The following is a 55,954-nucleotide window of genomic DNA, read 5'->3' as shown; positions in this document are numbered from 1 at the left end:
CCCAGCCTGAATACGAGTTGAGCATCGAGACGACCACCGGCATGTCCGCGCCGCCGATCGGGATGATCAGCAGGAAGCCGATCAGGAAGCTCAGCACCGTGATCGTGGCGATCACCCAGGGTGCCTCGTCCTGCGTGAAGTATCCCACCAGCCCCAGGATCGCGACCAGCGTGCCCAGGTTCAGCACGTGGCGGCCGGGAAGCAGGATCGGCGATCCGCTCATCTTGCCGGCAAGCTTGAGGAACGCGATGACCGATCCCGAGAACGTGATCGCGCCGATGGCGATGCCGAGGCCCATTTCGACGCGGGACTGCGGCTCGATCAGCCCGTCCGGCCCGGTGATTCCGAACGCCACCGGGTTAAGATAGGCTGCCAGGCCCACCAGCACCGCCGCGAGGCCGACCAGCGAGTGGAACGCGGCAACAAGCTGCGGCATGTCGGTCATCGCGATTTTGCGCGCGGTAGTCAGTCCGATCACCGCACCGACAAGTATTGCGGCAAGGATTTCGGCGAGCGCGACCGCGTCCAGATGGGCAATGAAGCCGTACGGCCCAAAATCCTGGACGCCGTAAACCGGGACGTTCGTCAGCAGCGTGGTGGCGACCGCAATGGTCATGCCGATCATGCCATAGCGGTTGCCCGCACGGCTCGTGGCGGGGCTGGAAAGGCCGCGCAGCGCGAGGATGAAGAGGACGCCCGAGACCAGATAGGCCATCGCCACCCAAGGAGAGACAGCGACGTGTTCCATCACTTCTTCTCCTTCTTCTTGTACATCGCGAGCATGCGCGCGGTGACGGCAAAGCCGCCGAAGATGTTGACCGAAGCCAGCACCACCGCGCCAAGGCCGAGCCACTTGGAAACCGGCGATCCGGCCGCCGCGCTCGCCACCAGCGCACCGACGATGATGACCGACGAGATCGCGTTGGTCACCGCCATCAACGGCGTGTGCAGCGCGGGCGTGACCGACCACACCACGTAATAGCCCACAAAGCAGGCCATCACGAAAATCGACAGGATCGAGATGAAATCCATGAGTGCGGCCCCCCTCAGCCGAGCAGTCGTTCGTGGACGACCTTGCCGCCCTGCGTCAGGCGGATGGCATTGCCGATTTCCTCGTCCAGCACCGGCCTGCCCTGCTCCTTGTCCCAGAAGGCGGAGAGGAAGTTGTAGAGGTTGCGGCTGAACAGCGCGGAGGCATCGGCCGGCAGGTGCGCGGGCGTGTTGGAATAGCCGACGATCTTCACGCCGTGCTTCTCCACCACCTGATCGGGCACCGATCCTTCCACGTTGCCGCCCTGCGCCACCGCCAGATCGAAGATCACGCTGCCCGGGCGCATCGAGGCGATCTGCGCATCGCTGATCAGGCGCGGCGCGGCGCGGCCAGGGATCAATGCGGTGGTGATGACGATGTCCTGCTTGGCGATATGCGCCGAAACCAGCTCGGCCTGCGCCTTCTGGTATTCCTCGCTCATCTCCGTGGCATAGCCGCCGCTGCCTTCGCCCTCGATCCCCGCCACGCTTTCGACGAAGATCGGCTTGGCGCCCAACGACTGGATCTGTTCCTTGGTGGCCGAACGCACGTCGGTCGCCGAAACCTGCGCGCCCAGGCGGCGCGCGGTGGCGATGGCCTGAAGCCCGGCCACGCCCACGCCCATGATGAAGGCCTTGGCCGCGCTTACCGTGCCGGCCGCCGTCATCATCATCGGAAAGGCGCGGCCATAAAGGTCCGCCGCGACGATCACTGCCTTGTAGCCGGCAAGGTTCGACTGGCTGGACAGGATGTCCATCGACTGCGCGCGGGTGATGCGCGGCATGAATTCCATCGCCAGCGCTTCCAGGCCGGCGGCGGCATAGGCGTCCACCCGGTCACGCCGGCCGAAAGGATCAAGCCCGGCGACGATCCACGCCCCGGGCTTCACGCCAGACAGCAGATCGGCCTCCGGCCCCTGCACGCCAAGCACGATATCCGCGCCCTTTGCCGCGCCTTCGGTCAAAACCTCGGCGCCCGCCGCGCGGTAATCGTCATCGGCGATCGAGGCCGTCGCGCCAGCGTTGCTCTCAACGCTGACCGTGGCGCCGAGGCCGATGAACTTTTTTACCGTTTCCGGCGTTGCCGAAACCCGGCTCTCTCCCGTCGCGCGTTCCCGAAGGACGGCGATCCTTATGGTTTCGCCCACGCGCCGGTTACTGGATCACCACGATAACGAAAGCGACGATCAGCACGATCACCGGCACCGAAATCTTGATGAGGTTGATGAAGCCGGCATAGGTGGCCTCGGCGGCCTTCATGTCGTTCGCGGAAGTCATGATCTACCTCTTTCCCCCGGCGCACCGAAGCGCCTTCGCGGCCTCTCTAACGACACCGTCCGGTTCGCTCAAGAACGAACCGTGTTCTTAGCGCCTCCGCGCCGCTGCGTGACGGTCGCCACGCTTAACAGGGTCTTTACCCGATAGGCGTAACAGAAGCGCGGATCATTGACCGGGAAGACCATGGCAGAGCCCGAAGACCGCCTTTTGATGTTGATCGATGACGAGCCGGCACAGTGCCGGCTGATCACCGCTCTTGCCGCGCGGGAAGGATGGCGCACGATCATCGCGCGCGATTCCGAAACCGCGATCGCTACCCTGGGTACGCGGCAGGGGATGCAGCTTGGCGCGATCATTCTCGACCAGTGGGTGCCCGGCGATGATGCCTGCGCGCTGATCGCCGAACTCAAGGCCCGCCGGCCCGCTCTGCCCATCCTGATGCTCACCACCAGTTCCTCGCCCCTGCTCGCGGTGGAAGCCATGCGCGCGGGCGCCACGGATTATCTCATCAAGCCGGTCGCCCCGGATCGCCTGCTCCAGGCGCTGCGCAGCGCGACCACGCGCGAGGCGCCGGCGGTGGAACTGCAACCGCTGACCGAAAAGATCGGCGCCGCGCTTGATTTCGATTCGATGATCGGGGCCGCGCCCTCGTTCCGCGCCGCGCTCGCCGTGGCGGCCAAGGCCGCGCGGACGCAGGGCACCGTGTTGATCGAGGGCGAGACCGGCAGCGGCAAGGAGATGCTGGTGCGTGCAATGCACGCCGCTTCCCCTCGCGCCAAGACGCCGCTGCGCATCGTCAATGCCGGCGGCATTCCCGGCAACCAGATCGAATCCGTGCTGTTCGGGCATGAAAAGGGCGCTTTCCCTGGCGCGTTCGAACGGCAGGCCGGCGCGCTCCAGCATGCCGACGGCGGAACGCTGGTGATCGACGAGATCGACCGCCTCAATCCGCATGTGCAGGAACGTCTGCTGCAATTCCTCGAACGCGGCGATGTGCAGCCGATCGGCGCGCGCCACCGCTTCCGCGTGGACGTGCGACTGATCGCGTGCAGCAACGGTTCGCTGCGCGAACTGCAGCATGTCGGGTTGTTCCGTCCCGATCTGGTCGACGTGCTCAGCACGGTGCTGGTCAGCCTGCCGCCGTTGCGCGAACGCAGCGGCGACATTCCGGCGCTGACCCGCCATTTCCTCGCCCGGATCGGCGAGCAGCCGGGCCTGCGGCACCTTGGGATCACCGATGGCGCGCTGGCGCTGCTTTCGGCCTATGACTGGCCGGGCAACGTCCGCCAGTTGCAGGCCACGCTGTTCCGCGCCGCCGTGTTCTGCGACAACGAGGCGCTGACCGCGCAGGATTTCCCCAATCTCTCGATGATGGTCGGCGAAGCGCCGCGCCACAACCCGCAGCACAGCGAAGGCGCGGGAGTCATGCTCTACGCTGCCGATGGCAACCTGCGCCCGCTGGAAGAAATCGAGGCCGACGTGATCCGTCTCGCCATCGGCCACTATCGCGGCCGCATGAGCGAGGTGGCCCGCCGGCTCGGCATCGGCCGGTCCACGCTCTATCGCAAGCTGTCGGAACTTGGCATCGACAACGCCGCGTAGGGTTGCATGGATGATATCCGCGGGTCTCAATATCCGCTGTTGGAGGGCGCGGGAACGGGCGCGGTTAGCGTACTGTCGCCCAATCCCCAAATCCGCTCATCCTGAGCTTGTCGAAGGATGCGCGATACGGTTCATCCTGAGGCGATTTAGCGCGCAAGGCCGGCACAATGCGCGTCCTTCGACAGGCTCAGGACGAACGGGGTTTCGTATGCCAAAGTCCGCAATCGCGTCGCGTGCGGAATAGCCAATCCGGCGGAAATGGCGGGGAAAGCGGACGTCATCACCGGCACGCTGTCACGGCCATTTGTAAAGATACGCCTTTGGCACTTGCTGGTACGATGTCACCTACTGAACAGCGCACTTCAGAGAGCAGCATAGTCCGCATGCCCGTAAGCCCTGCGGGGTTTTGGAAAGTGATGACAACTTCGCCGGCATGCCATCGAGATACCCGCCGCGAAATGTCAACGATCTTTGCGGAAGTCTGCGTTTGAGGTTGGTCATGGCACGAAGCCAAAAGAGCCAAATATAGTGCATATGGAGCTTTGATCCGCATGGGAACGAGATGAACGATCCTCGCTCGGTCGGCAACCACGTCGTCTCCGGAATGGCCGCTATGGCGAAAAGTCCCGAACATCTGCAGTCCGAACCGGCCGTGAATTTGTCCACGCAGCCCGGGAGCGCACAAGGGCGCGTATTCGCGATCAGGGCAGCGGTTCGCCTTCCAGTGTGATCCGGTGCATCTCGCGCCGGTGGCCGTGGTAATCGTTCAGGGCATAGTGCCAGGTGGCGCGGTTGTCCCAGAAGGCCATCGATCCCTCGGCCCAGACGAATTCGGTCGCGAAATCGCCTTCGACGCAGTGCTTGTAGAGTTCGGTCAGCAACTGCCGGCCGGCTTCCTCGTCGCGCCCGACGACGCCGATGGTGAAGGCCGGGTTGACATAGATCGCCTTGCGCCCGCTCAAGGGGTGCACCAGCGCGATCGGGTGCGTCACGTCAGCCAGCACGTCCGCCACCGCGGCGTTACCGAAGCGCCCTTCATGCGTATCGGCGTTGCGCAGTTCCTCGCGCACGTTCGTGCCGAAGATGTGCTTCGCGGAGTGAACCGCGCGCACGCCCTCGACCTCGCGCTTCAGATAATCCGGCAGCGCGTCATAGGCCGCGTACATCGAGGCGAACAGCGTGTTTCCGCCTGATGGCGGCACTTCGCGCGCCAGCAGGATCGAGCCGAGCGCGGGCACCTCGTCGTAGCTGTGGTCGGTGTGCCAGCCGCCGCCGATGTTGTCCTTCTGCGCGGCTTCCTTCACCACCAGCGCGATTTCCGGATAGGCCGGATGCGCGGCGAAGAAGCGGTTGATGTTGATCTGGCCCCAGCGCCGGGCGAAGGCGATGTGCTGGTCTTCGGTCAGATCCTGATCGCGGAAGAAAACCACGCCGTGATCGACGAACGCCTCGCGGATCGCGCCGAACTCTTCATCGCTCAGCCGCGCCAGATCGACGCCGGTGATTTCCGCGCCGAAAACGCCCGTCTGCCTGATTTCCATTGCCATGCCTGCTCTCCCGGGACAGCCTTGGCATTCACCATGCCAATTCTTTCCCGGCAGGCAATCGAAATTGCACCCGCTTACCGCCGGACGATGGGGCCGGCCGGCGGCAAACCGGCGATCAGACCGCCGCGCCGTGGCAGTGCTTGTACTTCTGCCCCGAACCGCAGGGGCACGGCGCGTTGCGGCTGACGCCCTGTCCCGCGAAGGGATCTTCCGTGCCAACCGGGGGCAGCGTGGCGAGGCCCGCTTCCGCCCCGCCCAGCGCGCCCAGCATCGCAGCGGCGCCCGGCACCTGCACCGCGTCATTCTCGCCGGTGAACGGATCGATGTGGCTGGTCAGGAAATCGGGCAGTTCGGGAAGCTGGAAATCGTCCGCCGGCCGCATCCGGATTTCGCTGGTCATCAGGATGCGCGTCACGTCCTCGCGGATCGCGTCCAGCATCTTCTCGAACAGGCCGAAGGCTTCCTGCTTGTATTCGTTGATCGGCGTCTTCTGCGCATAGGCGCGCAGGAACACTACCTGCCGCAGCGCGTCCAGCGTGGCGAGGTGTTCCTTCCAGTGGTGATCGAGCCGTTCGAGCAGGATCGACTTTTCAAGCCCCCGCCACGAAGCCTCGTCCAGCGCGTCGACCTTGCCCGCCATGTGCGCGTCGGCCAGTTCGGTCAGGCGTTCCTCGATGATCTCGGGCTCGACCGCCTCTTCCTCCATCCACTGCTCCAGCGGCGCTTCCAGGCCCAGGGTATCGGCCACGCGCTGGCGCAGGCCGTCCACGTCCCACTGTTCCGGATAGGAGCCCGGCGGGCAGGCGTCGGCCACCAGCGCGTTGATCGTGTCGTGGCGCATGTCCACCACCACTTCGCCGATCGCGTCGGCGTCCATGATGTCGGCGCGCTGTTCGTAGATCACCTTGCGCTGGTCGTTCATCACGTCGTCGTATTCGACAACCTGCTTGCGGATGTCGTAGTTGCGCGCCTCGACCTTCTTCTGCGCGGTCTCGATCGCCTTGGACAACCAGCGCGAACCGATCGCCTCGCCATCGGCAAGGTTGGAGTTCATCATTCGGGCGAACAGCGTGTCCGGCCCGAAGATGCGCAGCAGGTCGTCTTCCAGGCACAGGTAGAACTTGCTGAGGCCCGGGTCGCCCTGACGGCCCGAACGGCCACGCAGCTGATTGTCGATGCGGCGGCTTTCGTGCCGTTCGGTGCCGATCACGCACAGGCCGCCGGCTTCGAGCACCTTCTGCTTTTCGGCGGCCACCTCGGCGCGGATGCGTTCGATCGCGGCATCGCGTTCGGGGCCATCGGCCACGTCGCGCAGTTCATCCGCGATGCGGAACTCGATGTTGCCGCCCAGCTGGATGTCGGTGCCACGCCCGGCCATGTTGGTGGCGATCGTCACCGCGCCAAGGCGGCCGGCCTGCGCCACGATATGCGCTTCCATCTCGTGGAAGCGGGCGTTGAGCACGCTGTGCTTCACGCCTTCCTTGGTCAGGAAGTCCGACAGCAGTTCCGATTTCTCGATCGAGACGGTGCCGACAAGCACCGGCTGCCCGATCTCGTAGCGCTCGCGGATCAGCTTCGCGATGGCACCGAACTTGTCCAACGTGTTCTTGTAGAACTCGTCCTCCTCGTCCACGCGCATGACCGGCACGTTGGTGGGGATCGAGACGACGTTCATCTTGTAGATGTCGAAGAATTCCGGGGCTTCGGTGGCGGCGGTGCCGGTCATGCCCGAAATCTTGGGGTACATGCGGAAGTAGTTCTGGAACGTGATCGAGGCCATCGTCTGGTTTTCCGGCTCGATCCGCACGCCTTCCTTGGCCTCCACCGCCTGGTGCAGCCCGTTCGACCAGCGGCGGCCGTCCATCATGCGGCCGGTGAACTCGTCGATGATGACGACCTTGTCGTCCTTCACGATGTAGTCGATGTCCCGCTTGAACATGACGTTGGCCTTCAGGGCCTGGTCGAGATGGTGGACGACCATCGTGTTCTCGACGTCATAGAGGTTCGACCCGACCAGCAGCCCGGCTTCCTCCAGCTTGCGCTCGATCCATTCCACGCCTTCTTCGGTCAGCGTGATGTTCTTGGTCTTCTCGTCGGCTTCGTAAAGCTCGGGCGCCACCTGCTTCACCACAGCATCGACCGAGATGTAGAGGTCGCTCTTGTCGTCGGTCGGCCCGGAGATGATCAGCGGGGTGCGCGCCTCGTCGATCAGGATCGAGTCCACTTCGTCGACGATCGCGTAGTTGAACGGGCGGTGCACCATCTGCGACCGCTCGTGCTTCATGTTGTCGCGCAGGTAGTCGAAGCCCAGCTCGTTGTTGGTCGCGTAGGTGATGTCGGCGTTATAGGCCGCGCGGCGCTCCTCCTCGTTGAGGTTCGGCACGATCACGCCCACGGTCAGGCCCAGGAACGTATAGAGCACGCCCATCGTCTCGGCGTCGCGCCTGGCGAGGTAGTCGTTGACGGTCACGACGTGAACGCCCTTGCCTTCCAGCGCGTTGAGGTACACCGCCAGCGTCGCCACCAGCGTCTTGCCCTCGCCGGTGCGCATTTCCGCGATCTCGCCTCGGTGCAGCACGATGCCGCCGATCATCTGCACGTCGAAATGGCGCAGGCCCAGCGTGCGGATCGACGCCTCGCGCACGGTGGCGAAGGCTTCGGGCAGGATGTCGTCGAGCGATTGCCCCTGATCGAGCTGTTCGCGGAACTTGGCGGTCTGCGCCTTGAGTTCCGCGTCGCTCATCGCCTGAACCTGCGGTTCGAACGCGGCGATCTTGCGCACGATCTTGTCGAGCGACTTCACGTAACGGTCGTTGGACGAGCCGAAAATGGCCTTGGCGAGCGAGCCGAGCATGGAAATATCCTGAATTTGGAGAGATGTACTGGCCGCGCGCATCGCTGAGGCGTGCTGGCGCGGCGTCTGGTCGGGGAAAGCGGGTCCGAAAACGCGCGGCTTATTCGCGCCCGCGATCCGAAAGCAGGATGCCGCAGGTCCGCGCCAGCGCCACCGTGGGCAGCCGCAGCATCTTGCGCTGCACCGTCGAACGTTTGCGCGGGGCTTCCCCGCCCTGCCCGGCGCAGCTTTGCGCACGCGGCGCGGCAGGCGAGGCCACCGCCACCGAAACACCCGAATCCGCCACTTCCATCCGCGACGTCGCCAACGCGACATCGGGGAAGGACAGCCCCGTCAACAGGGCAAGAAGGGCTAGCAACAGGCGCATGTGCGAAGTCAGATAGTATCTCGCGCGCGATCCGTCCATGCCGAACCGCCGCGAAATGCCTCCAGGGTGAATCTCAGTTGCAAGTGGCGCTGGCGATGACCCACAGCGCGGCCGCCGGATCGCCATCAGCCAGCACCCGGCAATCGCGCGACCACATCCACGGGCCGGCCCGTGGCACGATCAGCACGGGTTGCGTCTGTTCGGGCAGAACCCAGCGAATCTTGTTGCGGTAGTGCCCGGCTTCGGCCTTGCCCCCGGCGTCGGTCGCGGGATTGAACCGCGCCCGCGTGGAAACCAGGCGGCAGGTGGCTTCGTCCAGCGCGGCGGAGCCGCTGCCCGTCGTGACCGTGCAGCCCATCGGCACGCCGTCCGCGCCAACCGTCACATCGAACGCCACCGCGCCTTCCGCGCCAGCGGCGAGCGCGTCCTTCGGATAGTCGTCCGCGCCAATCCAGGTGCCGGGGTTGTTGCTCGGCGTCGGTCCCTTGGGAGCGGCGGCCTGCGCGGCGCCCGCGCAGGCAAGGCCTACGCAAGTAAGGCAGGTCATGGCGGTCAGCAGCAGGGTCTTGATACGCATGGCCGCCTCCGTGCCCGGAATTTTCCTTCGGGTAAAGCGTCAAAGCGGTCATCGGGACCGGGTATCGAAAACACGCACCGGCGGCTTGCGATCAGCGTGGTCGGGGGCTAACCGCTTGGCCCATGTCCGACGCCGTCTCCCCGCTCGCCACGCCCTTTCCCGCGCTTCCGGCCATTGCCGGGGTGACGCCGCGCATCGCCCGCGCCGGCTACAAGGACTGGGGCCGATGCGATCTGACCTATGTCGAACTGGCGGAGGGCACCTCGGTGGCGGGCGTGTTCACCCGCAACGTCTGCTGTTCATCGGAAGTCGAGCTTGGCCGCGCCAACGTCGCGCAGGGCCTGGGCCGCGCGCTGGTGGTCAACGCCGGCAATTCCAACGCCTTCACCGGCTATCGCGGGCGCGAGGCGGTGGAGCAGATCATGGCGCAAGTGGCCGACCATCTCGGCTGCGCGAAGGAGCAAGTTTTCGTTTCCTCGACCGGGGTGATCGGCGTGCCGCTGCCCAAGGACAAGGCGCGCGCCGGCGTGGAAGCCGCGCTCACCGCACCGGAATGTTCGTGGGAGGACGCCGCCCGCACCATCGGCACGACCGATACGTTCGCCAAGGGCGCCACCGCCACGGCGATGATCGGCGACAGCAAGGTCACGCTGAGCGCCATCATCAAGGGTTCGGGCATGATCGCACCCGACATGGCGACGATGCTGGGCTATGTCTTCACCGATGCGGCGATAGAGCCGGCGTTTCTCCAGCAGCTTCTTTCGGCGGCGAACCGCAGGACGTTTTCCTGCATCACCGTGGATAGCGATACCTCTACCAGCGATACCGTGCTGGCTTTCGCCACCGGCAGGGCGGGCAACGCGCCGCTGGCCTCGTTCGACAGCGCCGGCGCCGATGCCTTCGCCGCCGCGCTGGAGGACGTGTGCCGCCAACTGGCGCATCTCGTCGTCAGGGACGGCGAAGGCGCGCAGAAGTTCATTACCGTCCACGTCACCGGGGCGGTCAGCGACGAAAGCGCGCACCGCGTGGGTCTGGCCATCGCCAATTCGCCGCTGGTCAAGACCGCCATCGCCGGCGAGGACGCCAACTGGGGTCGCGTGGTCATGGCCGTGGGCAAGGCCGGCGAACCGGCCGACCGCGACCGGCTGTCGATCGGCTTCGGCGGCACCTGGGCGGCGAAGGAAGGCCAGCCGCTCGCCGATTACGACGAAGGCCCGGTCGCCGCCCACCTCAGGGGCCGCGAGATCGGCATCGAGGTCGATCTTGGCCTGGGCGATGGCAGCGCAACGGTTTGGACCTGCGATCTCACGCACGGCTATATCTCGATCAACGCCGATTACCGGAGCTGACCCGCGATGCTTACGATCTGGGGACGGCTCAATTCGCACAACGTCAAGAAAGTGGCGTGGGCGGCGATCGAGATGGACCTGCCGCACCGCCGGATCGACATGGGCGGCCCGTTCGGCTTCACGCCGGAATACCTGGCCAAGAACCCCAACCGCATGATCCCGACGATCGAGGACGGCGATCTGGTGCTGTGGGAATCGAACGCGATCCTGCGCTATCTGGCGGATCGTCACGCCCCGTCGCTGCGCGCTGACGATCCCGCCATCCGCGCAATGGGCGACAAGTGGATGGACTGGCAGTTCCATTTCGCCGACGCGCAGCGCGATGCGTTCCTGGGGTGCGTGCGCCAGGGGAAGAACGCCAGCGATCCCGCGGTCGCCCGCTCGGCCGAAGCCTCGGGCGCGATGATGCGCATCCTCGACGCCGAACTGGCCACACGCCCGTGGCTGTCGGGTGACCGCTTCGGCATCGCCGACATCCCGATGGGCGTCTATGCCCACACCTTCTACAGCATCGCGGTACCGCGGCCCGATGTGCCGCACGTGGCCGAATGGTACGCCCGGCTGCGCGAACGTCCCGGCTATGCTAGCCAGGTCATGATCCCGCTGACATGAGCGGGGACGGGAGCGGCGACTGGACCGGCGGCTGCCTGTGCGGCACGGTGCGCTACCGGCTGGCCAGCGCGCCGACCGACGCCGGCTGGTGCCATTGCCGCACTTGCCAGCTCAATTCCGGCAGCCCGGCCATGGCCTTCGCTTCCGTCCCGGCCGATGCCTTCGTGGTCGAACAGGGCCTTGCGTCCATCGGGCGGGTATCTTCCAGCGAAAGCGGCGAACGCTGGTTCTGCCACGCCTGCGGAACGCCGCTGCTGATGCGCGACACGTCCGCCGCCGCGACCGCCGATTTCAGCCTTGCCACGCTCGATCATCCCGAACGCGTCACGCCGGGCTTCCATATGTTCTACGCCAGCCGCATCCCCTGGGCGGAGCCGGCCGACGATCTTCCCCGTTACCCGCGTTCGCGCGCCGAAGGACTTTCATGACGGAATCCGCTCTCGACACCGCCGTCGCCGCGCTGATGCGCGATACCGCCCAACGCACGCTGCTGCGGCACTATCGCCAGCTTGCCGATCACGAGATCGTGGCCAAGGCGGCGGACGATGTCGTGACCATCGCCGATACCGAAAGCGAGGCGCTGCTGATCGAAGGGCTGGCGAAGATCCTGCCCGAAGCCGCGATCGTGGGCGAAGAGGGCAGCCATGCCGATCCGGCGCTGATGGACCGGCTGGGCGACAGCCTGTGCTGGGTGATCGACCCGCTCGACGGCACCAACAATTTCGCAGCCGGCAAGCCTCCGTTCGCGATCCTGATCGCGTTGGCGGAAAAGGGCGAGACCGTGGCGGGCTGGATCTACGATCCGCTGATCGACCGGCTGTGCATCGCCCATCGCGGCAAGGGGGCGTGGGTGAATGGCGAGCGCGTGATGGCGCAGGCGACCGGGCAGGAACCGCCGGTCGCCGCGATCTCGCTGGTGTTCGTGGACAAGGACAAGCGCGAGGCGATGCGCCAGCATATCGCGCCGCACTATACGCTGGTGGACATCCCGCGCTGCGCGGCCGAGCAGTATCCACGCATCGTGCTGGGAGTGAACGATCTGTCGATCTTCGAACGCACGCTGGCGTGGGACCACGCGGCGGGCGTGCTGTTCGTCAACGAAGCCGGCGGCAAGGCCGCGCGGCCCGATGGTTCGCCCTACCTGCTGGACCGGCATCTGGAGCCGGGCCTGATCGCGGCGTCCACCCCCGCGCTGTGGGATGCCATGGCGGAGAGGCTGAACGCCCTGCCCGGCGAGTAAACCCCGGCGTACCCCGCCCCGTCATTGCGAGCGTGAGCGAAGCAATCCAGAGTCCGGCGTGCCGCTCTGGATTGCCGCGGGGCCTCGCCCCTCGAAATGACGATTCAGGGCACTTTCGTCGGGTTTAGAGAACGCTTTCGATCCAGCCCTTCAGCTGGCTCTTGGGCGCGGCACCCAGCTTCTGCGCCACCGGCTTGCCATCCTTGAACAGAACCAGCAGCGGGATCGACTGCACGCCGATTTCGCCCGGAATGCCGGTGTTTTCCATGATGTCCATCTTGGCGATGGTCAGCTTGTCGCCCAGTTCCTCGGCGATCTCTTCCAGCGCCGGCGCGATCATCTTGCACGGGCCGCACCAGTCGGCCCAGAAATCGACCAGCACGGGCTTGTCGGATTCGAGAACGTCGGCGGCGAAGCTGGCGTCGGTGACGGCTTTGGTGGACATCGGTAACTCCTTCTGGTCTTGGCCGCCAATCTAGGCGGTCCCTGTCTTGAAACAACAGATCACGCGGAAAAGGATTCCTGCGCGGGGGAAAGGTCCAGCTTCTGCGCCGCCAGCAGCGCCTCCGGCAAGGCGAACAGTTGCGGCGTGTGGGTATAGAGCAGCGCGGCTTCCACGCGCCGGCCGGGATGGATCACCTTCAGCGCCGCTACATAGGCCGCCATCTGACGCAGATAGGCCGCCGGAATCTCCTCGACTCGCGCGGGCGGGCGGCGCGCGGTCTTGAAATCGACGATGCGGACCAGACCGGGGCGAACGATCAGCCGGTCGATCGTGCCCGTCACCACGCGCCCTTCGACGACCGCCGCCAGTGGTACTTCGGCCAGCGAATCCGGCCCGAACACGTCCTGCCAGTCCGGGTGATCGAGCACGGCCAGCGCCGCCTGCGCCATCGCCGCATGGTCTTCAGGCAGGAACTCCCGGCCCGCGCGCGCCAGCCAGTTCAGCGCGGCATCATGGCGGCGCTCGCGCGGCAGTTCAGGCAGGCGCTCGATCAGCTTGTGGACCAGCGTGCCGCGCCGTGCCGCGAGCAGCGCGCCCGGTCCAGGCCGGATCGGCGGATCGGGCGCCTCGTCCTCGCCCATGGCAGAGGGCGCAAGCGGGCGTGGCGGACGCGGTTCGGGGCCGATCGGCTGGAGCAGCACATCGGGCAGCGCCTCGCGCGACGCGTCGACCTCCGGCGTGGCCCCGGCGGAGGGCGCAGGCGCCGGTGCGCCCAATTGCCGGCGCCCCTCCCACAGCGGATCGGCGATCCATTCGTCGGTGCCGAACAACGGCTCCAGCATCGCGTACCAGCTTTCCGGCGGAATCTCCTTGCGCCGCCCGCCCAGCGATCCGGTGACGAACAGCGCCTCCTCCGCGCGGGTCATCGCCACGTAGAGCAGGCGCCAGTGCTCCTCGCGCTCATCGCGCGCGGCCTGTGCCTCGGCCTCGCGCACAGGCCCGGCCTTTTCCTCCTTGCGCAGCGGCGGCAGCGGCACCTTGCGGGTTTCGCCCAGCACGCTTTCGGTCACCTCCAGCCCGCGCACGGGCGAGGCATCGGGATCGTCGGCGGCATCGGCCAGAATCACGATCGGCGCCTGCAAGCCCTTGGAGCCGTGCACGGTCATCACCCGCACCAGTCCTTCGTTCTTGCCCGCCTCGCGCTTCAGTTCGCCCTCGCCCGCGTCGAACCACTGGAGGAAGCCGGTCAGGCTCGGCACGTTGCCGGCGGCATAGGCCATCGCGGCGTTGAGCAGTTCGTCGATGGGATCGTTGGCTTCCCGGCCCAGCCGCGCCACCAGCTTGCGCCGGCCCTGCCACGGCCCCAGCAGCAGCCAGTGCAGCATCGCCTGCGGCGTTTCGTAGTCCGCCCGCGCCAGCAGCGCGCGCAACCGCTCCATCGTGGCGTGGGTCTTCGGCCCCTCGCTGGCGCGCAAGTGGTCCCACAGCCGCGTGCCTGCCCCGCGATAACCATGTTCGAGCAACTCTTCCTGCGTCCACCCTATCAGCGGGGACACGAGCAGGCCAGCAAGGCTCAAATCGTCCCACGGTTGCGCGGCAAAGCGCAGCGCGGCGACAAGGTCCTTCACCGCCAGCGGCGCGCCCAGCCGCAGCCGGTCCACGCCCGCCACCGGCACGCCCTGCGCATGGAGCCGCGCCACGATCAGCCCGGCCAGTTCCTTGCGCTTGCGCACCAACACCATGATGTCGCCCGCGTTGGCGAAGCGCGGCGTGCCCTTGGCCAGCGGGAAGCCGTTTTCCAGCCACGCCCTGATCTGCCGCGCAAGCCGGTCCGCCAGATCGCGGTCCGGGCGTGAGAGCCACCCTTCCGCGCCCTCCTCCCCGGCTTCGGGCGCGTCCTCGTCCTCGCCATCGGCCGCCATCCCGACCGGCCGCCATAGCGTGACCAACCCCGGCCGTTCCTCGCCCACATGCGGTTCGGGCGGTTCGGCAAGCCCGAAGCGGTCCGGCCCGATATGCGCGATCGCCCGGTCGACGAACGACAACACCGATTGCGAGGTGCGGTAGGACCGCCCCAGCCCCAGCCCCAGCAGCGTCCGTGAACGGTCGTCGAGCACGTCCGCCACATCGCGCAGCTGGCGTTCCACCCGCGCTTTCGCCGCCGCGAAATTCTCCGGGCTGGTGCCCTGAAAGCGGAAGATCGCCTGCTTGTAATCACCCACCACGAACAGCGTGCGCAGCGCGTCGCCGTGCAGGCCCTCGCCGGCGAAGAAGTCCGCCACCAGCCCGTCCAGCACGATGCGCCACTGCGCCGCGTTGGTGTCCTGCGCCTCGTCGACGAGGATATGATCGAACCGACGGTCGAGCTTGAAGCGGATCCACTCCGCGCTCGCCTTCTCGGTCAGCAGCGCGGCGGCGGTGCGGATCTGGTCGTCGAAATCGATGAAGCCTTCGCGCGTCTTGGCCTCGTCCCACGCCAGGGCGAAGCGGCGGCCCAGCGTCAGCGCCGGATCGAGCATCGCCGCCAGCGCCACCAGCGCGCGCCGTTCGCGCACCGCTTCGAGGCAGCCGATCACGCGCGCGGCATATTCGGGATAGTCCGGCGCTTTCTTGGCGATGTTGGTGGTGGAGCGGGGCTGCCCCGCCTTGGTCAGGAACTGGTCGGCCAGCAGGTCCAGCGCGTCCAGCCGCCGTTCGGGCGGCAGCGCAATCCAGTCGCCCAGGGCATTGGCGGTCTCGATCCCGCTCTTCGTGCCCCATTCCGCGTTGGCTTCCAGGCACCACCGTACCGATCGCACATCGAAGGCATCGTCTGCGCAGAGCGCGGCAAGGCCCGTTCCGTCCTCGTCCGCGTCCAGACCCAGCGCACGGTTGATGCGCGGCCGCAGCGGCGGCTGCCACGCGCCGGGTCCGAACCACAAATCACGCGCGCCGGCGCAGCGCAGCAGGAACGCCTCGACCTGATCCTGCGCCATCCGCAGGCTGAGGTCGGACAGCGCATCGAGCAGCGCTTCGTCGCCCTGTTCCTCCGCGCTCACCAGCAGGTCTGCCAACACCCGTCGCACCAGCAGCGCGCGGTCGCGGTCCTCCATCGCGCGGGTGCCGGGCATCAGCTCCGCTTCCACCGGGAAGGCCGAGAGCAGCCACTGGCAGAAGGCGTGGATCGTCTCGATCCGCAGGCCACCGCCGGGACAATCGAGCACCGCCGCGAACCGGCTGCGCGCGCGCGCCAGCGCTTCCGGGCCATAGTCCGCACCGATCGCGATCAGTTGTTCGGCCAACGCGGTTTCGGGCAGGCGCACCCAGCTGGCCAGCACCTCGTTGACGCGCGTCGCCATTTCGGCCGCGCCGGCCTTGGTGAAGGTCAGGCACAGCAGATGCTCCGGCTCGACGCCGGGTTGCAACAACAGGCGCAACACGCGCGCGGACAGCACTTGCGTCTTGCCCGTGCCCGCCGACGCGCTGAGCCACACGGTACGGCGCGGATCGACCGCGCGCGCCTGGTTGTCCTTTAGCGGATAGACGCGGCTTGGCTGCTCCCCGCTCATGGCCTGTCCCCGGCGCGGCCGCGGCCCTGCCATTCGTCCAGCCGCATCAACTGGTCATAGTCCGAATAGCCCGGCAGATCGGGATTGAGCCGCGCCGTGAACGGATCGCTGCCCATTATCCACCGCGCGATCGCTTCTTCCAGATACTCGCGCGTGCGGTCGAGGAACTCCTCGCGCGGAATGCCGGACTTGCGGCGGCCTTCCGGCACCGGCTCCTCCATGAAGCCGAAGCCGCGTTCCCGGTTGCGCGCCAGCGACCAGTATTCGAACCGCGTCGGCGTACCGCTCACGCCCCTGATCCCGCCGCCCTGCGCGATCAGGCCGACAAGGCCGAGCTGGAGCGCGAAGCCTTCCTCCACCATCCGCGCCGATGGCGGCGTGCCAGTCTTGTAGTCGACCACCGCCAGCGTGCCGTCGGGCAGACGGTCGATGCGGTCGGCGCGGCCATGGATGCGCACGCCGTCCACGGTGATCTCGCCCTTCTCCTCCCAGGCCAGGACTTCGCGCCCTTCGCCCAGCAGGCGGTCCTGCGCCCTTTCGATCCAGCCCAGCCCCGCCAGCAGGCGCGGCCGCCACAGCCCGCGCATGAACGGGTGCGCGCTCATCTCCGCCAGCGCGCGTTCGGCCAGCGGGATCAGCTCGCCCGGCCGCGCGCCGGCATCGTGCCATGCCTCCAGAATCGCGTGGACCGCCGTGCCGCGCCACGCCGGCGTCGGGTCCGCATCGATCGGATCGAGCGCGCGCAGGCCCAGGATGGCGGAGGCGTAGAACTGATAGGGATCGCCGCGCAGCCGGTCGAGCGCGGTGACCGCGATCGGCACCCGGCGCTGTTCGGCCGATGGCATCGGTTCGGGCCGGGGATAGGGCGGCGCGGGCGGCGCATCGTCCAGCGCGCGGGCAAAGCGCACCGCGTCGTGCTCGTGCCGCAATTCCTTGCCCAGCATGGCGCGGATGCGCATCAGGAAGCGCGAAGGGATCGCCGGTCCGGCGGCATCGCGCTGCGCATGGCTCAGCACCACTTCGGGTGCCCCCAGCGCGGCGGCCAGATCGTGCGCGGCCAGGCCGATGCGGAAATCCGCGCCGGGAATGCCCAGCATCCGCAGCACCGGCGGCGCCAGCAGCGGATCGGGCGCGGGCGCGCCGGGCCAGGTGCCCTCGGTCAGCCCGGCGCAGATGACCAGGTCCGCCCGGCTCATCCGCGCTTCGAGCAGGCCGTAGATCGCGAGGCGCGGATGCCCGCCATAGGGTGGGCGCACCGCCACCTCGTCCAGCGCGTCGCGCAGCAGCACGGGCAGGTCGGCAGGATCGGTCTCCAGCACCACCTCGCCGGCCGCATCGCTCCATTGCTGTACGAACTGCGACAGGCTGCGCCCGTCGGGCTGCGCCCAGATGCCTTCGCCGCACAGCGCCTCAGCGGTTTCGGCCAGCAGCGCCAGCGCCGCGCCCAGCGGCAGGGCGCCATCGAACAGCAGCAGTGGCGCCAGCAGCGCCTCCGCCTCGTGCCACCAGTCGAACAGGCCGGGATAGCGCCGGTCCTGCTCCTTCACCGCCGCGCGCACGGCTTCAAGGCCCGGCCCGGGGCGCGGCCCGCGCAGCACCAGATCGAGCTGGCGCACCCGTTCCAGCCACGCCGCGCGCCCTTCGCCCGCCATCACCAGCGGGTTCGCCAGCAGTGCCAGCAGCGGCACCGGCGCGGCCCGCTCCGCCATGACCTCGGCGATCTGCAGGAACAGCCGCCCCGCCGGGGTCTGCGGCAGGGGGCGGCCGGCGGTATCGTCCGCCCCGATGTTCCAGCGCGCCAGATGGGCGACCACGCGCACCGCCAGCGCCCGGTCCGGCGTCACCAGCGCCACGCGCCGTTCCGGTTCGGCCAGCGCCTGCCGGATCAGCACCGCCACCGCCTGCGCCTCTTCCTCGGGATGCGCGGTCTCCATCGTGCGCACGCCCGAAAGCCGCCGCCGCTCCGCCGGCAGGCTCACCCACACCGTGCTGGCTTCGGGCGGCAGGAACAGGTTGGAAATCGCCCTGCTGCGTTCGGGCGGGGCCGCGGCCAGCCCGGCGCGGTGCCAGGGCTGCACTTCGCCGCGCGCCACGCCCATGCGGTTGAGCAACAGCTTGAGGTGGTACTGCGGGTGCGTCACCACATCGCCCCGCGCGAACGGCGGGCCGCCCGGTTCCTCCGGCATCCCCGCCGCGCCCAGCGCGTTCCACACCGGTTCCTCCAGCGCCAGATCGAGATCGGGCAGGATCACGCCGCCGTCCGGCAGATCGGCCACGGTGCGCAGCAACCGCGCGATGGCGGGCGCGGCCGAAGTCACCCCGGCGGCGATCACCGGATGCGCCGGCGGATGGCCCCGCCATGCCCGCGCCGCGTGATCGAGCAGGCGGTTGCGCCGTTCGGGCGCGTCGATCTCGCCCCGCGCCTCCTGTTCGGCGCGCCAGCGGAACAGCACTTTCGCGAACAGCCGCGTGCTGTCCGTCCAGTGCTGCGAAAGATCGCCCACCGCGCCGATCACCGCTTCGTCCAGCAGCTTTTCGGGCGCGACGTCCTCCACCGCCATCCGGTCCATGCTGCGCACGATCGACCGCGCCTGCCGCAGCAGGCCGGCCTCGCCCAGATTGCCCGTCTCCGGTTCCGCGCGCAGCATTTCCGCGATGCGCAGCAGGCGGAACACCGGATCGCTCGCCGGCGGCACTGTCGCGCCCGGCCCCAGCGGATCGAGCAGCGGCCCCAGCGTCTCGTCCAGATCGAGATCGCCCACCACCGCCATGCGCGGCAGCAGCAGCCCGCCATCCCCGCTGGCGCGCACGAAAGCTTCGGTCACCGTGCGCACGGCGCGGCGGCTCGGCAGCAGCAGCAACAGCCGGGCCAGCCCGAAGCCGTCCTCGCGATAGCGCGGGATCAGTCCGGCGACGAGCGCGTCGGCGAAGCCCCGGTGCGCCGCGATCGACCAGACTTTCGGCCCCGTTCGCGGCGTTCTGTCGCTCATTGGCTCTCGCTCATCGCCGCGTCACATCCGGGTCAGCGCGGCCTCGGTCGGCGCGATCATCTGCGGCTCGCCGACCTCGTACCACAGCCCGGTATGCGACACGCCATGAAGCCGCCCTTCGGCAATGGCACGGTTCCACAGCACGCCGGTGGAGAACGATCCCTCGGGCGCGTCGCGCAGCAGGCGGTGCGACACGATCTGCAACCCGGTGTAGATGAACGGCGCGATCCGGCCGGGCCGGCGGCGCGTGATCCGCCCTTCCTGATCGAGATGGAAATCGCCCGGCCCCTGGAAGTTGAACGCACGCGCATGGTTCACCAGCAGCAGCAGCGCGTCCATCTTCTCAGGGTCCCACGCATCGCTCAACGCGCCGAAGGCGTTGCGCGGGCCATCGAGCCAGATGTTGTCGCTGTTCACGCAGAAAAACGGATCGGCATCGATCAACGGCAAGGCGCGGATCATGCCGCCGCCGGTTTCCAGCAGGGCATCGCGTTCGTCCGAGATCGAAATCGCGGGGTGCTGCCTCTGTTCGAGATAGGCCTCGATCTGATCGGGCAGGTAATGGACGTTGACCACCGCGCGCGCGACGCCGGCTTCTTCCAGCTTGTCGAGCGCGTAGTCGATCAGCGGCTTGCCCGCCACGCGCACCAGCGGCTTGGGCCGCGTCGCGGTCAGCGGGCGCATCCGCTTACCGATGCCAGCGGCCATGACCATGGCCACATCGCTGGCGAGAGGCTTGGTCATACCAAAAACACCCCGCCGCCCGCCGCGCGCACCTCGCCCGGGATATTCGCATCGAACCAGCGCGCCACCGGCGCCAGCGCGGGGTGCGCCAGATCGCGTTCGAGCATTGCCCACACGCGGGGGATATAGCCAAGGTAGCGCGGCTTGCCGTCGCGCTTCCACAGGCGCACGAAAATCCCCACGATCTTGGCGTTGCGCTGCGCGCCCAGCACCGCGTAGTCGGCGAGGAAATCATCGCCCGGCCGCGCCCGCTCGACGTAATAGTCGAACATCGCCGCTTCGAGTTCGGGACTCACGTCGCGCCGCGCGTCCTGCAACAGCGAAACGAGGTCATAGGCCCGATGGCCGGCCAGCGCGTCCTGGAAATCGAGCAGGCCCTGATCGCCCGTACCGCCCAGCAGCATGATGTTTTCGGCGTGGTAATCGCGCAGCACCGTCACGCCCTCGCCCTGCCGGGCCAGCAGCGGCGTCAGCACCTCTTCCCACGCCGCGGCCCAGCCGCGCGCGTCGACCTGCAGCCCGCGCGCGGGGCAGAACCAGTCGGTGAACAGCTTGGTCTCGCGCAAGTACTCCGCCATGCCATAGGGCGGGAACGGCCCGGCGGGGAGCGTGCCGGCCTTGAGCAGCGCGTCGATCGCGGCGCGATAGACCGCCTCCTCGTCCTGCGGCCAGGCCTCGACATATTCGCGCATCCGCACGTCGCCGAAGTCTTCGAGCAGGACGAAGCCCTCCTCCGCCCGTTCGGCCAGAATGCGCGGTGCGCGCAACCCGTTGGCATCGAGCCACTTCGCCGCGCGCAGGAACGGCGCGGGATCTTCCTGCGGCGGTGGCGCGTGCATGAGCATCGCATCGCCAGCCCCGCCGCGAATGCGGAAGTAGCGGCGGAACGAGGCATCGCCGGGCAGCGGATCGATCATCGCACCGGTCCAGCCGGCTTCGGCCAGAAACGCTTCGACGCCAACGGGGACGCCATCGGGTATCGTCAGGTCCATGATCCGCGCTCTATCCAATCCGGCCCCGGCTCGACAATGGCCGTGCGCCCGCTTTCCGCCGATTCCAACAGGATTGAAAGGCAACCGCGCTCGTGGGCAAAGCCGCCGGCGTGTTCGGGCCATTCGGCCAGCATCGCCGCCCCCATGCGATAGTCATCCAGCCCCAGTTCCTCCACTTCGGAAGGGTCTTCCAGCCGATAGAAGTCCGCGTGCACCAGCGGCAGGCGCACCGTCGGCGGATCGTAGCATTCGATGATCGCGAAACTGGGCGAAGGCACCTCGCCCTCGTGCCCCAGCGCGGCGATCACCGCGCGCGCCAGCGTGGTCTTGCCCGCGCCCAGCCCGCCCGAAAGCGCCACCACGTCGCCGGGCCGCAACCGCCCGGCGATCCGCGCGGCCAGCGCCTCGGTCGCGGCGATATCGGGCAGGGGAACGCGCTCGCTCACGGCAGGTCCACGATCGCGGCGGTGCCCTGCCCCGGTTCGGACAGAAGCTCGATGGTGCCGCCGTGCGCTTCCACCAATTGCCGCACCAGCGGCAAGCCCAATCCCTGCCGCCGCTCCGCCGCGCGGCCATCGGGCGTGACCTTCAGGCCCTCCATCGCGCGCGCCAGCACCGCCGGCTCCATGCCGCCGCCGTTGTCCGAAATCACCACCCGCACCCCCTGGCGCTGGCGCGTGCATTCGATCAGAATGCGCCCGCCTTCCGGCGTGGCGGCGATGGCGTTGTCCACCAGTTGCCCAAAGGCCCGCGCCAGCCGCCGCGCATCGCCCGTCACCGTGCCGACCGAGGCATTGCCGCGCAAGTCGAGCGACAGGCCCGCGGCGGAAATCCGGTCCGAGCGTTCCTTGACGACGCCGGTCAGCAGGGGAAAAATCTCCACCGGATCGCGCGCCAGCGGCAGCGTGCCAGCCTCGCTCTGCGACAGGTCGAGCACGTTCTCGATCTGCTCGCCCAGCCGCTCGACCGAGGCGAGGATCGCCGCCACGTATTCCTGGCCCTGCGGCGTCAGTTCACCGGCGATACCGCTTTGCAGCAGTTCGGCAAACCCGCCGATCGAGGTCAGCGGCGTGCGGAATTCATAGCTCATGTTGGCGATGAAGCGCGTTTTCACCGCATCGGCTTCCACCAGCGCCGCATTGCGTTCGCGCAGCGCGGTTTCGGCCTTCTGCGAATCCGTGATATCCAGCACCGTCAGCAGTCCGTTGCCATCGGGCAACGGCACGCCCGCGAATTCAAGATAGCGCCCGTCGGCTAGCGCCAGCCGCCCGCTGCGCTGGCGGCGCTCCAGCGTCGCCGCCTGGATCACCTGGCCGATCGTGCCGACTTGCGACGGACGCTTCAATTGCTGGGCGATGCGGGTGAGCAGCACGTCAGCGCGCGGGTGGGTATCGAGGAAGCTGTCCTCCAGCCCCCATTCGGCCACGAAGCGGCGGTTCCACAGCTGCAACCGGCCATCGGGCGCGAACACGGCCAGCGCTTCGAACAGGTTGTCGAAGGTGGCCGTGCGCGTGCGCAGCAGCGTGTCGCGCGTCGCCGAAAGCTGGAGCTGTTCGGTGCGGTCCTCGAAGATCATCAGCAGCCCGCCATCGGGCATCGGCTGGCCCACCACGCGCAAATGCGTGCCATCGTGAAGATGCCACGATTCCTCGCGGGGATCGCGCGCCAGGAACCAGCCCTGCCGCTCGCGGCGCCATTCGGGAAAATCGCGCACTTCGGGCAGGCGCCCGGCATCGCGGATGCGATCCAGCACGCGGTCGAACGGCGGGGTATCGGCCACCCACGCCTGTGGCACGCCGAAGATGCGCAGGAACGGCTGGTTGGCGAAAACGAGGTTCCGGCGCTCGTCGAACTGCGCGATGCCGGCGGACAGCGTATCCAGCATCTCGCGCTGTGCTTCGCGGAACCGGCGGAACTGGCGCATCAGTTCCTCCAGTTCCTCGATGTCCACGGCATAGCCGGCGACACCTTCATCCCCCAGCGGCAGGTCGCTGACCCGCACCGAGCGGCGCTGGCCGCCGATCGTGGCGGACACGATGCGTTCGACCGGCGCCTTGCGCGCCAGCACGTGCCGCGCCACTTGCGCCGCGGTCAGCCCGTCGGCCGCCTCGATCAGTTCGATGCCTTGCGTGACGACATCGTCCGCGCTCTTGGCCCCCACGGCCTTCACATAGGCGCTGTTGACCAGCCGCAATTCCATGTCGGGACCGCGAAACCACATTGGCAGCGGCGCCGCCTCGATCAAGCCGGAAAGGCCGGCGAAATCGGCGCGCGCCCCGGCCGCTTCCGCGCGCAGCTTGCGCAGCTCGGCCTCGCTATCGCTGAAATCGAAGAACCACACGAGCGCGGAACCGCCAGGGGAAACCTGCGGGTCGGCCAGATGCCCGCGCACCGCCAGGCAGCGCGTGCCGCCGCGCGGGGTCAGCACCATGCGGAATGCCGCGCCGGTCTTCTGCGCGCGGCGCACGGCATCGCTCAGTTGCGAAAGCTGCACTTCGTTGAGGCCGCGATCGCTGGCATCGCCGGCATCGAGTTCGGAAAGATAGCCCGGCATGGCATCGAGGCCGAGCCAGCCCGCCAGCCGCGATGGCCCCTCGATCCGCCCGTCGGCCCGCACCAGCAACGGCAGGGCCGGCGATTCGTCCACCATCCGCGTCAGCCGGCGCGCCAGCCGGTGGTGTGCTTCGGCCTTGCGCGCCCGCCCGCGCGCGACAAGCACGGCCCAGCCCGCCGCAACGGTCCATGCGGCAACCAGCAATCCCACGATGACCAGCACGGTCTGGTTCAGAAGCATCCGCCCCTCGCTATGCGGGCCTTGCGCCGATGACAACCGGCACGCACTTCAAATCTGGTGAGGAGCGCCGCGAAAGCCACCATATCGTGCGAAGCCGCAAGGCGGCTCCCACGAAAACGGCCCCCGCAGCCATGCTGGGGGGCCGTATCGCATTTCCAAATCGCCTGGCCGCCGTAGCGGCGACGGGTCAGTAGCGGTAATGATCCGGCTTGAACGGTCCCGCTTCCGAAACGCCGATGTAGGCCGCCTGCTTGGGCGAGAGCTTCGACAGCTTCACGCCCAGCTTTTCGAGGTGAAGCGCGGCCACCTTTTCGTCGAGGTGCTTGGGCAGCACGTAGACATCGTTCTTGTACTGGTCAGACTTGGTGAACAGTTCGATCTGCGCCAGCGTCTGGTTGGTGAAGCTGGACGACATGACGAAGCTGGGGTGGCCGGTGGCGCAGCCCAGGTTCACCAGCCGGCCCTTGGCCAGCACGATAATCTGCTTGCCGTCCGGGAATTCGACCAGGTCGGTGCCCGGCTTCACTTCGGTCCACTTGTAGTTCGACAGCGCGGCGATCTGGATCTCGCTGTCGAAGTGGCCGATGTTGCAGACGATCGCCATCGGCTTCATCGCCTTCATGTGCTCGGCGGTGATGACGTCCTCGTTGCCGGTCGCCGTCACGAAGATGTCGCAGCGCGTGACCGCTTCTTCCATGGTGACGACTTCATAGCCTTCCATCGCCGCCTGCAGCGCGCAGATCGGATCGATTTCGGTGACCATCACGCGCGCGCCGCCCTGGCGCAGCGAGGCGGCGGAGCCCTTGCCCACATCGCCGAAGCCGGCAACGCAGGCGACCTTGCCGGCCAGCATCACGTCGGTCGCGCGGCGGATCGCGTCAACCAGCGATTCCTTGCAGCCATAGAGGTTGTCGAACTTCGACTTGGTGACGGAATCGTTCACGTTGATCGCGGGGAACGGCAGCTTGCCGTCCTTGGCGATCTGATACAGGCGGTGGACGCCGGTGGTGGTCTCTTCCGAAACGCCCTTGATGGCCTTCACCGACTGGGTGAGGTAGCCGGGCTTCTTCTTGAGGAACGCGGTCAGCGCGCGGACGAACTCGATTTCCTCGGCGTTCGAAGGCTCGAACAGCTTTTCGCCGGCTTCGACGCGCGCGCCCCACAGCGCGAACATGGTGGCATCGCCGCCGTCGTCGAGGATCATGTTGGCGGTCTGGTCATCACCCCAGTCGAAGATCGAACCGACGTAATCCCAGTAGTCGGCCAGGCTTTCGCCCTTTACCGCGAACACGGGGATGCCGGCGGCGGCGATTGCGGCGGCGGCGTGGTCCTGCGTCGAGAAGATGTTGCAGGTGGCCCAGCGCACGTCGGCGCCCAGCGCCACCAGCGTTTCGATGAGAACGGCGGTCTGGATCGTCATGTGCAGCGATCCGGTGATGCGCGCGCCCTTGAGCGGCTGTGCAGCGCCGAATTCCTGGCGCAGCGCCATCAGGCCGGGCATTTCGGTTTCGGCGATCGCGATTTCCGCGCGGCCGAAGTCGGCAAGCCCGATATCGGCGATCACATAGTCCTTTTCGGCATCGAGCACGCTGGCCACGAAGCATTCTCCTGGATGAGTTCAAGCCCGCCCGCCGGACCACACGATAGCGGCCGACAGGTTGGCGGGTCTGCCGCCGCCTTAGCCGCTTGCACGAGCGGACGCAATATAAAGGAAACTTTATATGGCTGCATTAACGTCTCGAAAGAACGCAAACCCGCAAACCGCGCAGGACCGGGCGGGATGCCCTTCCCCACCGACGAAATTTCTCCCCCGCGCTTGCGCTTGTGTTGCACCGTCTTGCGGCCGGCCTATATCCTCCCTGCTGTCATAGACCCGGCCGACAGGTCCGGGCGGCACATCCAGAAGAAAGGATATTGGGGATGACGATTGCGGTTGGAGAAAAGCTGCCCGACGTGAAGCTGGTCAAGGCCACGGCGGAAGGCCCGGAAGCGGTGCAGAGCGCCGACTACTTCAAGGGCAAGAAGGTCGCCCTGTTCTCGGTTCCCGGTGCGTTCACGCCCACCTGTTCGGCCAAGCACCTGCCGGGCTTCGTCGAGAAGGCCGCCGATCTCAAGGCCAAGGGCATTGATGAAATCGCCTGCACGGCGGTTAACGATCCCTTCGTGATGAAGGCGTGGGGTGCGGCCAGTGGCTCGCCCGACGTGACCATGCTGGCGGACGGCAATGGCGATTTCGCCAAGGCCGTGGGCCTCACCATGGATGGCTCGGGCTTCGGCCTCGGCACGCGCGGCCAGCGCTTCTCGATGGTGGTGAACGATGGCGTGGTCGAGCAGCTCAACGTCGAAGCGCCGGGCGATTTCAAGGTCAGCTCTGCCGAATACATGCTCGAAAACCTCTGAGCGCTTTCCGGCCCTTCCCCCGTGCAGGAAGGGCCGGACGCTTCGCCGACCGTTAGAACGCTGGTCCTTCAGAACGACAGCCGCACGCGCCCGATCACCCGGTCGCCCGTGTGGCCGCCGGGCGCTCCGTCCTTCACATCGGTCCCTGTATAATCCAGCCCAACCAGCAGCGGACCCCGTGCATAGTCCGCGCCAATCCTCCAGTCGGTATAGGCCCCGTGCGGTCGCAGCCGCGCCGCGCGCGCGGGATCGCGCACGCTACCCCGCGAATGGCCGAGCGAGGCCGAAAGGCTGAACGGTGTTGCCGGAATGCCCAGCGCGGCATCGCCATAGAAGTACAGGTTGTCGCCGCCGATCGCGCTTTGCCGCGGGGCATAGCGCGCACCGGCTCCGATCCGCGCCGGCCCCAGCGCATAGCTCGCGCCCAGCCCCAGTTCGGCATAGTGAGCGGCATCGTCCGCGCCTGCGAACAGATGCCCGGAAACCAGCGCGCTCACGTCGAACAGGCCGATCGTCCAGCGGCGTGCCAGCGTCAGATCGGCCACGGCATCCGCGCCCAGATGCCGCGCCGCGCCGCGCGTGGCCGCCATTCGCGCGGACAGGTCGAAACCCGCGAGGGAAACCGCAGCGTCTGCCGAAGCGCTTGCCTTGCCCTCGCTCCAGCTCAGCCCGCGACGAACCTCGTCGGTCGTCGCCTCCACGCCGAACGAGGGTATACCCTGCGCCTGCGCGGTCGCAACACCAGCCATGAGGGCCGGCACCGCCAGTATCGTCACGCGGATCGCCATCAGCCTTCCCGATGCCCCGCGTGCAATCGCTCGGCGTCCGCGATCACCTCCTGCCGATCTTCCCGCGCGGCGGCGAGCATTTCGGCGCGCAGCTGGTCGGTGCGCCGCGCCACTTCTCCGGCAATCGCGGATTCCTGCCCCTTGCACCATCCCGCGCGCGTGCCGGTGAGCACACGCGGCCGCTCAAGCTGCCGGCTTGCGAGCGCGCCCGAAGGCAAGCGCGCTTCGCGCCGAACGGTGAGATCGACGCTCCACACACAGCGCAGCGAGGCCATGCGGCCGCCCGGTCCTGGCGCGCCGATCTGGCGCTGCACCGTTTGCGTCATCACCTGATAGCGCGCCTCGACGGTGCCGCCGCGATGCTCGATACGTTCGACGTGATCGGGCGCGGCCGGTGCCGTTGCTATGGCGGGCGTGGCCAGCCCTACGCCGGACAACAGCCCGGCGATCCACAATGCCTTCATGGTTCGGTCTCCTGCAATGCCCCGGCCTCTTTTTCGCCGGTGACGGAGACGAACCTAGTGCGCCCGACGCACCTGCAAAGCCCTGGAATTGTAATGTATTTTGTCTGGCTCAGGGCTACCCCGGCAGCGCGTAAGTGACCGTCGCCTGCGCGACGGGCTCGTCGGGATCGCTCTGCCACAGCCGCACGTCGATCATCGCCAACCGCCAGGCGCGCTTCCGCGATGACCCGCGCCCGCCGAGCGCCGCGCAGGAACACGATATTGAGATTGCTGGTGACCGCCATAGCCTGCGGTCCAATGTGGGCCAGCACCACCGCGTAGGCGGCCACGTCCGCCAGCGCCATCTGTGTCGGTCCGGACACGAGATCACCGGGCCGCAGACTTTCTCCGCCCGGATCGAGGTGCATGCGGGCCAGACCGGGGGCAATGTCTGACACCACGCCGATACGCGCGTGCGCTTCCTCCGGAAACGCACGCAGTAAAAAGGCCTGGAGGTCCGGCACGGTCATCACGGGTTTGTACTGCGCCATCGACAGCCCTGATGGGAATGTTCGCGCGCCCGATCAGTAGCCCATCAGGCTCAGCACTTCCTTGCGGCTGCGCGAATCCTCTAGGAAGCAGCCCAGCATCCGGCTGGTCACCATGCCAACGCCCGGCGTGCGCACGCCACGGCCGGTCATGCAGCCATGCTGCGCCTCGATCACCACGGCCACGCCCTGCGGATGCAAGTTGTCCCAGATGCATTGCGCGACTTCCGCTGTCAGCCGTTCCTGGATCTGCAGGCGCTGGGCAAAGCCGTGCAGCACGCGTGCCAGCTTGGAAATGCCCACGACCTTGCGGCTCGGCAGATAGGCGATCGCCGCCTTGCCGGTGATCGGCGCCATGTGGTGTTCGCAATGCGACTGGAAGGGAATGTCCTTCAGCAGCACGATCTCGTCGTAGCCGCCCACTTCCTCGAACTGGCGCGTCAGGTGGATGGCCGGATCGTCGGCATAGCCCTGGCAATATTCGCGCCAGGCGCGCGCCACGCGCTTGGGCGTATCGAGCAGCCCTTCGCGCGCCGGATCGTCACCGGTCCAGCGGATCAGCGTGCGGATAGCTTCCTGCACCTCCTGCGGCACCGGCTCCTTGCCGCGCGCCAGATCTTCGTCGTCAGTGCCGGTCGAGCAAGCCATTTCGTTCCCCTGATGCCGGGTTTCTTTTCCGGTCGCTTTGCACGTGGAATTACCCGCCGGGTAGTGCCTCGCGATATGAACCGCAATGCCCGCTTGGTTTCAGGCCCGCAAGTGGCACTTTGCTGCCCTCATGGGCATGGCCAGTTTGCGCAGATCGCATCGCGTGCCCCGCATAAAGCGTCAACAAGCACGCGTCGGGCGAACGAAGTCGCGAATTACTGGTGCGGAATGACCAGCTCGTCAGGGTGCGCGACGTTAAGGTTGCTGCGCAGCAACTCACCCACCAGATCAGGATCGGCGTGGCGCGGATCGAGGAGGTTGACGCGGTTGCGCAAATGATCGCGCTCCGCCGTCAGTTGCGCCACTTCCTTCTGTCGCTGTTCGAGCATCCGCGCGTTCTCGCTCCAGGCGAGCAGTCCGCTCGGCCCGGCCAGCCCCATGGCGCCCAGAAACAGCAACGCCAGCAGCGCCGCCGTCTGGGTCAGGCTTTCCTTGGGCAGTCGCAGATTGTGGCGGCGGCGCTTCATTCTGTCACAGAATCATACTTAACCATTGGATTCAAGCCCTAATCCAATGGACCGGCCTGACGCGCCGCTATCGCAAGCGGCGCCAGGCGGCAAGAACGAAGGTCAATCGACCATCTGCATGACCGCGGCCTGCAATTCGCGGCGGGTCAGCAGCGGAGACTGGCGGGGGCTGAGTACGAAACCGCGATGGCGGTCAATCGATGGATGCGGATTGCGCATCCGGGGAAAACTGGAAACCAAATTGGAAAAAAACATGAATACCTTGAATATGTTATGCAATATTGCGCGTTGATTGCGCGCCGTCCTGAGTTGAGTGTTAGCGCCGCTTGCGGAACGCGCCCGTGCTCTGGACCTTTTCGCGGAACACGATGCGTCCCTTGGTCAGATCATAGGGCGTCATTTCGACCTTGACCCGGTCGCCCACGATCGAGCGGATGCGGAATTTCCGCATCTTGCCCGCCGTATAGGCGATGATCCGGTGATCGTTCTCCAGGACGACGCCGAAGCGGCCGTCCGGGAGAATTTCATCGATCTGGCCGTCGAGTGTCAGAAGATCCTCTTTGGCCAAGGGATCAAACCGTTTCCAGGTTGACGGCCGACGTCTTGCCGCGACGGTCGGTTTCCAGCTCGTACTTGACGCGCTGGTCCTTGTTCAGCGTGGCCAGTCCGGAACGCTCGACAGCGCTGATGTGGACAAAGTTGTCGGGCGCGCCGTCTTCCGGCGCGATGAAACCGTAACCCTTGTCGGAATTGAAGAATTTGACGGTGCCGATAGGCATGGGATGTTTCCTTTTCACGAAAACGAAAAACCCACCCGCAACAGCGCGGATGGAGCCGGTAGCGTGACAAAGGAAGGAGAGCCGTGGCCGGCGTCAAATTCCGTCGAAAGCGACGATAGCAAAAGGAACCTAGGGCTTTTGCCGGAAAAAGTCAAGGTTCGCGCTGAAAGTGGTGCGCCCGACAGGATTCGAACCTGTGGCCCCCAGATTAGGAATCTGGTGCTCTATCCTGCTGAGCTACGGGCGCCCGCGCTCCCTTTAGGGGGCCTCGTGCGCGCTGGCAATCGCGCTTGATCGCAACATGGCGATCTGTCTGCGCCAATGCGCGTTGCGGGACGTCAGTTGGTTTCGCCGGGCGGCGCGATCGGAAACAGGACGGGCGCGATCTCGATCCCTTCCTCGATCAGATCACGCGCTTCCTCGGGCGTGGCCTGGCCGTGGATCGCCTCCACGTCCTTTTCGCCATAATGCATCGCCCGCGCATCGTCGGCGAAGCTGTCGCCCACCCATTTCGAGGACTTGAGCGCTTCAGCCTGCATCGTCGCCAGCGCCTTGAACATGGCGACCGCCTCGGGAGGAAGACCTCCGCCCGCCATCACTTGCGGTGAGGAGCTGCCAGCCGTTACAGGCGCTGGCGCGGCGGCCACGGCCGCACCCTTGTCGGTCGGCACCCGAGCCGGAACCTGGTTGCCCTTGCGCCCCACATGCGGGGCCATCACCGCCTTGCCGACATCACCGGAGCCGCAGGTGGGACAGGTGAGGAGACCCCGCGCCTGCTGCTGCGCGAAGTCGTCCGACGAGCCGAACCAGCCCTCGAAACGATGCCCGCCATCGCGGCACTCAAGATCAAAGACGATCATATGACAGCCGATTTAGGGATTTCGCGGCCCGCCGCAAGAGCCTCACGGCTCACCCTGCCGGGATCGGCTGCTTGTTGATGAGGCTGGGCAGTTGCGCGCGCACTTCGGCGATGCGCGCGGGATCGAGCGTGGCGAAGCCCAGGCCAGGTTCCTCGCCCATGTCCAGCAGCACTTCGCCCCATGGATCGATGACGAGGCTGTGCCCGTAAGTCTCGCGCCCGTCCTCGTGCCGTCCGGCCTGCGCTGTGGCGATCACGAAGGCGCTGGCTTCAACCGCGCGGGCGCGCTGCATCAGGTGCCAGTGCGCCTTGCCGGTGGGCACGGTGAACGCCGCCGGGATGGCGATGACATCGCACTGCCGCCGGCCGAGTTGCTCGAACAGGGCGGGAAAGCGCACGTCGTAGCATATCGCCAGCCCCAGCCGGCCGATCGGCGTTTCCGCCGTTACCACGCTGTCACCGGGGCGATAGGCGGCGGATTCGCGCCAGCTTTCACCCGTCGCCAGATCGACGTCGAACATGTGGATCTTGTCATAGCGCGCCACGATCGCGCCGGTGGCGTCGATCAGGAACGAACGGTTGGCCCAGCGCCCTTCGCCCGATGCGGCTTCCCCGGTCATGGCTTCGCCGCCGCGCTGCACAGCCAGAGATCCGATGGCCACCCATATGCCGTGTTGCGCCGCCGCCGCGCGCACCGCCGCCAGCACCGGATTGGCGTCTTCCGCCACGATATGCGGCGTCGCGCGCTTGCGGTCGCGGTCGAGCAGGCCCGCCATTTCGGGCGTGAACAGGATTGCCGCGCCGCCGTGCGCCGCGCGGCCCACGGCATCCACGATCGCCGCGGCATTGGCTGCGGGATCGATGCCGGTGGTCATCTGGAACAGCGCAACCCGCACCGGACCATCGGGCATGGTCATGCCCTAGAGGCCCAGCAGGGGATCGAGCTTGCCGGCGGAATCCAGCGCATAGAGATCGTCGCAGCCGCCGACGTGCGTTTCGCCGACGAAGATTTGCGGCACCGTCATAGCGGCGGGCGCGCGGGCGAGCATTTCCTGCTTCTTCGGGCCGCCCATGGTCACATCGAATTCCTCGAAGGCCACGCCCTTCTTTTCGAGCAGCGCCTTGGCCCGCACGCAGTAGGGGCAACCCCATTTGGTGTAGATATCGACTTTGGGCGTTCCGGCCATGATGTCCTCTTGTCCGGGCGCGTCCGGGAACGCGCCCTTCGCTGTTTGCATGCACGCGAAAATGCGCATCGGGGTCTTGAATTTCAACCGGGCTATCACACATCCATTTTCGTGTCATGCGCCGCGCTGGCGGGCATGGCCGCAAGGTCCAAGGGAACGCCGAACCGGGTTCCTGCGGAAGAGTGCAGATTGCTCAACAGAGGATATTGCCATGAACCGTTTTGATTTCACTCCTTACCGCCGCACCACCGTGGGTTTCGATCGCCTGTTCGACCTGCTCGAACGCCAGGCCCGCGCCAATGCCGGCGATAACTATCCGCCCTTCAACATCGAACGCCGTGGCGAGGATGCCTACCGCATCACGCTGGCCGTCGCCGGCTTCAAGCCGGAAGACATCGACATCACCGCCCAGCAGAACCTGCTGGTGGTGAAGGGTGCCAAGCCGGATGCCGAGGACCGTCAGTTCCTCCATGTCGGAATCGCCAACCGCGGCTTCGAGCGCCGCTTCGAACTGGCCGATTTCGTGCGCGTGGAAGCGGCGGACCTTGCCGACGGGCTGCTCACCATCGACCTCGTGCGCGAAGTGCCCGAAGCGATGAAGCCCAAGAAGGTGCTGATCGGCGAACAGAAGCCGCTGAAGGTGATCGAAGGCGATGCCAGCGCCGCCGCTTGATCGCTTCCATCCGGTGCCGTGAAATCAGGGCGGTCCCTTCGGGGGCCGCCCTTTTTGAATCGGCCGAAACTCTACCAGGCTTCGGCCACGTCGATCAGCGCCTGCCGATCGAGAATGGTCACGCGCCCGCCCTTCAGGCCGACCAGGCCGTTTTCGGCCCAGGCCGAAAGCTGGCGGTTGATCTGTTCGCGTGACATGCCGGCAAAGTTGCCCAGTTCGCCCTGGCTCAGCGCGATCTTGAGCTTCCCGCCGGCGCCGTTTTCCTCGATGTTGGCGTTTTCCGCCATCATCAGGCGCAGCAGGAACCGCGCGAGCCGTGGACCGGAGGTATAGGCCCGGTCCGCCTCGATCACCGCGTTGTTCTGGCGCAGGCGGCGGGCCATGGCGCGCAACAGGCGCAGCGCCAGGCCCTTGTGCAGATCGATGATGTCGGCAAAGGCCGTGCGGCTCAGGCACAGCGCCTCGGTCGGGTCGATCGCCTCGACGCTGGCAGTGCGCTCCCCGCCGTCGAGGAACGCGATCTCGCCCAGCACATGGCCTGGCTCGGCATAGTCGAGGATGATTTCCCGGCCGTTCGCGGCCACCATGCTGACGCGCGCAAGCCCCTTGAGGATGATGAAGAGCGTATCGCCCTCCTCCCCCTGCGCCATCAGTTCCTGCCCCGGCTTGAACGTGCGCAGGTGCGCGCGGCGGATGATGTCGGATAGCTCCGCCTGCTCGCAATCGGCGAACAGGCTTTGCGCGGCCAGCGTATCCGCAAGCTTGGCGGCGTCCATCGTTCAGTATCCCCCAGCAATACCCCGAACGGATTACGGGAATCCGCTCCACCGCGGACAAATAGCCAGAGGAAACTGGCTTTGGCCAGTGCCTAAAGTTAACAAACGGTGAGGATTTGCGCCCCGGGCCGCGCTGGCCCGGCCTGTTTCAGAACAGGCGAGCCTGCTTGACCGCCGCCTCGATGAAGCCGCGGAACAGCGGGTGCGGATCGAACGGGCGGCTCTTGAGTTCGGGGTGGAACTGCACGCCGATGAACCAGGGATGGTCCGGCCGTTCGACGATCTCGGGCAGCAGTCCGTCGGGTGACATGCCGGAAAATACCAGCCCACCCTTTTCCAGCGGCGCGCGATAGGCGCCGTTCACTTCGTAACGGTGGCGGTGGCGCTCGCTGATCGTCGTCGAACCGTAGATCTGCGCGACATGGCTGTTTCCGTCGAGCCTTGCCTCATAGGCGCCCAGCCGCATCGTGCCGCCAAGGTCACCGCCCGCCTGCCGCTTTTCGAGCCCTTCGGGCGTCATCCATTCGGTGATGATGCCCACCACCGGCTCGTCGGTCGGGCCGAACTCGGTGGACGACGCGGCGGCGATGCCGGCGGTGTTGCGCGCGCCTTCGATGCAGGCCATCTGCATGCCCAGGCAGATGCCGAAGAACGGCACGTTGCGTTCGCGCGCGAAGCGGACGGACGCGATCTTCCCCTCGGTGCCGCGCTCGCCGAAGCCACCCGGCACCAGGATGCCGTGCATCGGCTCCAGATGCGCGGCGATCTCGCTGTCGTCCTTCTCGAACAGTTCGGCGTCGAGCCACTTGATGTTGACCTTGACGCGGTTGGCCATGCCACCGTGGACCAGCGCCTCGTTCAGCGACTTGTAGGCGTCCTGCAGCCCCACGTACTTGCCGACGACGCCGATCGTCACCTCGCCCTCGGGGTTCTGGTGGCGGTCGACGATATCGTCCCAGCGGGCAAGGTCCGGCTCCGGCGCGGTCAGGCCAAAGTGGCGCAGCACTTCAGCGTCCAGCCCCTCGGCATGGTACTGCAGCGGTACCGCATAGATGCTCGACGCGTCCAGTGCCGGGATCACCGCCGATTTGCGCACATTGCAGAACTGCGCGATCTTGGCGCGCTCGCCTTCGGGCAGCGGCTTTTCGCAACGGCACAGCAGGATGTCAGGCTGGATGCCCAGCCCGGTCAGCTCGCGCACCGAATGCTGGGTAGGCTTGGTCTTCAGCTCGCCGGCGGCCGCAATATAGGGCACCAGCGTGACGTGGACGAAACAGGTCTGGTCGCGGTCCAGCTCGTTGTGAAGCTGGCGCAGCGCCTCAATGAACGGCAGCCCCTCGATGTCGCCCACCGTGCCGCCGATCTCGCACAATACGAAATCGAGGTCCTCGGTTTCGGTCTGCGCGAAGTCCTTGATCGCGTCGGTCACGTGCGGGATCACCTGCACCGTGGCGCCCAGGTAATCGCCCCGGCGCTCCTTGGCGATGATGTCTCGGTAGATGCGGCCCGACGTGATGTTGTCTGCCTGGCGCGCGGACACGCCGGTGAAGCGCTCGTAGTGCCCCAGATCGAGGTCGGTTTCCGCGCCATCGTCGGTCACATAGACCTCGCCGTGCTGGTACGGGCTCATCGTGCCCGGATCGACGTTGAGATAGGGATCGAACTTGCGGATTCGCACGCGATAGCCGCGCGCCTGCAACAGCGCGGCGAGGCTTGCCGCCATGAGACCTTTGCCGAGCGAGGAGACCACGCCGCCGGTGATAAATATGTACCGCGCCATGGGAGTCGGGCCTTAGCGTCAGAGGTTGAATGGACGCAAGCGGTTACCGGAGAAATTGCTCCGGCAATCCACAAGCTGGATGATTGCGGCCCTTATGTGGCCGCTGAAACGGTCGATCGGCAACAAGCAAAGCGCCCGCCCCGCAAGCCCGGAAAAGGATGCGGGATCGGTGCGCGCTCTATTGCCGGGTAACGGTTACTGCTTCGCGGCACCCTTGAGCGGGTCGGCCGGAACCGCCGCGGGCGCGGGCGCGCTGCCCTGAACGGGCGCCGCGGGCTGCTGGCTCGGCTGCTGACCTTGCGCCGGCGCCAGCGGATCAGCCTTGGGCGCCGGAACCGAACGGTCAAGCGAAGTGTCGATCGTGCTGCCCGAGCTGGTCTTCACCGCCAGCGCGGCAAGCGCGATGCTCAGCACCACGAACGCCGTGGCGAGCACCGTCGTCGCGCGCGTCAGGAAATCCGCCGCGCCGCGCGCCGACATGAAGCCCGAAGGGCTTCCGCCAACGCCCAGGCCGCCACCTTCGGACTTCTGGATCAGAATGACACCGACCAGCGCGGCCGCGACCAGCGCCTGCACGACGGTAAGGAAAATGAAAAGCGACATGATGTTCTGCCTGAAACGATTGGGGCGCATGTAGGCCGCGAACCCGCCGATGGCAAGGCACCGGCTGAGGCCCGGCTGGCGCTCAGGCTTCGCCCGACCCCGCGGCGGCGATGATCGGCAGGAACGCTTCCGCCGTCAGGCTCGCTCCGCCCACCAGCGCGCCACCCACGTCGGCCGCCGACAGCAGATCGGCCGCGTTGCCGGCGTTGACCGAGCCGCCATAGAGAATGCGCACCTTGTCCGCCGCCTCGCCATAGGCCGCGTTGAGCCGCGCGCGCACGGCGGCGTGCATCGCGACCACGTCTTCCACCGCCGCCACGCGGCCGGTACCGATCGCCCATACCGGTTCATATGCGACCGCGATCTTGCCCGCCGCAGCAGCGGCCTGCGCTTCGTCGCCCACCGGCAAAGACGCCGAAACCTGACCGGAAACCACCGCTTCGGCCTTGCCCGCGTCGCGCTCTTCCAGCGTTTCGCCCACGCAAACGATGATCGCCAGCCCGGCCGTCAGCGCGGCATCGGCCTTGGCACGCACGGCGGCATCGGCCTCGCCGTGATCGCGCCGGCGTTCACTGTGCCCCAGAATCACGAAATCGGCGCCGATGTCCGCCAGCATCGCGGCGGAGACGTCGCCCGTATGCGCGCCCTTCACTTCGGCGTGGCAATCCTGCCCGCCGACATTCATCGCGCTCACCGCCTCGCGCAGCGTGTTGATCAGCGTGAACGGCGGCGCGAGCGCAACCTGCACATCGGGAAAGCGTTCGGCAGCACGGTCGATGGCACGGGCTTCGGCCAGCATGGCGCGCGTACCGTTCATCTTCCAGTTGCCAACGATGAAAGGCCGATGAGTCATAGGCTTCGACTGGTCCCCCTAGCAAAACTCGGATTCGCGCCTCCTGAACGTAAGCGAGGCGGACTGAATCGCCGCGCGGCTAACAAACCGCGCATAAGAATGCAAAACGGTTCCTCACAATACGGGGGAAAGCGTTCTCTGCCCGGGCGAAAGCGTTTTGCGCCGCGCCATGCCGCCGCAGAGCGTGGCCGCAGGGTGGCCCCGAGCGCGGCCCCGAGCGCGCCCCGAGCGCGACCATTGCAGGATTCGCGTTTGGTCCCTAAGGCAAGGCCCCTCGTTCGCGCGTGTAGCGTGCGCCCCGGCTTTGCCCGGTCGCCGCTGCACGGGCAACGTGTTGAACCAAAGTTACAAGATAGGCGATTGCCCCCGATGCTCGGCTTTTTCCGTTCCTTCCTCAAATCGCGCCTCGGCGTGATTCTGGCGCTGGTGTTCCTGGCGCTGATCGCCCTGGCTTTCGCCGGCGCGGACATCACCGGCAGCCGGTTTGGCGGCGTAGCGGGCGGCGATCGCGCGGCCTCCGTCGGCGGCGATCGCATCGGCATCGGCGATCTGGGCAAGACCGTGACCCGCGCGTTCGAATCCGAACGGCAGCAGACGCCCACGCTTACGATGAAGGACTTCCTGGAGCAGGGCGCGCTGGACGACGCCCTTTCCGGCATGGTCGATCGCACCGCCATGCTCGAATGGGGCAAGAAGTACGGCATTGTCGCCAGCAGCCGGCTCGTCGACAGCGAAATCGCCAAGATTTCCGCGTTTCAGGGGCCGGACGGCAAGTTCAGCCAGACCACCTACAAGCAGCTCATTGCCCAGCGCGGCCTGACCGAAGCCGGCGTGCGCAACGATATCGGCCAGGGCCTTGTCGCCCGCCAGATCCTGGTGCCCGCCGGGTTCGGCGCGACGATGCCGCGCGATGCCGCGCTGCGCTATGCCGCGCAGATCAAGGAACGCCGCGATGGCGTGATCGCCACGATCCCGTCGCTGGCCTTCGCGCCGAAACAGCCCGCCACCGACCAGCAGCTCGATGCCTTCTATAAGGCGAACCTGGGCCGCTATCGTCAGCCCGAACGCCGCACCGTGCGTTATGCTTTCCTCGATGAAGCAGCGCTCAAGACCGTGCCCGCGCCCACCGATGCCGAAGTCGCGGAACGCTACAAGCTCAACGCGGCGACCTATGCCGCTTCCGAAACCCGCACCGTCACGCAGGTTATCGTCCCCACCGAAGCGGCCGCGCGCGCGCTGGCCGCGGAAGTGGGCGGCGGGAAGGCGATCGAAGCCGCCGCCAAGGAAAAGGGCCTGGGCGCCACGAAGCTGCCCGACCTGACGCGCGAGGCCCTGTCCTCGCAGGCGTCGGACACGGTGGCGGCCGCCGTGTTCGCCACGGCCCAGGGCCAGGTTGCCGCCCCCGCGCGCAGCCCGATCGGCTGGCACGTCATCCGCGTGGATACGATCACCCGCAAACCGGGCAAGACGCTGGATCAGGCCAGGGCGGAAATCGTCGCGGCGATGACGCTCGAAAAGCGCCGGGCGGCGCTGACCGACATGTCCGCCAAGATCGAGCAGCAGTTCGAAAACGGCACCAGCCTTGCCGACGTCGCCAAGTCGATGGGCCTCACCGTCCAGACCACCGCGCCGCTCCTCGCCACCGGGCAGGTCTTCGGTAAGCCTGCCGAAAAGGCCCCGGCGGACGTCGCGCCGCTGCTTGCGGCGGCGTTCTCGATGGAGCGCGAAGGCGAACCGCAGATTTCCGAAGTGCCAGGCAGCACGAAATTCGCGCTGTTCGACGTGGGCGAGATCACCGAGGCCGCGCCCCCTCCGCTCGCGCAGATCAAAGACGTGGTCGCGCGTGATTACGCCGCCGATCAGGGTTCCGCCCAGGCCAAGATCGCCAGCGACAAGATCATGGCCGCGCTCGCCAAGGGCACCTCGCTCACCGATGCGCTGAAAACGCTGGGCGTGGCCCTGCCCGCCCCGCAGGCCGTGAACATGGAGCGCCAGCAGCTTGCCGCCGCCGGTGGTCGCGTGCCCGCGCCGCTGGCCCTGATGTTCAGCATGGCGAAGAAGACCAGCAAGCGGCTGGAAGCGCCGGGCAAGCAGGGATGGTTCATCGTCACGCTGAACGACATCATCCCCGGCCAGGTCGCCGCCAACGATCCCATGCTGCCCACCATCCAGCGCGAGCTGGGCGCGGCGGCCGGGCGCGAGCTGGCCGACGAACTGCGCACCGCCATTCGCAACGAGATCGGCGTGAAGCGCAACGAAACCGCGATCGCGGCCCTGCGCAAGCAGTTGACCGGGGGCCAGTAAGCCCATGGTCGATGCGGCGGTGATCGAGAACGCGCCGGCCCGGACCGGACGGCCCGAAAACTGGGACGCGGCGCACGCCGCGCTCGCCGACGGTCGCCCCGCGCTCATCTGGCGGCGCCTGATCGCCGATACCGAAACGCCCATCGGGGCCGCGCTGAAGCTGATCGAACCGGGGCGCGGCGATTTCCTGCTCGAATCCGTGCAGGGCGGCGAAGTGCGCGGGCGCTACAGCCTGCTTGGGCTGGACCCCGATCTCGTGTTCCGCGCCACCGGCCGCGCGGCCGAGGTCAACCGCGCGTGGCGGCATGATCGCGAAGCCTTCGCCCCGCTGCCGGGTGACAGCCTGACCGAACTGCGCGCGCTGGTGAAGGCCTGCCATATCGACGTGCCGGCGGCGCTGCCGTCGGCGCTGGCCTGTCTGGTCGGCTATTTCGGCTATGAAACCATTGGCCTGGTCGAAAAGCTGCCGCGCGCACCGCAAAGCCCGCTGGTCCAGCCCGACATGCTGTTCGTGCGGCCGACCGTGGTGCTGGTGTTCGATCGCCTTTCGGACGAACTGTTCGCCATCGCCCCGGTCTGGGCCGGCGGTGGCACACCGGCGCAGGCGCTGGAAACGGCGGGCGAGCGCATCGACGAAGCGCTGCGCCGCCTCGCCCGCCCCGCGCCGCAGGACGCGCGGCTCGATGCGCCGGTGGACGTTGCGCTTGCTCCGGCGATGGCGCCCGAAGACTATGCCCGCATGGTCGGCCGGGCCAAGGAATACATCGAGGCGGGCGACATCTTCCAGGTGGTGCTGGCGCAGCGCTTCAGCGCGCCCTTCCCGTTGCCGCCGATCGCGCTTTACCGGGCGCTGCGCCGGATCAACCCTTCGCCGTTCCTCTATTTCCTCGACTTGCCGGGCTTCGCGCTCACCGGCTCCAGCCCGGAAATCCTCGTCCGCATCCGCGATGGCGAAGTCACCATCCGCCCCATCGCCGGCACCCGCCCGCGCGGCAAGACGGCGGAGGAGGACCGCGCCAACGAGGAAAGCCTGCTGGCCGATCCCAAGGAACGCGCCGAACACCTCATGCTGCTCGACCTCGGCCGCAACGACGTGGGCCGCGTGGCCAAGGCGGGCACGGTCAAGGTCACCGAGAGCTACACGATCGAACGCTACAGCCACGTCATGCACATCGTCTCGAACGTGGTGGGCGAACTCGATACCCAGCGCGCGGATTCGGTCGATGCGCTGTTCGCGGGCTTCCCGGCGGGCACGGTCAGCGGCGCGCCCAAGGTCCGCGCGTGCGAGATCATCGCCGAACTCGAACCCGAAACGCGCGGCGCCTATGCCGGCGGCGTCGGCTATTTCGCGCCCGACGGCTCGGTGGATAGCTGCATCGTGCTCAGGACCGGCGTGATCAAGGACGGCGTGCTCCACGTGCAGGCCGGCGCGGGCATCGTGGCGGACAGCGATCCCGTCTACGAACAGCGCGAATGCGAACACAAGTCCGGCGCCCTCTTCGCCGCCGCGCGCGAGGCGATCCGCGTGGCCAGCGATCCGGGCTTCGGGCAGTAGGACCCCATCATGATCCTCGTCATCGACAATTACGACAGCTTCACCTGGAACCTCGTCCACTACCTGATGGAGATGGGCGCGGAAGTGGATGTCGTCCGCAACGATGCGCTGTCCGCCGGGCAGGCGATATCCTCGGGCGCGCAGGGGTTCCTGATCTCGCCTGGCCCCTGCACGCCCAATGAGGCGGGGATCAGCCTCGATCTGGTGGGCGCGGCGGCCGACGCCGGGGTGCCGCTGCTCGGCGTGTGCCTGGGCCACCAGTCGATCGGGCAGTATTTCGGCGGGCAGGTGGTGCGCGGCGGGCTGATGCACGGCAAGACCTCGCCCGTCACCCATGACGGCACCGGCATGTTCGCCGGCATCCCCTCGCCCTTCACCGCCACACGCTATCACTCGCTGATCGTGACCGACATTCCCGAAGTGCTGGCGGTCAACGCCACCTCGGACGATACGCACGTCATGGGCTTCCGCCATCGCGAACTGCCGATCCATGGGGTGCAGTTCCACCCGGAATCGATCGCCACGGAACACGGCCACGCCATGCTGGCGAACTTCCTGCGGCTTTGCGGCGTGGACGCGAAAGTCCCGGCGTGACCGCGCTGCCGCCGGTCGACCACCCGCTCGACGAGGACACCGCCGAGCGGGCCTTCGCCGCGATTCTCGATGGCTCGGTTCCAGACGACGCGATCGCCGCCTTCCTCGTCGCGCTGTCGGAGCGGGGCGAGACGGCGAGCGAGATTGCCGGCGCGGCGCGGGCGATGCGCGCGCGGATGATCCCGGTGCAGGCCCCCGCCAACGCCATCGACGTCTGCGGCACCGGCGGCGACGGGCACCACACGCTCAACGTCTCCACCGCCGTCAGCCTGGTCGTCGCGGCCTGCGGCGTGCCCGTGGCCAAGCACGGCAACCGTGCCGCCAGTTCCAAGGCCGGCGCGGCCGACACGCTCGAAGCGCTGGGCCTCAACCTCGATCGCGCTGCCGAAACGGCGGAAGAAACGCTGGCGGACATCGGCATCGGCTTCCTCTTTGCCGCGCGCCACCACCCGGCAATGGGCCGCATCATGCCGATCCGCAAGGCGATCGGCCGGCGCACGATCTTCAACCTGATGGGGCCGCTGGCTAACCCCGCGCAGGTCTCGCGCCAGCTCGTCGGCATCGCACGGCCCGCCTATGTGCCGATCTATGCCGATGCGCTGGCCCGGCTCGGCACCGCGCGTTCCTTTGTCGTCTCGGGCGACGAGGGGCTGGACGAACTCTCGCTCGCCGGTGGCAACGAACTGGCCGACGTGACCGGCGCGGAGATCGTGATGTGCCGCGTCGCGCCGTCCGATGCCGATCTGCCCACCGCACCGATCGAGGCAATCCGGGGCGGCGATCCCGCGCATAACGCCGAAGCCCTGCGCCGCCTGCTGCTGGGCGAACCCGGCGCTTATCGCGACGCCGTCCTCCTCAACGCCGCCGCCGCGCTGATGGTCGCGGGCGAAGCGCGCGACTGGCACGAAGGCGTGGAGGAAGCCGCCGAGGCGATCGACAAGGGGCTGGCCAAGGCCCTGCTCGATTGCTGGATCGTGGCGCTGCGCTAGAGGCCGGGATTGCGGGCGCGCCGGTGTCTCGACTTCGCTCGACACGAACGGAGGTTGAAGGACACCCTGTCCCCGTTCGTGTCGAGCGAAGTCGAGACACACCGCACCACCCTCTCGACTCGCCCCGCGCAGTCCCGCTAAAGCGCCGCGATGACCGACAAGCTCACCGAGATCTGCGACACCAAGCGCAGCGAAGTCGCCGCCCGCAAGGTCGCCACCTCGCTGGCCGACCTGACCGCGCGCGCCGCCGGGCAGAGCGCCCCGCGCGGGTTCGAGGCGGCCTTGCGCGCGAGAGCGGCCGCTGGCTACGCGCTGATCGCGGAGATCAAGAAGGCGAGCCCGTCCAAGGGCCTGATCCGCGCCGATTTCCAGCCCGCCGAACACGCGCGGCAGTATGAAGCGGGGGGAGCGGCCTGTCTTTCGATCCTGACCGACGCGCCCTATTTCCAGGGGCACGAGGATTTCCTGATCGCCGCCCGTGCCGCCTGCGCGCTGCCGGTGTTGCGCAAGGATTTCATGGTCGATCCCTGGCAGGTCACGGAAGCCCGCGCGATCGGGGCCGACGCCATCCTCATCATCGTCGCCGCCCTGGACGACGGTGCCATGGCCGAGATCGAAGCCGCCGCGATCGACCACGGCATGGACGTGCTGGTCGAGGTCCATAACGAGGCCGAGATGGAGCGCGCCGCGCGGCTGCGCTCGCGCCTGATCGGCGTCAACAACCGCGATCTCAAGCGCTTCGTCACCGATATCGCCATCACCGAACGGCTCGCGCCACTGGCGCCGGAAGGCACGCTGCTGGTCAGCGAAAGCGGCATCAATACCCATGCCGATCTCCAGCGGCTCGAAAAGTGCGGCGCACGCACCTTCCTGGTCGGCGAAAGCCTGATGCGCCAGGCGGATGTCACGGCGGCGGTAAAGGCCCTGCTCCAGGGCTGATCCGCCGCTCCGCATCGGTCCATTTTCACCATACCTCGCGTCCCGGCACGGCAGTAGGGGCGATCCCGTCCCAACGGCACGGGCGGCAAGGTGAAAGGTGGCATGAAGGCAGTCTTGCGGGGATCGCGCCGCGTCCTGCCCGCCGCCGGCACGGTCCTTTCCTTCCGCACCGCTCCGTTCACGCGCTTTTCGCCGGCCGAAACCGGGCGATGGGCCGCATTGCGCGTGATCGGTGCCAACCCTGCGACAATCGCGGTTCTGGTGCTGGACGGGATCTGGACCGCGCGCCCATCGCGCGCCGAGACCGCCACCTGCGGCATCCTGCGTGAACACCGGTTCTCGCTGCGCCGGGAACCCGCGATTTTCGGCTTGCAGCCGCCGGACTGGAAGCTGGCCGACCTGCGCGAACCGATGCTGCTGGGCGAAACGCCGTTGTCGGCTCAAGACCGAGCCCATGCCGAAGCCATCGCCTGCTACGGCATCGGCGCGCGCTATGGCACCTCGCTCGCCAACGCGAGCGATGCTGCCGAGGGCGAATGGCGCTGGGCGCATGATCGCGATGCCTTGCGCGATGAAGTGGCGCGCGAACAGATCGCCGAAAAGGCGGAAGCAGCCGCCGCCCGCGCCCGCTTCGCCGCCCGGATGGCCGGGCTGACGTGGGACCGCCTGCGCGCCGAAACGCCGCTGGCAGGCTGGAGCGCTGCCGAGACGGGGCTGCCGCCCGCATTCGTGGCCGGCGCGCGCCGGGCGCTGCTGCTGGCCTGCGCCGAACTCTCCGCGCTGGCGCCCAAGCCGCGCAAGCCCGCCGCCCGCGCGATCTTCAAGCGCTGCGTGACGTGGTTCAACCATGCCGATCACCGCATCGGCGGCATGATCGGTACGGCGGAGCGCGACGACATCCGCGCCGCTCTCGCCGAGATGGCCCGGCTTGCCGGGCAGAAGCGGCTGCTGGAGGAAATCGACGGCTGGCGCGACTGGTAGGGTTGGACGGCCACCCTGTCGTCATTGCGAGGGGCGCAGCCCCGCGGCAATCCCGGGCAGCACGCGCGGCTGTGGATTGCTTCGCTTCCGCTCGCAATGACGAACGGACCACGCGGCACTGATCGGCCCCTAACCCCCTGTCCTAAGCCGCGATCCTCTGGCATGACCACGGCATGACAGCCTGCTTTTCCTTTTCTCGCGGCGCGGTCTTTACCGGCCCGTGCCCACCCCGTGTTCCTTCGCCATGGACCGTGTCAACTTTGTCAACTTCGCAAGATTGCTCCGCATGAACGGGCTTACGCATCTCGATTCACAAGGCCATGCGCGCATGGTCGATGTCGGCGGCAAGGCGGAAACGGCGCGCGTCGCCATCGCGCAGGGCCGCATCCGCATGACGCCGGCCACGCTTGCCGCCATCCGCGAGGGCGATGCGCCAAAGGGCGACGTTCTGGCGGCAGCGCGGATCGGCGGGATCATGGCGGCGAAGAAGACGGGCGAGCTCATCCCCCTGTGCCATCCGCTTGCGCTCGATGCGGTCGCAGTGGAGTTCGCCTTCGTGCCCGATGGCGTGGAGGTGACTGCCACTGCCTCGCTCACCGGCCGGACTGGCGTGGAAATGGAAGCGCTGACCGCCGTCTCGATCGCGCTGCTGACCATCTACGACATGGCCAAGGCGCTGGACAAAGGCATGGTGATCGAACAGGTCCGCCTGATCGAAAAGCGCGGCGGCAAGTCGGGCACGTGGCGCGCGGACGAAGAGCGGCAAGACCAGGCATGAAAACCCCACCGTTACCGCTGGAGGAGGCGCAGCGGCGCCTGCTCGCGCTGGCCCCCGCGCTGCCGGTGGAACGTCGCCCCGCCGCCGAATGCCTGGGCTTCCATCTTGCCCAGCCGCTCACCGCTCGGCGCAACCAGCCCGAGGCCGCGCTCTCCGCCATGGACGGATACGCCCTGCGCGCGGCCGACCTGCCCGGCCCGTGGACCGTGGCGGGCGAAAGCGCCGCTGGCCATCCGTTCGATGGCACGGTCGCGCCCGGACAGGCGGTGCGGATCAGCACCGGCGCCGTGGTTCCCGACGGCGCGGACATGGTGCTGATCCAGGAAGACGCCACGCGCGAGGACGACAGCCTGCACCTGACGGGCGAACCGCCCGTGCCCCGTGACAAGCACATCCGTCCGCGCGGCATGGATTTCAGCCTCGATGCCCCCTTGCTGCCGGCCGGGCAACACATGGGCGCGGCGCAGATCGCGCTCGCCGTTGCCGCCGGGCACCATTACCTTGCCGTGCGCCGGCCGGTGAAACTGGCCGTCATCGATTGCGGCGATGAACTGGTCGCCCCCGGCACCCCGCTCGCGCCGCACCAGATTCCCGCCAGCAACGGCCCGATGCTGGCGGCGCTGGCGGCTGCCTGCCAGGTCGTGACCGATCGCATCGGGCCGATCCCCGACCGGCTCGACGACCTGGCCGCCGCGCTGGACCGCGTGCGCGATGCCGATGTGGTGGTTACCAGCGGCGGCGCTTCGGTGGGCGATCACGATCTGGTCCGCCCGGCAATCGAGGCCACCGGCGCGACGCTCGATTTCTGGCGGGTCGCGATCAAGCCGGGCAAGCCACTGATGGTGGCGCAACGCGGCAGACAGGTGATCCTGGGCCTGCCCGGCAATCCCGCCGCCGCCTTCGTGACCGGCTACCTGTTCCTGCTGCCGCTCCTCCGGGCCGCGCTGGGTGCGGCGGAAACGCTGCCGCGCCTGATTCCGGCTCGCCTCGCGCAGGATATGCCGGCGGGCGGCGGACGTACCGAATTCCTGCGCGCCCGCTGGGACGGTGCCAGCGTAACGCTCGATCCCCTGCAGGATTCCGGTGCGCTGTCGTCGCTCGCGCGCAGCAACGCGCTGGTCCGGCGCGAAGCCCGCGCGCCATTGACGCCAGCGGGAACGGATGTTCCGGTCTATTTGCTGGAAAATGGCGGAATTGCTTGACGGGTGCGTTTTGGTTGCTTATTCGTTCCGCATTCGTTCACTATGGAGTGACGCGCAATGCTGACGCGCAAGCAGCACGAACTGCTGACTTTCATCCAGCTCCGGCTTGAGGAGTCCGGCATTTCCCCCTCGTTCGAGGAAATGAAGGAAGCTCTCGATCTCAAATCGAAATCGGGCGTCCACCGGCTGATTTCCGCGCTGGAGGAACGCGGCTTCATCCGTCGGCTACCCAACCGCGCCCGCGCTCTGGAAGTGCTGCGCCAGCCGGACAGCGCAACCACCAAGGCCGCGTCGCGCACGGCTCCCGCCAACGATGTGGTCGTGCCGCTGCGCAGCCCGCCGAAGACCGCACCGGCGCCGGCCAACGACGTCATCGAAGTGCCGCTGCACGGCCGCATCGCCGCCGGTGCCCCGATCGAGGCGCTGGAAGGCTCCAGCGTATTGCCGGTGCCCGCAGCCCTGCTCGGCGCGGGTGAGCATTACGCGCTGGAAGTATCCGGGGATTCGATGGTCGATGCCGGGATTTTCGATGGCGATTTCGCGCTGGTCCGCCGCACGGACATCGCCCGCGATGGCGAAATCGTGGTGGCGCTGATCCGGGGCGAGGAAGCGACGCTCAAGTACCTGCGCCGCGAAAAGGGCATGATCCGGCTCGATCCGGCCAACGCCGCCTACGATCCGCAATACTACCGTCCCGATGAAGTGCAGGTGCAGGGAAAGCTGGCGGGGCTGCTGCGCCGCTATCACTGATCCGTTGAAGCGGGCGACGGGGCGGCTTCCGGCCGGCGCGTCGCCCGCCAGCGATACCAGCCGTGGTGCCCCTGGGTTTCGGCCACGGTGCGCACGGTGCCAGCGGCAAGATCGATGGCGAGCCCGCCGGTCCGTGCCAGCAAGGCCCGATCCGCTTTCAGCATCCGGGGCAGGCAGGTGCGTGGTAGGCGGCGATCTGCGATGACAATGTCGGCCGCTGCGCAGGCCCGTTTCAACTCCCCGATCTCCACCAGATTCTGCCCGCGGGCCATCAGCACCGCGAACGAACGCCCGCCCCGCTTCAGCGCGATCCGGCAGAAATCGGCGTTGCAGGCCGCGCCCGGCCAGGTATCGAGTGGGCGGACATCTCCCTCCATGCCGGCCATTTCCAGCAGGTTTTCGCGGGTATAGTCCCCGCGCGTCTGGCGTAGTACCAGCAGTTCGGCGCCTTCTCCGGTCACGCCCACGTGACGGCCATCGCCCGATACCAGGATGTCGGGCGGGCGCATGGTGGCGAAGACCAGCGCGGCGACGGCCGCCGGAACCAGGCCCCACAGACGCACCGGTCCGGTCCACAGCGCCAGCCACAACCCGCCGGCAACGAACAGCGCGAACACCCCGGGCGGCATCGACGGCATCAACGTCACCGCGCCGGGCTGCCCCGCCGTCACGTGCGCCAGCCACAGCAGGAGTTCGAGCGACTTGCCCGTCAGCCACCACGCCGGCCCGCCCGCCCCCACCACGTCCAGCACCAGCGCCAGCGCGATCAGCGGCATGGTCACGAACGTGGTCAGCGGAATGGCCACGACGTTGGCCGCCGCGCCGTAGATGCCGGCGCGGTGGAAATGGAACAGCCCGATCGGCATCAGCGCCAGTTCGATCACGAGTCCCGTCGCGAGCAGCATCACGAGATGCCGCCCCAGGCAAAGCAGTACCCCTTCCTCGCGCGCGGCCAGGAAGCGCTTGGCCGGCGCGGAACCGTGGAACGCGATGATCGCGATCACCGAGGCGAAGCTCATCTGGAAGCTCGGCCCGAACACGGCCTCGGGCCAGAACACCATGACGAAGAACGCCGCCACCGCCAGCATCCGCAGCGACAGCGGATCGCGCCCCAGCGCCAGCGCCGCCAGCACCAGCAAGGCGCCGATGCACGATCGCACCGTCGGCACTTCCGATCCCGTCAGCAGGGTATAGGCAATGCCCGCCAGCGCCCCGGCCGCCGCCGCGACGATCGGCAGGCGCACGCGCAGCGCCACGAAGGGAAACAAGGCGAACAGGCGCACAGTCAGGACATAGACTGCCGCGATCACCGCGCTGACGTGCAGGCCGCTGATCGAAAGCAGATGCGTCAGCCCGGCATCGCGCATCGCGTCCTCGTCGGTCGGCGCGATGCTGCCCCGATCGCCGCTGGCCAGCGCGGCCGCGATCGAACCGGGCGATCCGACGAGACGGGCGCGGATGTGATCGGCCAGGTGTTGCTGCCAGCGGCGCAGCAGCCCTCCCCCGTCAGGCGGGGCCAGCACATCGACCGGCCCGACCACGCTGCCGGTCGCGGCAAGGCCCTGGAACCACGCGGCCCGGGCGAAGTCGTATCCGCCCGGCAGCATCGGCGGAGCGGGCGGCATCAGACGCGCCCGCAGCCGCACCGTGGCGCCTTCGGCAAGACCGGGCCTGTCCTCTTCCAGCGGCAGGTTCACGCGCACCCGCATCGCACCGGGCACGCCTTCGATCCGCGCGTCGACGAGGAGGCGCACCCGCCCCCGCGCACTTTCCTCCTGCCGGTCGAGAATGCGCCCCTCCACCCAGCCGAAGGTCGGATGGCCCACCCCCGACTTTCCGACGAGCGCGGACTTGCTCCACACCGTCACGCAACCTGCCGCCACCATGAGCGGCAGAGAAAGCGCGGCAAGCCGAACGTAGTCCAGCGAACCCTCGCGCGGGATCGCCAGGGCCAGCGTCGCCAGCGCCGCGCAGGCGGCGAGAAGCGCCATCCACTGCCATGGCCCGTCCAGTTCCAGCCAGCTTGCGATTCCCGTCAGGAACGCGACCGCAAGCCATGGCGCACGCTCGAATGGGCGGGCGGCGAGGAATGCGTTGCTCGACGGAAGTATGCTGGACAAGCGCCGATAATTGGCCCAATGCCGCGCCGGTTCCACCGGCAGATTCACCGCCGGTTCAGCCTCAGTTTCGACTGCGGCCATGGACGCCATGGAATGCAATAGGAAGGACCGCGCGGCCGATGGCAAGCGCCACTGAAACTGTTTCCGCACAATCGGCCGCCAGAGCCGGCCAGGAACGCTCCGGCGTTGTTACGCGCTTTGCTCCCTCGCCGACCGGGTTCCTGCATATCGGCGGCGCCAGGACCGCGCTTTTCAACTGGTTGTTCGCCCGCCACCACGGCGGCACGTACCTGCTGCGGATCGAGGACACCGATCGCGCCCGCTCCACCGACGCGGCGATCGACGCGATCTTCGACGGGCTGGAATGGCTGGGCCTTACCGGTGACGAACCGGCCGTGTTCCAGTTCGCCCGCTCGGAACGGCACGCCGAAGTGGCGCATGCGCTGCTCGCGGCCGGCCATGCCTATCGCTGCTACCTGACGCAGGAAGAGCTGGCCGCGCGCCGCGCCAAGGCGCAGGAAGAACGCCGCCCGTTCCGCATCGACAGCGAATGGCGCGACGCCGATCCCGCGACCTGGCCTGCGGGCCAGCCCTATGTCGTCCGGATCAAGGCCCCACGCGAAGGACAGACGGTCATCACCGACCTGGTGCAGGGCGAAATCACGGTCAGCAACAGCGAGATCGACGATTTCATCCTGCTGCGCTCGGACGGAACGCCGACCTACATGCTCGCGGTCGTGGTCGACGATCACGACATGGGCGTGACGCACGTTATCCGGGGCGACGATCACATCAACAACGCCTTCCGCCAGCTCGTGATCATTCGCGGTATGCACGCGATCGAGGGCGGCTGGCCGGACCCGGCCTATGCCCACATTCCGCTGATCCACGGCGCGGACGGGGCTAAGCTTTCCAAGCGGCACGGCGCGCTGGGCGTGGATGCCTATCGCGACGAGATGGGGCTGCTGCCCGAAGCGGTGTTCAACTATCTGCTGCGCCTGGGCTGGGGCCATGGCGACGAGGAGATCATCTCCCGCGATCAGGCGGTCGAATGGTTCGATATCGGCCATGTCGGCAAGGGCGCATCGCGGTTCGATTTCAAGAAGCTGCTCAATCTCACCGGCCACTACCTGCGCGAAGCCGATGATGCGCGGCTGGCGGGTCTGGTCGCTTCCCGGCTCAAGCCGTTGGCCCCCGCGTTCGACGACGCGCGGGACATGGCGCTGCTGGAGCAGGCGATGCCCGTGCTCAAGGTACGCGCGGCCGATCTCAACGAACTGGCGCAGGGCGCCGTGTTCCTGTTCTCGCAGCGTCCGCTGCCGCTCGACGCGAAAGCGCAGAGCCTGCTGACGGACGATGCACGCACCATTCTCGCAGCGATCATCTCCAGGATCGATGCGGAATGCGACTGGACAACCTCCACGCTGGAGGCCAGTCTCAAGGCCATGGCAGAGGAGCTGGGAGTAGGACTGGGCAAGCTTGCCCAGCCGTTACGCGCAGCGTTGACGGGTCAGACAACCTCGCCGGGCATATTCGACGTGCTGGTCTTGCTGGGCAAGGAGGAAGCGCTTGCGCGACTCCGGGACCAATCCGCATGAACCAGTTCGTTTTCTAATCTCCTTGCCGTATCTCCCACGGCACAACCCAGATCAGGAGGGCTTAGCGTGAGCGAAAACCAGGCTACTTTGAGCGCGGACGGCAAGACTGTCGAAATGCCGGTCCGCAGCGGCACCATCGGGCCGGATGTGGTCGATATCCGCAAGCTCTACGGGCAAACCGGCCTGTTCACCTACGATCCCGGCTTCACCTCCACCGCGAGCTGCGATTCCGCGATCACCTATATCGATGGCGATGAAGGCGTGCTGCTGCACCGCGGCTATCCCATCGGCCAGCTTGCCGAACACTCCTCGTTCATGGAAGTCAGCTACCTGCTGCTGAATGGCGAACTGCCGAACCAGGATGAACTTGCCGAGTTCACCCGTACGATCAGCCGCCACACCATGGTGCATGAACAGCTCAGCACGTTCTATCGCGGCTTCCGTCGCGATGCGCACCCCATGGCGATCATGTGCGGCGTGGTCGGGGCGCTTTCGGCATTCTACCATGACTCCACCGACATCGCCGATCCGCAGCACCGCAAGATCAGCTCGCACCGCCTGATCGCCAAGATGCCGACGATCGCGGCCATGGCCTACAAGTATTCGGTCGGCCAGCCGTTCCTCTATCCGAAGAACGAACTGTCCTACACCGGCAACTTCCTGCGCATGACCTTCGGCGTGCCCGCCGAGGAATACGAAGTCGTGCCCGAAGTGGAACGGGCGATGGACCGCATCTTCATCCTCCATGCCGATCACGAACAGAACGCCTCCACCTCGACCGTGCGCCTTGCCGGATCGTCGGGCGCCAACCCGTTCGCGTGCATGGCGGCGGGCATCGCCTGTCTGTGGGGGCCGGCGCATGGCGGCGCGAACGAAGCCGCGCTGAACATGCTCAAGGAAATCGGCACGCCCGACAAGATCCCGCACTACATCGAGCGCGCCAAGGACAAGAACGATCCGTTCCGCCTGATGGGCTTCGGCCACCGCGTGTACAAGAACTACGATCCGCGCGCGACCGTGATGCAGCAGACGGTGCGCGAGGTGTTCTCGGCGCTGAAGGTGAACGATCCGCTCTTCGAAACCGCGCTTCGCCTCGAAGAGATCGCGCTCAGCGATCCCTACTTCATCGAGAAGAAGCTGTTCCCGAACGTGGACTTCTATTCGGGCATCATCCTGTCGGCGATCGGCTTCCCGACCACGATGTTCACCGTGCTGTTCGCTCTGGCCCGCACTGTGGGCTGGGTGGCGCAGTGGAACGAAATGATCTCCGATCCCGGCCAGAAGATCGGTCGTCCGCGCCAGCTCTACACCGGGCCGACGCAGCGCGACTACATCCCGCTGAACCAGCGCTAAACTTCGGGAGCGGCGGCGATGCTCAGAATGATCCTGCGGATTTTCGGCATCGCCGCCGTCCTGATGGGCGGGCTGTGGATGGGCCAGGGAACCGGCCTCATCTTGTGGCCCGCCTCCAGCTTCATGCTGGATCAACGCGAATGGGTATGGAAAGGCGCGCTGCTCGCCCTGCTGGGCGTCGGCGCCCTATGGCGAGCCTCGCGCAGGCGGGGCTAGACCCCTTTCAGATTTCCGACGCGCCCATTTCGGTGTTCGTATCGGCCGGCAGTTCCAGCACGAACCGCGCGCCCTGCCCCGGCGTCGCCTCCACCGACAGGTCTCCCCCCATCGCGCGCGCCAATCGCCGCGAGATATAGAGGCCAAGCCCCGTTCCGCCGTCGCCCGATCGGCCCAGCCGTTCGAACTTGGCAAACAGCCGGTCCACCTGCTCCTGCGTCAACCCCTGCCCTTCGTCGGCCACGCACAGCCACGCGCGCACGCCATCAGTCCAGCAGGTCAGCGTGACGGTGGAACTGCCCGGCGTGTAGCGGATGGCGTTGTTCAACAGGTTTATCAGGATCTGAAGCACGCGCCGGAACTCACCGATCGCGGGGGTCCGCGCCTCTTCCGCGGGCGTCGCCAGCCTGATCGCGCGCTCCTGCGCCCGCACCGACAGGATACCCGCCGCGCGCCGCGCGCAATCGGCCAGATCGATCCGATCGGGCGCGGGTTTGAAACCCTCCGCCTCCACGGCTTCCAGATCAGCCAGATCCTCGATCAGCCCCAGCAGATGGCGGCCCGCCTCGGCGATATCCCCGGCATAGGTGCTGTATTCGTCCGACAGCGGCCCGGCGAGGCGCGTGCGGATCGTTTCGGCGTTGGCGATGATGCGGTTGATCGGCTGCCGCAGCGCCGGCGCCAGTTCGCGGCCGATGATGCCGTTCCAGCTCGCCGCGTCCGGTGCCTGGGGTGAAGGCGCTACGCTTTCATGCGGTACGATGCCGATCCCGTCCGGCACCAGCAGCAGTTCGAAGCCGGCATCCCCCATCGGGAAGAGCCGCGCGCGCCAGGGCCGGACCGATCCGTCGATTCCCACCGCCGCATCGTCCAGCAGGCGCCAGTGCAGCGCGCTCTGGTGATGCTCCAACTCCGCCAGAGTCACGAACTCGGTCCAGCGCCGGCCGATTCCTTCGCGCATGGCTGCAGCCATGCCGGCAAGGTCGGCGGCCATGGCGTCGACCGAGACCACGCGCTGTTCGGCATCCAGCAGCACTTGCGCTTCCGCGATCTGCCGGACCAGCGCCGCCGCTCCGGGCGCGTCCGCGCCGCCCTCCTCCACGGCGGACGTCCGCCACCGGCTGAGTTCGATCCGCGTCCCGTCCGCTTCGGGCGTTACCGCGGCCCACGTGGACAGCGCCCGCGTTTCGTCCAAGAACGTTATCGTGCGCGCGAGCGGCGTGCCGGCCCGCCGCGCCGACCGCACCAGTTCGAGCAGAGCCGGGATCGCGATCACGCCGGGCAGTTCACCCCCGCAGCGCCGTTGCCAGTCCGCCAGCACTTCGCTGGCATCGATGAGTCGGTCGTCGGGATCGCTGACGCCGTGAGCCAGATCGAGCGCCTTCATGAACGCTCGTACCCGGACAGCAGCGCCGCCGCGCGTTCGGGTGCGACAAGGCCAAGACCCTCTGGAACCGTTCCGCCCGGATGCACCGCCAGGAATTGCGCCGCGATCGCGCTTTCCTCCAGCCCGCAGGCGATCAACCCCAGCAGCAGCCGGGTCTCATGCCCTTCGGCGGTGGCGAAAACGGCGGCTTCGCGCGAGCATCCTGCGCCCAGCGCCAGCGCCGTAACGAACAGCGCCGCGCCCGCATGGGCCAGCACCAGCGAGACGCCGGCGCGCTCGCCCAGTGCCGCCACCGAGCGGCGCAGCAGAGCCAGACGGCTGCGCTTTTCGTCCAGTCCGGTGCGCACGATCCGTTCCGCCTGCACCGCATCGGCATCGGCTTCGCGAGCCACGCCCTGCATCACGCGGATCGCGCGGTTCAGCACATCGCCGGGCAATTCCATCAGCGGCAACTGCATCCGCCGCTGCTGCTGGCAGAAGCGCGCCTGCGCCGCCATCAGGTTCACCGCCAGCGTCGAAACCGATGGGTTGGCAGCGCCGATCTGCTCCTGGATCAACGGCGACAATGCCGGATCGAGCGCGGCCCTATCCCGCAGCCGCAACGCAAGACGCCATTCGAGCGCAAGAGCATGAAGATGTTCGAGGACTGCCGGTTGTTCCGCCAGCCCGGCAATCAGCGCATCCACCGTCGCTTCGCCGTGGTGGCTGGCGCGATCCGGCCCGATCAGGGCGGCGGCAAGCTGGCGGGCGCAGTCCGCCAGCATGCCGCGCACGCGGGCCAGAATTTCGTCATCGAAGATCGTCCCCAGCCCGTTGTGGAGGAGATATTGCAGGACTGGTCCGGACCCCGCATACGCGCGCTCCTCCGCCGCCAGCCGCGTGGCCAGCACGTCCTCCATCGCTCCGGAAGCGACTGCGGGAACCACGGGGTCCATCATCGGAAATCTTTTATTCCCGAATGGTTGATGCGGCGTTAGCGGTACGGCGGCCGACAGCGCTGGCATCAAGCAGCGTTCCCGCCAGCAGGGCCAGCACGACCATCCGAAGCACGGCGTCGAATGGCCCGATCGCGCTGAGCACCGCCAGACCGATGCCGCACAGGAAGCGGTCGCTCAGCCACGATGTCCAGTCGCGGGCCGCGCAGACCGCGGGCACAAGCCGCAACGTCAACATCAGGACTAGCGGGGCGAACAGGCGCAGCGCCGCCGCCACACCCGAAATATCCGCCAGCTCGGACCGCCACGCGCAAAGCGCGACAAAGCCCGCATCGAGCAGCAACGCGAACGCGGCCCCGGTCGGCGCCATGCGGGCCGATGCCAGAAGCGATGCCCGCTCCACGCGAGCGAGCAGCGCGGCGCATTCGGCCACGAGCCAGCAGAGCGCCAGCAGGGCAAAGCCGATCGTCGCGCTGCCGAACCAGCCCGCGCCGACGCCCAGCACGCCCAGCGCGAACGAGGCTATGGTGACGATATAAGGCCGGGTGCCGGCGTGCAGCAGCGCGGGGCCGATCTTCTGCACGGCGATGCCGGCCAGCATTTCGCCCGGCGAACGGCGGTGCGCACCGATGGTGTGCAGCCGCAGCCAGCCCGGCTCGGCCCGGTGTGCTTCATCCTCGCTGCGGATAAGGCGCCACCGTCCCTGATCGATGAACGCAAAGGGAATATCGCGCTGTGGCACGCCGGCCTGCACCGCGATTCGCAGCAAGGCGGAGGCCGGGCTCCATTCGGGCGGCAATTCGCCCAGCCCCGCCACAACGCGCCCGGGCAATCGCATGGCGCCGGCGCTGGCGTGGTTGATATCGATCCGTTCGAACCCGGCGGCCAATCCCGTTTCAACCGGCATGGTCAGGATCACCGGTCCGTCGTTGAGCAGGCGCAGGGCATCCTCTGGCACGGCAAGCAGCCCATCGGCCAGCACGAGCAGTTCGTCCTCGGGCGAAACCAGCGGCACCAGCGCCCGCGCCGTGGGGATGACATGAAACCGGGCGCCAGCGCTCTCAGCCACGTGCTGAAGCGCCACGAGTTCGCCGGTCAAAGCCTCTGCCTGCACGACGATGCGCGCGCATCCGAAGGCCAGCGCCAGGCCCACCTGATGGCGCAACACCGAACGCCCGCCTATCGGCAGGTGCCCGCGCAGCCCCGACGGTTCTTCCGCCGCGGCATCCATCAGCGATAGCAATGCGACCCGCACGCTCTCCGGCCTCCTGTAAGCCGCCATGGTAGGGCGCGGAGGCAGTTATGCCAAGCGCGCCGCCCGCCTTATCCCCGCCCGGCGGTCCGCCATGGCGATACGTCAGGCTTCGGGCGCGAGCCCATCGATGTGCTGGCGGATTTGCCGAAGGATGCGCGGTTCGCCC

At 67.4% G+C, this 55,954-nt stretch carries 54 protein-coding genes and 1 tRNA gene (2 of these 55 only partly in view); 19 read left to right on the top strand and 36 right to left on the bottom strand.

The features are described 5' to 3' along the window. The 4 genes in view from NMD1_RS15785 to NMD1_RS15770 are tightly spaced (at most 19 nt apart) and all read right to left on the bottom strand, a layout consistent with a single transcriptional unit that may run on beyond the window. Positions 1-748: the 5' portion of an NAD(P)(+) transhydrogenase (Re/Si-specific) subunit beta gene (locus tag NMD1_RS15785; protein WP_125955437.1), read on the bottom strand. The gene continues 725 nt to the left of window position 1, outside the view; 748 of the gene's 1,473 nt are visible here — the first part of the coding sequence; it begins with the start codon at positions 746-748; its stop codon lies off the left edge, out of view. Beyond that, on the bottom strand, positions 748-1,032 hold the full coding sequence (locus NMD1_RS15780; protein WP_124807438.1) for an NAD(P) transhydrogenase subunit alpha: 285 nt from the start codon (positions 1,030-1,032) through the stop codon (positions 748-750). The genes NMD1_RS15785 and NMD1_RS15780 overlap by 1 nt, the downstream gene beginning before the upstream one ends. A gap of 14 nt (positions 1,033-1,046) precedes the next feature. After that, positions 1,047-2,165 (bottom strand): NAD(P) transhydrogenase subunit alpha, encoded by a 1,119-nt coding sequence (locus tag NMD1_RS15775; RefSeq protein ID WP_125955482.1) that lies wholly within the window; start codon positions 2,163-2,165, stop codon positions 1,047-1,049. A gap of 19 nt (positions 2,166-2,184) precedes the next feature. Continuing rightward, entirely contained in the window at positions 2,185-2,307 is a 123-nt protein-coding gene (locus NMD1_RS15770) for an aa3-type cytochrome c oxidase subunit IV (protein ID WP_124807439.1), read from the bottom strand. A 183-nt stretch (positions 2,308-2,490) separates the two neighbouring features. Between NMD1_RS15770 and NMD1_RS15765 the strand changes: the two genes are divergently transcribed. After that, on the top strand, positions 2,491-3,909 hold the full coding sequence (locus NMD1_RS15765) for a sigma-54 dependent transcriptional regulator (protein ID WP_124807440.1): 1,419 nt from the start codon (positions 2,491-2,493) through the stop codon (positions 3,907-3,909). Positions 3,910-4,610: 701 nt separating this feature from the next. Here the strand turns inward: NMD1_RS15765 and NMD1_RS15760 are convergent. From NMD1_RS15760 to NMD1_RS15745, 4 genes are all read right to left on the bottom strand, one after another. Beyond that, positions 4,611-5,456: a TauD/TfdA family dioxygenase gene (locus NMD1_RS15760; protein ID WP_125955436.1), complete on the bottom strand. Its 846-nt coding sequence runs from the start codon at positions 5,454-5,456 to the stop codon at positions 4,611-4,613. 115 nt (positions 5,457-5,571) lie between these two features. Continuing rightward, the gene (gene secA, locus NMD1_RS15755; protein WP_125955435.1) at positions 5,572-8,310 is read right to left on the bottom strand and encodes a preprotein translocase subunit SecA; all 2,739 of its coding nucleotides are present in this window, start codon (positions 8,308-8,310) and stop codon (positions 5,572-5,574) included. Between the two features lie 100 nt (positions 8,311-8,410). After that, positions 8,411-8,716, bottom strand: coding sequence for a hypothetical protein (locus tag NMD1_RS15750; RefSeq protein WP_124807443.1), 306 nt, complete (start codon positions 8,714-8,716; stop codon positions 8,411-8,413). Between the two features lie 34 nt (positions 8,717-8,750). After that, on the bottom strand, positions 8,751-9,254 hold the full coding sequence (locus NMD1_RS15745; RefSeq protein ID WP_125955434.1) for an energy transducer TonB: 504 nt from the start codon (positions 9,252-9,254) through the stop codon (positions 8,751-8,753). A gap of 122 nt (positions 9,255-9,376) precedes the next feature. Here NMD1_RS15745 and argJ point away from each other — a divergent pair, with 122 nt between their 5' ends. From argJ to NMD1_RS15725, 4 genes are read left to right on the top strand one after another with little or no spacing between them, the layout of a single operon-like run. Beyond that, positions 9,377-10,603: a bifunctional glutamate N-acetyltransferase/amino-acid acetyltransferase ArgJ gene (gene argJ, locus NMD1_RS15740; RefSeq protein WP_125955433.1), complete on the top strand. Its 1,227-nt coding sequence runs from the start codon at positions 9,377-9,379 to the stop codon at positions 10,601-10,603. 6 nt (positions 10,604-10,609) lie between these two features. Further along, the gene (locus NMD1_RS15735; protein WP_125955432.1) at positions 10,610-11,215 is read left to right on the top strand and encodes a glutathione S-transferase family protein; all 606 of its coding nucleotides are present in this window, start codon (positions 10,610-10,612) and stop codon (positions 11,213-11,215) included. Continuing rightward, positions 11,212-11,643 carry a GFA family protein gene (locus NMD1_RS15730; protein WP_125955431.1) on the top strand — a complete coding sequence of 144 codons (432 nt, stop codon included), beginning with the start codon at positions 11,212-11,214 and terminating at the stop codon, positions 11,641-11,643. The genes NMD1_RS15735 and NMD1_RS15730 overlap by 4 nt, the downstream gene beginning before the upstream one ends. Beyond that, positions 11,640-12,455 carry an inositol monophosphatase family protein gene (locus NMD1_RS15725; protein WP_125955430.1) on the top strand — a complete coding sequence of 272 codons (816 nt, stop codon included), beginning with the start codon at positions 11,640-11,642 and terminating at the stop codon, positions 12,453-12,455. The genes NMD1_RS15730 and NMD1_RS15725 overlap by 4 nt, the downstream gene beginning before the upstream one ends. A 124-nt stretch (positions 12,456-12,579) precedes the next feature. On the opposite strand, the gene trxA is transcribed toward NMD1_RS15725, so the two are convergent. The 8 genes from trxA to ahcY all read right to left on the bottom strand — a co-directional run bounded on the left by trxA (position 12,580) and on the right by ahcY (position 25,565). Continuing rightward, positions 12,580-12,900 (bottom strand): thioredoxin, encoded by a 321-nt coding sequence (gene trxA / locus NMD1_RS15720; RefSeq protein WP_124807449.1) that lies wholly within the window; start codon positions 12,898-12,900, stop codon positions 12,580-12,582. A gap of 59 nt (positions 12,901-12,959) precedes the next feature. Continuing rightward, positions 12,960-16,448, bottom strand: coding sequence for a double-strand break repair helicase AddA (addA, locus tag NMD1_RS15715; protein ID WP_125955429.1), 3,489 nt, complete (start codon positions 16,446-16,448; stop codon positions 12,960-12,962). Then, positions 16,445-19,438 carry a double-strand break repair protein AddB gene (gene addB / locus NMD1_RS15710; protein ID WP_125955428.1) on the bottom strand — a complete coding sequence of 998 codons (2,994 nt, stop codon included), beginning with the start codon at positions 19,436-19,438 and terminating at the stop codon, positions 16,445-16,447. The genes addA and addB overlap by 4 nt, the downstream gene beginning before the upstream one ends. A 21-nt stretch (positions 19,439-19,459) precedes the next feature. Further along, positions 19,460-20,182 carry a nucleotidyltransferase family protein gene (locus tag NMD1_RS15705; protein WP_125955427.1) on the bottom strand — a complete coding sequence of 241 codons (723 nt, stop codon included), beginning with the start codon at positions 20,180-20,182 and terminating at the stop codon, positions 19,460-19,462. Then, on the bottom strand, positions 20,179-21,174 hold the full coding sequence (locus NMD1_RS15700; RefSeq protein ID WP_125955426.1) for an aminoglycoside phosphotransferase family protein: 996 nt from the start codon (positions 21,172-21,174) through the stop codon (positions 20,179-20,181). Before NMD1_RS15700 ends, NMD1_RS15705 begins: the two co-directional genes overlap by 4 nt. Continuing rightward, positions 21,165-21,620 carry a tRNA (adenosine(37)-N6)-threonylcarbamoyltransferase complex ATPase subunit type 1 TsaE gene (gene tsaE, locus NMD1_RS15695; protein ID WP_125955425.1) on the bottom strand — a complete coding sequence of 152 codons (456 nt, stop codon included), beginning with the start codon at positions 21,618-21,620 and terminating at the stop codon, positions 21,165-21,167. Before tsaE ends, NMD1_RS15700 begins: the two co-directional genes overlap by 10 nt. Then, the gene (locus NMD1_RS15690) at positions 21,617-23,968 is read right to left on the bottom strand and encodes a PAS domain-containing sensor histidine kinase (RefSeq protein WP_125955424.1); all 2,352 of its coding nucleotides are present in this window, start codon (positions 23,966-23,968) and stop codon (positions 21,617-21,619) included. Before NMD1_RS15690 ends, tsaE begins: the two co-directional genes overlap by 4 nt. 187 nt (positions 23,969-24,155) lie before the next feature. Beyond that, positions 24,156-25,565: an adenosylhomocysteinase gene (gene ahcY / locus NMD1_RS15685; protein WP_124807456.1), complete on the bottom strand. Its 1,410-nt coding sequence runs from the start codon at positions 25,563-25,565 to the stop codon at positions 24,156-24,158. A gap of 323 nt (positions 25,566-25,888) precedes the next feature. Between ahcY and NMD1_RS15680 the strand changes: the two genes are divergently transcribed. After that, complete coding sequence (locus NMD1_RS15680) at positions 25,889-26,368, top strand: peroxiredoxin (protein ID WP_125955423.1); 480 nt, start codon at positions 25,889-25,891, stop codon at positions 26,366-26,368. Between the two features lie 68 nt (positions 26,369-26,436). Here the strand turns inward: NMD1_RS15680 and NMD1_RS15675 are convergent, their stop codons facing one another. The 11 genes from NMD1_RS15675 to grxC form a co-directional block, all read right to left on the bottom strand. Beyond that, positions 26,437-27,156, bottom strand: coding sequence for a TorF family putative porin (locus NMD1_RS15675; protein WP_125955422.1), 720 nt, complete (start codon positions 27,154-27,156; stop codon positions 26,437-26,439). Beyond that, positions 27,156-27,620: a hypothetical protein gene (locus tag NMD1_RS15670; protein WP_125955421.1), complete on the bottom strand. Its 465-nt coding sequence runs from the start codon at positions 27,618-27,620 to the stop codon at positions 27,156-27,158. Before NMD1_RS15670 ends, NMD1_RS15675 begins: the two co-directional genes overlap by 1 nt. Continuing rightward, a complete protein-coding gene (locus tag NMD1_RS15665; RefSeq protein ID WP_233497702.1) occupies positions 27,617-28,150 on the bottom strand; it encodes a PaaI family thioesterase in 534 nt (177 codons plus the stop codon). Before NMD1_RS15665 ends, NMD1_RS15670 begins: the two co-directional genes overlap by 4 nt. Before the next feature lie 33 nt (positions 28,151-28,183). Next, positions 28,184-28,795 (bottom strand): GTP cyclohydrolase I FolE, encoded by a 612-nt coding sequence (gene folE, locus NMD1_RS15660; protein ID WP_124807461.1) that lies wholly within the window; start codon positions 28,793-28,795, stop codon positions 28,184-28,186. A gap of 215 nt (positions 28,796-29,010) precedes the next feature. Beyond that, positions 29,011-29,322 carry a septum formation initiator family protein gene (locus NMD1_RS15655; protein WP_124807462.1) on the bottom strand — a complete coding sequence of 104 codons (312 nt, stop codon included), beginning with the start codon at positions 29,320-29,322 and terminating at the stop codon, positions 29,011-29,013. A 316-nt stretch (positions 29,323-29,638) separates the two neighbouring features. Further along, on the bottom strand, positions 29,639-29,890 hold the full coding sequence (gene infA / locus NMD1_RS15650; RefSeq protein WP_124807463.1) for a translation initiation factor IF-1: 252 nt from the start codon (positions 29,888-29,890) through the stop codon (positions 29,639-29,641). A gap of 4 nt (positions 29,891-29,894) precedes the next feature. Continuing rightward, entirely contained in the window at positions 29,895-30,101 is a 207-nt protein-coding gene (locus NMD1_RS15645; protein WP_125955420.1) for a cold-shock protein, read from the bottom strand. Positions 30,102-30,271: 170 nt separating this feature from the next. Then, positions 30,272-30,348: transfer RNA gene (locus NMD1_RS15640), tRNA-Arg, on the bottom strand. Positions 30,349-30,439: 91 nt separating this feature from the next. Then, positions 30,440-30,961, bottom strand: coding sequence for a DUF1178 family protein (locus NMD1_RS15635; RefSeq protein WP_125955419.1), 522 nt, complete (start codon positions 30,959-30,961; stop codon positions 30,440-30,442). A gap of 49 nt (positions 30,962-31,010) precedes the next feature. Continuing rightward, positions 31,011-31,871 carry a carbon-nitrogen hydrolase family protein gene (locus NMD1_RS15630; RefSeq protein ID WP_233497700.1) on the bottom strand — a complete coding sequence of 287 codons (861 nt, stop codon included), beginning with the start codon at positions 31,869-31,871 and terminating at the stop codon, positions 31,011-31,013. Between the two features lie 9 nt (positions 31,872-31,880). After that, positions 31,881-32,147, bottom strand: coding sequence for a glutaredoxin 3 (gene grxC / locus NMD1_RS15625; RefSeq protein ID WP_124807467.1), 267 nt, complete (start codon positions 32,145-32,147; stop codon positions 31,881-31,883). Between the two features lie 211 nt (positions 32,148-32,358). On the opposite strand from grxC, the gene NMD1_RS15620 reads away from it, so the two are divergent. Continuing rightward, positions 32,359-32,820, top strand: a complete 462-nt coding sequence (locus NMD1_RS15620; protein ID WP_124807468.1) for an Hsp20 family protein — start codon at positions 32,359-32,361, stop codon at positions 32,818-32,820. 71 nt (positions 32,821-32,891) lie between these two features. Here the strand turns inward: NMD1_RS15620 and NMD1_RS15615 are convergent, their stop codons facing one another. The 4 genes from NMD1_RS15615 to tpiA form a co-directional block, all read right to left on the bottom strand. Then, positions 32,892-33,596, bottom strand: a complete 705-nt coding sequence (locus NMD1_RS15615) for a Crp/Fnr family transcriptional regulator (RefSeq protein WP_124807469.1) — start codon at positions 33,594-33,596, stop codon at positions 32,892-32,894. Between the two features lie 148 nt (positions 33,597-33,744). Continuing rightward, complete coding sequence (locus NMD1_RS15610) at positions 33,745-35,376, bottom strand: CTP synthase (RefSeq protein WP_124807470.1); 1,632 nt, start codon at positions 35,374-35,376, stop codon at positions 33,745-33,747. Positions 35,377-35,571: 195 nt separating this feature from the next. Continuing rightward, the gene (gene secG, locus NMD1_RS15605) at positions 35,572-35,979 is read right to left on the bottom strand and encodes a preprotein translocase subunit SecG (RefSeq protein ID WP_124807471.1); all 408 of its coding nucleotides are present in this window, start codon (positions 35,977-35,979) and stop codon (positions 35,572-35,574) included. An 82-nt stretch (positions 35,980-36,061) separates the two neighbouring features. After that, the gene (gene tpiA, locus NMD1_RS15600; protein WP_125955417.1) at positions 36,062-36,832 is read right to left on the bottom strand and encodes a triose-phosphate isomerase; all 771 of its coding nucleotides are present in this window, start codon (positions 36,830-36,832) and stop codon (positions 36,062-36,064) included. Between the two features lie 369 nt (positions 36,833-37,201). Between tpiA and NMD1_RS15595 the strand changes: the two genes are divergently transcribed. The 9 genes from NMD1_RS15595 (at position 37,202) to lexA (ending at position 46,924) form a co-directional block, all read left to right on the top strand. After that, positions 37,202-39,136, top strand: a complete 1,935-nt coding sequence (locus tag NMD1_RS15595) for a peptidylprolyl isomerase (RefSeq protein ID WP_125955416.1) — start codon at positions 37,202-37,204, stop codon at positions 39,134-39,136. Positions 39,137-39,140: 4 nt separating this feature from the next. Further along, a complete protein-coding gene (trpE, locus tag NMD1_RS15590) occupies positions 39,141-40,691 on the top strand; it encodes an anthranilate synthase component I (protein WP_125955415.1) in 1,551 nt (516 codons plus the stop codon). A 9-nt stretch (positions 40,692-40,700) separates the two neighbouring features. Then, positions 40,701-41,285 (top strand): aminodeoxychorismate/anthranilate synthase component II, encoded by a 585-nt coding sequence (locus NMD1_RS15585; protein ID WP_125955414.1) that lies wholly within the window; start codon positions 40,701-40,703, stop codon positions 41,283-41,285. Then, positions 41,282-42,274 carry an anthranilate phosphoribosyltransferase gene (gene trpD / locus NMD1_RS15580; RefSeq protein ID WP_125955413.1) on the top strand — a complete coding sequence of 331 codons (993 nt, stop codon included), beginning with the start codon at positions 41,282-41,284 and terminating at the stop codon, positions 42,272-42,274. The genes NMD1_RS15585 and trpD overlap by 4 nt, the downstream gene beginning before the upstream one ends. Positions 42,275-42,424: 150 nt before the next feature. After that, on the top strand, positions 42,425-43,213 hold the full coding sequence (trpC, locus tag NMD1_RS15575; protein WP_125955412.1) for an indole-3-glycerol phosphate synthase TrpC: 789 nt from the start codon (positions 42,425-42,427) through the stop codon (positions 43,211-43,213). A gap of 102 nt (positions 43,214-43,315) precedes the next feature. Further along, complete coding sequence (locus tag NMD1_RS15570) at positions 43,316-44,194, top strand: hypothetical protein (protein WP_125955411.1); 879 nt, start codon at positions 43,316-43,318, stop codon at positions 44,192-44,194. A 286-nt stretch (positions 44,195-44,480) separates the two neighbouring features. Continuing rightward, positions 44,481-44,972, top strand: a complete 492-nt coding sequence (moaC, locus tag NMD1_RS15565; RefSeq protein WP_125955410.1) for a cyclic pyranopterin monophosphate synthase MoaC — start codon at positions 44,481-44,483, stop codon at positions 44,970-44,972. Continuing rightward, on the top strand, positions 44,969-46,174 hold the full coding sequence (locus NMD1_RS15560; protein WP_125955409.1) for a molybdopterin molybdotransferase MoeA: 1,206 nt from the start codon (positions 44,969-44,971) through the stop codon (positions 46,172-46,174). The genes moaC and NMD1_RS15560 overlap by 4 nt, the downstream gene beginning before the upstream one ends. Positions 46,175-46,231: 57 nt before the next feature. Continuing rightward, positions 46,232-46,924 (top strand): transcriptional repressor LexA, encoded by a 693-nt coding sequence (gene lexA, locus NMD1_RS15555; RefSeq protein ID WP_124807481.1) that lies wholly within the window; start codon positions 46,232-46,234, stop codon positions 46,922-46,924. Here the strand turns inward: lexA and NMD1_RS15550 are convergent. Beyond that, positions 46,918-49,044, bottom strand: coding sequence for a ComEC/Rec2 family competence protein (locus NMD1_RS15550; protein ID WP_233497699.1), 2,127 nt, complete (start codon positions 49,042-49,044; stop codon positions 46,918-46,920). The two genes, lexA and NMD1_RS15550, sit on opposite strands and share 7 nt — an antisense overlap. Before the next feature lie 119 nt (positions 49,045-49,163). On the opposite strand from NMD1_RS15550, the gene gltX reads away from it, so the two are divergent. The 3 genes from gltX (at position 49,164) to NMD1_RS15535 (ending at position 52,211) form a co-directional block, all read left to right on the top strand. After that, positions 49,164-50,642 carry a glutamate--tRNA ligase gene (gltX, locus tag NMD1_RS15545; RefSeq protein ID WP_125955407.1) on the top strand — a complete coding sequence of 493 codons (1,479 nt, stop codon included), beginning with the start codon at positions 49,164-49,166 and terminating at the stop codon, positions 50,640-50,642. A gap of 66 nt (positions 50,643-50,708) precedes the next feature. After that, positions 50,709-51,995, top strand: coding sequence for a citrate synthase (locus tag NMD1_RS15540; protein ID WP_124807484.1), 1,287 nt, complete (start codon positions 50,709-50,711; stop codon positions 51,993-51,995). Between the two features lie 18 nt (positions 51,996-52,013). Continuing rightward, positions 52,014-52,211, top strand: coding sequence for a hypothetical protein (locus NMD1_RS15535; protein WP_125955406.1), 198 nt, complete (start codon positions 52,014-52,016; stop codon positions 52,209-52,211). Between the two features lie 7 nt (positions 52,212-52,218). Here the strand turns inward: NMD1_RS15535 and NMD1_RS15530 are convergent, their stop codons facing one another. From NMD1_RS15530 to NMD1_RS15515, 4 genes are all read right to left on the bottom strand, one after another. Further along, the gene (locus NMD1_RS15530) at positions 52,219-53,598 is read right to left on the bottom strand and encodes a HAMP domain-containing sensor histidine kinase (RefSeq protein WP_125955405.1); all 1,380 of its coding nucleotides are present in this window, start codon (positions 53,596-53,598) and stop codon (positions 52,219-52,221) included. After that, positions 53,595-54,536 (bottom strand): hypothetical protein, encoded by a 942-nt coding sequence (locus NMD1_RS15525; RefSeq protein WP_125955404.1) that lies wholly within the window; start codon positions 54,534-54,536, stop codon positions 53,595-53,597. The genes NMD1_RS15530 and NMD1_RS15525 overlap by 4 nt, the downstream gene beginning before the upstream one ends. A gap of 10 nt (positions 54,537-54,546) precedes the next feature. Beyond that, on the bottom strand, positions 54,547-55,788 hold the full coding sequence (locus tag NMD1_RS15520; RefSeq protein ID WP_125955403.1) for a hypothetical protein: 1,242 nt from the start codon (positions 55,786-55,788) through the stop codon (positions 54,547-54,549). Between the two features lie 102 nt (positions 55,789-55,890). Further along, on the bottom strand, positions 55,891-55,954 hold the final stretch of the coding sequence (locus NMD1_RS15515) for an Hpt domain-containing protein (protein WP_125955481.1). It continues 242 nt past the right edge of the window; the window shows 64 of its 306 coding nt (coding positions 243-306); its start codon lies off the right edge, out of view — the gene reads right to left on this strand; its stop codon occupies positions 55,891-55,893.

Origin of the sequence: Novosphingobium sp. MD-1, assembly GCF_001014975.1 — a bacterium.
Taxonomy (GTDB): domain Bacteria; phylum Pseudomonadota; class Alphaproteobacteria; order Sphingomonadales; family Sphingomonadaceae; genus Novosphingobium.
The sequence above is the reverse complement of the archived record's forward strand: the minus strand, read 5'-3'. Positions and strand labels throughout refer to the sequence as shown.

What these genes read in the sequence shown, in the direction of transcription:
- NMD1_RS15595 (WP_125955416.1), top strand. Translation starts at nt 37,202, where the DNA reads ATGCTCGGCTTTTTCCGTTCCTTCCTCAAATCGCGCCTCGGCGTGATT.
- NMD1_RS15665 (WP_233497702.1), bottom strand. Translation starts at nt 28,150, where the DNA reads ATGGCGCAGTACAAACCCGTGATGACCGTGCCGGACCTCCAGGCCTTT.
- NMD1_RS15735 (WP_125955432.1), top strand. Translation starts at nt 10,610, where the DNA reads ATGCTTACGATCTGGGGACGGCTCAATTCGCACAACGTCAAGAAAGTG.
- tpiA (WP_125955417.1), bottom strand. Translation starts at nt 36,832, where the DNA reads ATGACTCATCGGCCTTTCATCGTTGGCAACTGGAAGATGAACGGTACG.
- addA (WP_125955429.1), bottom strand. Translation starts at nt 16,448, where the DNA reads ATGAGCGGGGAGCAGCCAAGCCGCGTCTATCCGCTAAAGGACAACCAG.
- addB (WP_125955428.1), bottom strand. Translation starts at nt 19,438, where the DNA reads ATGAGCGACAGAACGCCGCGAACGGGGCCGAAAGTCTGGTCGATCGCG.
- NMD1_RS15615 (WP_124807469.1), bottom strand. Translation starts at nt 33,596, where the DNA reads ATGGACGCCGCCAAGCTTGCGGATACGCTGGCCGCGCAAAGCCTGTTC.
- NMD1_RS15725 (WP_125955430.1), top strand. Translation starts at nt 11,640, where the DNA reads ATGACGGAATCCGCTCTCGACACCGCCGTCGCCGCGCTGATGCGCGAT.
- NMD1_RS15730 (WP_125955431.1), top strand. Translation starts at nt 11,212, where the DNA reads ATGAGCGGGGACGGGAGCGGCGACTGGACCGGCGGCTGCCTGTGCGGC.
- NMD1_RS15570 (WP_125955411.1), top strand. Translation starts at nt 43,316, where the DNA reads ATGAAGGCAGTCTTGCGGGGATCGCGCCGCGTCCTGCCCGCCGCCGGC.
- NMD1_RS15780 (WP_124807438.1), bottom strand. Translation starts at nt 1,032, where the DNA reads ATGGATTTCATCTCGATCCTGTCGATTTTCGTGATGGCCTGCTTTGTG.
- NMD1_RS15655 (WP_124807462.1), bottom strand. Translation starts at nt 29,322, where the DNA reads ATGAAGCGCCGCCGCCACAATCTGCGACTGCCCAAGGAAAGCCTGACC.
- NMD1_RS15530 (WP_125955405.1), bottom strand. Translation starts at nt 53,598, where the DNA reads ATGAAGGCGCTCGATCTGGCTCACGGCGTCAGCGATCCCGACGACCGA.
- trxA (WP_124807449.1), bottom strand. Translation starts at nt 12,900, where the DNA reads ATGTCCACCAAAGCCGTCACCGACGCCAGCTTCGCCGCCGACGTTCTC.
- NMD1_RS15645 (WP_125955420.1), bottom strand. Translation starts at nt 30,101, where the DNA reads ATGCCTATCGGCACCGTCAAATTCTTCAATTCCGACAAGGGTTACGGT.
- NMD1_RS15760 (WP_125955436.1), bottom strand. Translation starts at nt 5,456, where the DNA reads ATGGCAATGGAAATCAGGCAGACGGGCGTTTTCGGCGCGGAAATCACC.
- NMD1_RS15705 (WP_125955427.1), bottom strand. Translation starts at nt 20,182, where the DNA reads ATGACCAAGCCTCTCGCCAGCGATGTGGCCATGGTCATGGCCGCTGGC.
- trpE (WP_125955415.1), top strand. Translation starts at nt 39,141, where the DNA reads ATGGTCGATGCGGCGGTGATCGAGAACGCGCCGGCCCGGACCGGACGG.
- grxC (WP_124807467.1), bottom strand. Translation starts at nt 32,147, where the DNA reads ATGGCCGGAACGCCCAAAGTCGATATCTACACCAAATGGGGTTGCCCC.
- moaC (WP_125955410.1), top strand. Translation starts at nt 44,481, where the DNA reads ATGAACGGGCTTACGCATCTCGATTCACAAGGCCATGCGCGCATGGTC.
- NMD1_RS15765 (WP_124807440.1), top strand. Translation starts at nt 2,491, where the DNA reads ATGGCAGAGCCCGAAGACCGCCTTTTGATGTTGATCGATGACGAGCCG.
- NMD1_RS15675 (WP_125955422.1), bottom strand. Translation starts at nt 27,156, where the DNA reads ATGGCGATCCGCGTGACGATACTGGCGGTGCCGGCCCTCATGGCTGGT.
- argJ (WP_125955433.1), top strand. Translation starts at nt 9,377, where the DNA reads ATGTCCGACGCCGTCTCCCCGCTCGCCACGCCCTTTCCCGCGCTTCCG.
- NMD1_RS15585 (WP_125955414.1), top strand. Translation starts at nt 40,701, where the DNA reads ATGATCCTCGTCATCGACAATTACGACAGCTTCACCTGGAACCTCGTC.
- NMD1_RS15525 (WP_125955404.1), bottom strand. Translation starts at nt 54,536, where the DNA reads ATGATGGACCCCGTGGTTCCCGCAGTCGCTTCCGGAGCGATGGAGGAC.
- gltX (WP_125955407.1), top strand. Translation starts at nt 49,164, where the DNA reads ATGGCAAGCGCCACTGAAACTGTTTCCGCACAATCGGCCGCCAGAGCC.
- NMD1_RS15750 (WP_124807443.1), bottom strand. Translation starts at nt 8,716, where the DNA reads ATGGACGGATCGCGCGCGAGATACTATCTGACTTCGCACATGCGCCTG.
- folE (WP_124807461.1), bottom strand. Translation starts at nt 28,795, where the DNA reads ATGGCTTGCTCGACCGGCACTGACGACGAAGATCTGGCGCGCGGCAAG.
- NMD1_RS15770 (WP_124807439.1), bottom strand. Translation starts at nt 2,307, where the DNA reads ATGACTTCCGCGAACGACATGAAGGCCGCCGAGGCCACCTATGCCGGC.
- NMD1_RS15535 (WP_125955406.1), top strand. Translation starts at nt 52,014, where the DNA reads ATGCTCAGAATGATCCTGCGGATTTTCGGCATCGCCGCCGTCCTGATG.
- secG (WP_124807471.1), bottom strand. Translation starts at nt 35,979, where the DNA reads ATGTCGCTTTTCATTTTCCTTACCGTCGTGCAGGCGCTGGTCGCGGCC.
- lexA (WP_124807481.1), top strand. Translation starts at nt 46,232, where the DNA reads ATGCTGACGCGCAAGCAGCACGAACTGCTGACTTTCATCCAGCTCCGG.
- NMD1_RS15610 (WP_124807470.1), bottom strand. Translation starts at nt 35,376, where the DNA reads ATGGCGCGGTACATATTTATCACCGGCGGCGTGGTCTCCTCGCTCGGC.
- NMD1_RS15670 (WP_125955421.1), bottom strand. Translation starts at nt 27,620, where the DNA reads ATGAAGGCATTGTGGATCGCCGGGCTGTTGTCCGGCGTAGGGCTGGCC.
- NMD1_RS15690 (WP_125955424.1), bottom strand. Translation starts at nt 23,968, where the DNA reads ATGCTTCTGAACCAGACCGTGCTGGTCATCGTGGGATTGCTGGTTGCC.
- NMD1_RS15680 (WP_125955423.1), top strand. Translation starts at nt 25,889, where the DNA reads ATGACGATTGCGGTTGGAGAAAAGCTGCCCGACGTGAAGCTGGTCAAG.
- NMD1_RS15635 (WP_125955419.1), bottom strand. Translation starts at nt 30,961, where the DNA reads ATGATCGTCTTTGATCTTGAGTGCCGCGATGGCGGGCATCGTTTCGAG.
- NMD1_RS15745 (WP_125955434.1), bottom strand. Translation starts at nt 9,254, where the DNA reads ATGCGTATCAAGACCCTGCTGCTGACCGCCATGACCTGCCTTACTTGC.
- NMD1_RS15630 (WP_233497700.1), bottom strand. Translation starts at nt 31,871, where the DNA reads ATGCCCGATGGTCCGGTGCGGGTTGCGCTGTTCCAGATGACCACCGGC.
- NMD1_RS15700 (WP_125955426.1), bottom strand. Translation starts at nt 21,174, where the DNA reads ATGGACCTGACGATACCCGATGGCGTCCCCGTTGGCGTCGAAGCGTTT.
- NMD1_RS15560 (WP_125955409.1), top strand. Translation starts at nt 44,969, where the DNA reads ATGAAAACCCCACCGTTACCGCTGGAGGAGGCGCAGCGGCGCCTGCTC.
- secA (WP_125955435.1), bottom strand. Translation starts at nt 8,310, where the DNA reads ATGCTCGGCTCGCTCGCCAAGGCCATTTTCGGCTCGTCCAACGACCGT.
- NMD1_RS15620 (WP_124807468.1), top strand. Translation starts at nt 32,359, where the DNA reads ATGAACCGTTTTGATTTCACTCCTTACCGCCGCACCACCGTGGGTTTC.
- trpC (WP_125955412.1), top strand. Translation starts at nt 42,425, where the DNA reads ATGACCGACAAGCTCACCGAGATCTGCGACACCAAGCGCAGCGAAGTC.